This window comes from Streptomyces sp. NPDC025833 (assembly GCF_055558055.1).
Map to the genome: position 1 here is coordinate 1 of NZ_JBVHNF010000002.1, position 56,242 is coordinate 56,242.

A 56,242-nucleotide genomic window follows, 5' to 3' on the forward strand; every position below is an offset into this window, starting at 1 on the left:
CCCCGAACCCGACCCCGATCCAGATCCCGCCGCGGAACCCGGACGCCCCGGACCCGCACCACGCCGACCGGACTGCACACGCCTGCGGGACATACCACCCTCTGCCTTCCCTCGAGAAACAACACGAACCGGGGCCCGCACACCACCACAGCGGTGCACGGACCCCGGTCATCAAGCAACCCCGGACGATCAGGCCGGGACGATGTTCTCCGCCTGCGGGCCCTTCTGGCCCTGCGTCACATCGAACGACACCCGCTGGCCCTCCAGCAGCTCACGGAAACCCTGCGACGCGATGTTCGAGTAGTGCGCGAACACGTCCGGACCGCCACCGTCCTGCTGAATGAAACCGAAACCCTTTTCAGAGTTGAACCACTTAACCGTGCCCTGCGCCATAACAACATCCTCCAAACAGGCAGAGGCCCCATCCGGAAGACGCCGGAAAACAAACAATGCGCCTGCAGGAGAAACATTCCCGTCAGGCGCACATAGCTTCATGGGTACCAAAACTGCAACACCCCGACCCTAACACACACCCCTCCCCGCACCCCAGCCACCACTGGTCAGCGGTGCGGGCCGGTGGACGGGTCCGGCTCCTCGGGCGTCCGCAGGGCGAGGAGCGCGACATCGTCATGGCCGGGCGGACGCACACGGTTCAGGAGCTGGTCCGGGTACGACGGCAGGGGACGGTGGGCGAGGGCCGCGGCATGGCGCCGCAGCTGCTTCATGCCCTCGTCGAGGGTGCGCCCCGGCGCCTCGATCAGACCGTCGGTGTACAGCAGCAGCGTGCACCCTCCCGGCAGGACGACCGTGGCGTCCCGCCGGGCGCTGCCGACGCCCGTGCCCAGCAGCATGCCGTGCCCCTCGGTGAGGTACTCGGCCAGGCCGTCGCGGGTGACCAGCAGGGGCGGGGGGTGCCCGGCGTTGGTCCAGGTCAGCTGCCAGCCGCCGGTTCCGGTACGGGACAGGCGGGCGAGGACGAGCGTGGCCATCGCGACGTCGGTGATCGGCATGATCGCCTCGTCAAGGCGCTGGACGACCCGGCTGGGCGGCTCGTCGTGCCCCCAGGCGTAGGCCCGGAGCATGTTGCGCAACTGGGCCATGCCCGCGGCGGCCTCCAGATCGTGGCCCACGACGTCCCCGATGACCAGGGCCGTGGCGTCGTCGGACAGCGTGAAGGCGTCGTACCAGTCACCGCCGACCTGCGACGCGTCCGGCGCGGGCAGGTAGCGGACGGTCATCTCCAGTCCGGGCACCCGTGGCATCTGCGGCAGCAGGTGGTTCTGCATCGTCTCGGCGACCTTGCGCTGACGCTGGTAGAGGCGGGCATTGTCGAGGGCCAGCCCCGCACGGCGGGCGATGTCCTCCACCAGGGTGAGATCAGCGGTGGTGAAATGACCGGCACGGGCGGACCGGCCCAGGGTCAGCGCTCCGAGCACCTCCCGCGTGCTGCGTATGGGCGCGATGGCCGCCGAATGGAAACCGGTGGCCTCGAACAGACGGCGCTGTTCGACGGCGATGCCCGAGTCCGGGGCACGCCGGTACGTCTCCGGACCGGCGAGCGTGGCGGCGACTCCCCGCAGCGCCCTGGACAACGGCATCGACGACCTCTCCGGAACCGGCGGCATCGGCCCCTGGAGGTCCTCGTGATGACGCAGGCGAACGCCATCGGCCTCCACGACCGCGGTGCGCCACACCTCGTCGCGCTCGGTGATGAGGTCGATGACCGCCCAGTCCGCCAGCCGCGGCAGCACGAGGGACACCAGCCGCCGCAGCGCCTCGTCCACGTCCAGCGTCGAGGTCAGCCGGGTCGTGGTCTCCGCGAGCAACGCCAGCCGCTCCAGCTCACCGAGTGACCCGCCCGCCCATTCGGCGACCGGCGGCGGACCGGGCACCGACTCGGGGTGGAAGACGACGAGGGTCCCCGCCTCTCCTTCCGCCAGCGTGTACGGAGTGATGACCCACGCCACCGACAGCAGCGAGCCGTCGGCCCGTGCGAAGAACTCCCCGCGGCCCTGTGCCGTGGTGCCCGCGTGGAAGGCCTGCCGCATGGTGCACCGCGAGGCCGGCAGCAGCTGCCCCTGCGGCCCGCGGTGCAGCGCGTCATGGGCGTCCTCGCCCTCCAGCTCCCCCGCCGGCCAGCCCAGCAGGCGCTCCGCCGCACTGTTCACCACCAGGACGCGTCCCTGCGCGTCCACCACGTAGGCGCCGGCCCCGATGGCCTCCACCCCGGCCTCAGCCATCACCGCATCGCCTCCCAGAACCAGCCACACCCGACACCGACCACGGCCGCGACCAGCCGCACGACCGGCGACCACACGCGCCACGCGGTGTCCCCCAAAGGACTACCCCGCTCGCGCGAACCCTACGGGCTGCCCGGCCGGGCCGCGGCCGCCGCATGGCTCACAGGCCCGCGGCCGCCTTCGCGCGCAGGTCGGCCCAGGCGCTGTCCACCAGGCCCGGCACGAGGAGCACGTCCGCCGCGGTGCAGGCCAGGGCCTCGGCGGCGGCGAGCATCGTCCGCCTGGCGCGGGGGCCGGCCGCAGCCGCCGCGAACTCGGGAGTGTGGTCGGAGGCGTCGGAGTCCAGGATGGCCACGAACGGATGGATGGCGGGCACAGCGGTGCTGACGTTGCCGATGTCGGACGAGCCGAGGTAGACGCCGGGTGCCGGGTCCCCGACGGTGATGCCGGCCCGTCGCAGGTGCCGGGCGAAGGCACCGGAGAGCACCGCGTTGTCGCGGAAGTGCTCGTAGCGGACCGACGCCTGTCCGGCCTCCGCGCGCGTTCCGGTGGCCAGGGCGGTGCCCTCGGCGCACCGGGTGAGCTCGGTGATCAGGGCGTCCAGGTCGTCACCGGTCGCGCCGCGCAGACCGAAGCGTCCCTCCGCGTACTCGGGCACGATGTTCGTCGCCTTGCCGCCCTCGGTGATGATGCCCTGGACGTGGGAGCCCTCGGGCAGCCTGCGCTGGAGCCCGTCCAGGGCGGTGAACAGCCGGATGAGGGCGGCCAGCGCGTCACGCCCCTCGGTCGGGTCGCCGGTGGGGTGCGCGGCCCGGCCGTGGAAGGCCACGCGGTACTGCACCTGGGCGGTGAGCGGCGCCGACGACCAGCTGTACACGCCCGGGTGGGACATCAGGGCCGCGTCCACCCCCTCGAAGACGCCCGCCTCGACCTCCTCGACCTTGCCCACCGCCGCCCTCCTCGGCCGGAGTCCCGACGACCAGCAGTGTCCCGTCGATGCCGGGCAGGGCGCGGTGCAGGGCCAGTGCGGCACCGAGGCCGGCGCCGGCGATGAGGTTGTGCCCGCAGGCGTGGCCGAGGCCGGGCAGCGCGTCGTACTCCAGCAGCAGGGCGGCCCGGGGGCCCGCGCCGTTGCCGACCTTGGCGGTGAAGGCGGTGGGCATGCCGGCCACGCCCCGCTCCACCGTGAAGCCGTCGGCCTCCGGCTCCCCGGTGAGCAGGCCGGCGGAGCGGTGTTCCTCGAAGGCCGTCTCCGGGTGCGCGTGCAGGTCGAGCGCGACGCGCCAGAGCCGCTCGGCGAGGCCGGCCGTCTCCCGGCCGATGGCGGTGTGCACGGTGTCGATGGTGGCGGGCATCAGGAGGCTCCAGGGACGAGTGGCCTGTGGCCCTCCGGGTGGCCGCGATCGCGTGTGGGTATGCGAGAACGGACGGTGATCGCCAAAATGGGGCCCGGACCACCGGCGCGGGGCGTCCGCCGCCCCGGGGCACGGCGTACCGCGGAACGTCCGTACGCCGCCTGGGCACCCCCGCGCACCGAGCCCGCCGCCGCACCGCCGCCCTGCCCCGGGGAGAGAGCCCCACCCCACCGGGCGGTAACCTCGCCGCGGCGTGCCGGGGCCCGGCACGCCGGCTGAACTGCATGCGTTCGGGGGATTACGTGAGTCAGGTGCTTTACGGCGAGCGGTCGCGGAATCCGCTCGCGCGCACTGTGGAGCTGACTGGGGCCGGTCTGCGCCGGGGCAGGGTGACCACGCCACTGGGCGAGCTGAACCTCGCGGCCATGGCGGAGGCGTTCCAGCGCGGCTGCTGGCTCGGTGGCGGTGGTACGGAACGCCCGCTGGAGCGGCTGGGGGACGGCGCCGGTGTCGTACCGGTGACGCGCGTCACCGGGACCGCCACGCCGGTGCGGGTGCGCCGGGCCGGTGAGTTCGCCCACCGGCTGGGCGAGTTGGCGGTACGGCAGTGCGGTGGGCCGGACGGGGTGGCGGCGCTGGCGCAGCGGGCGCGGGCCGAGGGGGTGCCGCTGTGGCTGGCGCGGCGGATCGCGCCGGGGCCCGCCGGGCCGGTCACCGTCGCCGTGGACCGGCGTCTGGTGCGTGTGGACGTGTGGGGGCCGCACGCTCCCGTCGTACGGGTCCGGGCGCCGCACGGCTTCCGCCCCGACTCCGCGGACCCGGCAAAGGGTCTGTACGTGACCGTCGGCGACGTTCCGGCGCAGCTCGCGCTCACGAAGAAGCTGCGCAAGTCGAGGAGTTCGGTGGAGGTGCGGCTGGCCGAGCGGCACTGGGTGCTGCGGCGGGAGGACCCGACGCGTTCGTGGCTGCTGCGCGACGAACAGCGCGTCGCCCTGCTCACGCGGCCCTCGCGTCGGCCCGGGGCGGAGCCGGGGACGGTCCTGGCGCCGCTGGCCGCGGTGCGGCACGAGAGCGTGGACCCGCTGGACGCCGTCATGGCGCAGGTCTTCGCCGTCGCCTTCGGGCTCGGGGACACGACGGGCCTGGCGCGGTTCCGGGCACCGGTGCGCCGGCTGCGGGACACTGAGCCGGTCGCCGGCGACGACGACTGGGGCCTGCCCTGGTTCAGCAATCTGGGCAGGGGCGGCGACGACAACGAGCCCGGCGGCGGGGACGGTTGGGGCTCCGACGGAGGGGACGGCGGCGACTCGGGCGGGAGCGACGGCGGGGACGGCGGCGGGGACTAGCGGCCGTTCGCAGTGCGGCACCGGCACCCGTACGTGAGCGGGACCGGCAGCTCCTGCCGCGATGGCACTCTCCCGCACACGCCCATCAGCTCAGGCAGGATCGCGCCGGGTCCTGCCCCCTCCTTGACGCGGGCGCTCACCGTGAGACCGGGCACGTGGCCGGACCCACGGTGAGCGCGCCGCAGTTGTCAGGGCCGGGAGGCCGGCCGGACGCTGAGCAGTTCGGTCCGCAGCACGGGCGTGCCGTCGACAGGCGCCGGATCCTGCGCAGTCGGCTGGATACCGCCGGCAGCGATCTTGTCGAGCGTCTTCAGGCCGGCGGCGCCGACCGTGCCGAACACCGTGTAGTTGGGTCGCAGCGTGGAGTCTCCGTAGACGACGAAGAACTGCGAACCGTTCGTGTCCGGACCGGCGTTGGCCATCGCCAGCACACCGCGGCCGTAAAGACGGCGGGCGCCCGTGGGATCGCTCGGTACCGGTGGCAGGTCCACCGGCAACTCGTCCTTGTACTTGTACCCCGGCCCACCCTCACCGGTGCCCGTCGGGTCGCCGCACTGCAGGACCTTCAGCGTCGGGTACGCCGTCAGCCGATGGCACACCGTGCGGTCGTAGAACCGGTGCCGCGCCAGGTGCACGAAGCTCTGGACCGTGCACGGCGCCTTCGCCCGGTCCAGGCTCAGCGGGAGCGGGCCCTGGCTGGTGCGGACAGCCGTACCGAGCGTGCCGTGACCGGGGGTGTGCCGCGGGTCGGGCGGCAGGGGAACCCGCCGCGCCGCCGGGTCGTCCGGGGTCTGGGTGTACTGACAAGGACCGTGCGTGGTTCGCGGCGGGGCATCGGCGGCGGAGGCGGTGGTGCCACCCCCGGACACGACCAACGCCGCTGCCGCCATTGCGGTCATGAGAACTCGGTTCATCCTGCACACCCTCCAAAAGATCGCCAGGCTTCGGAGCCGTCGCAGTATAGAGCGCGGCCCGGCGGGCGAGAACCCGCCCGCGAGCCGCATCCGCCTCCCAGCTGCATCGACGGCACCGAAAGTCACTGGGGACACTGGTGTACTGGCGTGGAGGTAGTGAGCGCCGTTGCACCCGGACCTGCACCGGGCGGGGCGGCGGGCCGCCGGGCGGCACTCGGTGTGCCCCCGGAGTCCCACTGCCGCGTCGTCAAGGGCTCAGCGCCCGAGGCTCTCGGCGAAGAGTCTGGTCAGTGCGGTCGGGGCGGTGATGGCGGTGCCCACCACTACGCTCGTCGCGCCCGCTGCCAGCGCTTGGGCGGCCTGGGCCGGTGTCGCGATGCGGCCCTCGGCGATGACCGGGACGCCGACAGCGGCGGCGAGTTCGGCGATGAGCCCGAGGTCGGGCCCGCTCTGCCGGGGTGAGCCCGGCACGTATCCGGACAGGGTCGTCGCCACGAGGTCGGCGCCCTGTTCCGCGGCCCTGCGGCCCTCGTCGAGCGTCGAGACGTCGGCCATCACCAGCGCGCCGGCCGCGTGGACGGCGGTGACGAGTTCCGCGAAGGTGCTGCCGTCCGGACGCGCCCGCGCCGTGGCATCGGCCGCGACCACCGTGGCGCCCGCCTCCACCAGGGCCAGGGCGTGACGCACGCTCGGCGTGATGTAGACGCCGGTGTCACCGTCCTTCCACAGGCCGATCACCGGCAGGCCGACGGCGGCGACGGCGGCCCCGACGACCTCCGGGCCGTTGACCCGGACGGCCGCGGCACCGCCCGCCTCGGCGGACCGGGCCATGCGGACCAGGGTGTCGGTGTGGCGCATCGGGTCGCCCGGGGGTGCCTGGCAGGAGACGATCAGACGGCCGTCGAGGGCCTCGGCCAGTGGCCTGGTCGGGAGCGGGGTCATCGCTGGGCTCCAGTGGTGCGGGGGTGGTGCAGGGGCAGGGTCCGGGTGAGCGCGGCCGCTCCGAGGACCGCCGCGTCGGGTCCGCCGCGCGGCGGCACGGGACGCAGCGACCGCAGGGGGGCCAGGAGTTCGGCGGTGAAGGCCGCGCACAGGGCGTCCCAGTACAGTGCGCCGATGCCCGGCACACCACCGGCGACCACGACGCGGTGCGGGTCCAGTGCGTTGGCCAGGCCGCCCAGGGCACGCCCCGCCGCGCGGGCGCCCAGGGTGATGGCCGAGACGGCGTGCGCGTCGCCGTCTGCCGCGCGTTCGGCGACGGTCTGCAGGCGGTCGGCCGGGGCCCCGCCGAGCCGCGCGTAGAGCGCGGTGATGGCGGGGCCCGCCGCGATGGCCTCCAGGTGGCCCGAGGAGCCGCAGGTGCAGGGCAGCCCGGCCGCCTCGGGGCTGGGCAGATGGCCCAGGTGCCCGGCGACGCCCGCGGTGCCGTGCAGCATGGTTCCCGCGGCGGCGACAGCGCCTCCGATGCCGGTTCCGATGGCCGCGTAGATCAGCGTGCCGTCGTCGTCCAGGTCCACGAGTTCCGTCCCCGCGGCGGCGCGTACGTCGTTGTCGCAGGCCACGGGCAGTCCCGTGCGGGCGGCGAGGCCGGCGGCCAGGGCGGTGCCGGTCCAGCCGCGGATCGTGTCCGTCGCGCTGACGACGGTGCCGGTGGCAGGGTCGATCACACCGGCGGCGGCGACACCGATCGCGGCGGTGCCCGGCGTCCGCACCGTGCGGGCGGCCGAGGCCAGGGCGTCCAGCACCGCCTCGGCGCCCCGTGTCGCCGGGGTGGGCACGCTGTGCCGGGCCGAGACGGTACCGCCGGCCTCGACCAGGGCGGCGGCGATCTTCGTGCCGCCCAGGTCGAGACCGATCACCGGCGCGCCGGGCGTCCGCTCCGTCATCGGACCGGGAGCAGCCCGGCGGCACGCAGCCGGTGCTCGACCTGTGCGATCGCGGCGTCGCCGAGCGGGATCTGCGGGGCGGCGGTCGTGCCGCTCTCGAACACCCCGAGCAGCCGCAGTGCGTGTTTGAAGGCGCCCAGCGCGGAGGAGTTGCGGCCCATCTCGCTCTCCGCTCCCGCGTCGACCATGCCGAACAACTCGACGAGGCGCTCCTGCTCCTTCACGGCGCCGTCCAGGTCGCCGTCCCGCACGGCGTCGTAGAGGCGCACGTATCCGGCGGGGTCGACGTTGCCGAGACCCGGCACGACTCCGTCGGCGCCGGCCAGCAGGGCCGCGTCCACGGTCAGTTCGGAACCGGTGAGGATGCTGAACGAGGGGGCGGGGCCGTAGGCGCGGCCGTGGCGGCCGCCGAGTTCGACCAGGAGCCGGCGCAGCGAGCCCTCGTCCCCGCTGCTGTCCTTGAGGCCGGTCAGGGTGCCGTCCTCGGCGAGTTCGCGCACCAGGGCGGCGGAGAGCTTGGTGTGCACGGAGACCGGGAGGTCGTAGGCGTACAGGGGCAGGTCCGCACGCTCGCGGACGAGGCGGAAGTGGCGGGCGATCTCCCGGGGATGTGTCCGCGTGTAGAAGGGGGCGGTCGCCACCAGGGCGCCGGCGCCCTCCTTGCGGGCTGCATCGGCGTGTTCCAGTACGCGCGGGGTGGTCATGTCGATGACGCCGGCGAGTACCGGGACCCGGCCGGCGGCGGCCTCGATGACCGTCCGCAGGGCCACGGCGCGCTGCCGGTCGGTGAGGAAGGCGACCTCGCTGCTGGAGCCCAGGGCGAACAGTCCGTGCACTCCCCCGCCGATGAGGTGTTCCACGAGCCGGGTGAGCGAGGCGGTGTCTACCTCGCCCGACGCATCCAGAGGGGTGCAGACGGGCGGCACGACGCCGCGCAGGGGTTGGGACGAGGACATGGTGTCTCCTGGGCTGTGCTGGTGGTGGTACGGGGGCGGGCCGCCGACCGGGCGGCGGCCCGGGTCCGGCTACGGCGTGACGGTGAGCGTCGTGCCGCCGTAGGAGTGCTGGGTGCCGCGGACCTCGTAGGCCGCGGTCGTCGCCACGGCGCCCGCGGTGGCGCTCGCGGGCACGGTGACGGGGATCTTCATGTTCGCGCCCTGGCCCGGGTCGAGCGCGGGCACGGTCACCGCGGGGGCGCTCCAGCCGGTCGGCAGCGTGAGGGAGACGGTGCCGGAGGGGAGGCCGACGTCGTTCTGGCTGACGACGCGGACGGTGACCTCGGTGGTCCTTCCCGCGGGCAGCGCGGCGGGCGGCGTGACGGTGACCGGCGCGCAGACCCCGCCGAGCCACTTGAGGTCGAAGGAGGAGTAGGTGATGTGCTGGTAGTCGGCGCGCTCCCACAGCAGCCCCACCCGGGGGTTCGAGCCGGTGCCGTCGCCGAGCGGTGTGAGCGTCGAGTAGGCGGCGGAGCCGGCTTCGACGGTCTTGCGCACCGGCCAGTTCTGACCGTTGTCGCAGGACAGCCGGACGGTGAGGTCGCTGCGGCTGTTGGTGGTCGCCGTGTTGCTGAACATCAGCCAGGAGGCGCGCGGGTGCGTGGCGTCCACGTCCGGTGCGAAGCGGGCGAGGGAGCCGTTGTTGCCGGGGTCGGGGAGTTCGGTGTCCTGTTGGAAGGGGGTGTAGGTGACACCGCCGTCGCTGGAGTAGGCCACCTTGCGGTACGGGGCGGAGCGGGTGTTGAGCATGACCCGGCCGTCGGAGAGTTCGACGGTCTTGTTCTCGTCGCCGCCGGGTCCGACCGGGGTGCCCGTCCTCCAGGTGGCGCCGTGGTCGTCGCTGTAGGCGCTGACGGCGTAGTTGGCGCCGTTGGAGCGGATCGCGTACTGCTGGATCAGCTGGCCCTTGTGGGCGCCGCGGCGCAGTTGGATGCCTTCGCCGGAGGCGGCGAAGATGCCGCCCCAGGCGGGATTCTTGATCTGGGCGGTGATCCGCGCGCTCTTCCAGGAGAGGCCGTCGTCGTCGGAGTAGCTGTAGTCCGTCTGGAGGATGTCGGGATCGCTCTCGTCGTTGCCGGTCCCCGAGCCGGGGAAGCCCTGGTTCACGGAGGCCGCGTAGAAGAGGAAGATCCGTCCGGTCTCCCGGTCGACGAGGAGGCTCGGGTCGCCGTAGCCGGTGGGCGCGGCGTCCTTGCGCACGACCTGCTGGGCCTGCCAGGTGGTCCCGCCGTCGGTGCTGCGCCTGAGGACCACGCCGATGTTGCCCGGCAGGTCGCCGAGGGTCGGGCGGGCGTCGTAGGCGGCCAGCAGGGTTCCCTTGCCGGTTCTGGTCAGCGCGGGGATGCGGTAGTAGGGGGAGCCGGTTCCCGCGGTGGCGAGGTCCTGCGAGACGAGGGTGCCGGTCGCGGCCGTGGTGGCGCCCGTGTCGGCCGCGCGGGCGGCGGGGACGGTGGCGGCCAGGACGGCGAAGGTCGTGGCGAGGGTGGCAAGAGGGACTCTGCGCTGCATGGATCAACCTCTTCTCAGGTGGAGGATCAGGCGGGCCGGGGCGTGTACAGGGGGGAGTCGCGGGGGCCGGCGAGCAGCTCCCGCGCCCAGGCGAGCTGTTCGCGCCGGTGGTGGCCGCCGCCGCCCTCGTGGCCGTTGAACTGGTAGACCCGCAGGTCCTTGGGGCCGCCGTAGCGGTGGTAGGCGGCGAAGCACGTCGAGGGCGGGCAGACGTCGTCCATCAGGGCGATGGAGAAGAACGCCGGTGCGGTGGCGCGTGCGGCGAGGACCGCGGCGTCGATGTAGGACAAGGTGCCGAACACCGTCTCGGTGCGGTCGCGGTGCAGGCTCAGGTACTCCGCGATCTCGGTGTAGGGGGGTGCGCCGGCGACGGTCGCCCCGCGCCGGATGTCGCACAGGAACGGCGCGTCGGGCATCACCCCGGCCAGGCCCGGAGTCAGCGCGGCGACCGCCAGTGTGATGCCGCCGCCCTGGCTGTGTCCGGTCACGACGACCCGGTCCGGGTCGACGGCCGGGTGCGCGCGGGCCGCCTCCACGAAGAGGACGGCGTCGGTGAAAACCCGCCGGTAGTAGTGGTCGTGGGGGTTCTCGATCCCGCGGGTGAGGAACCCGGGCACGGTGCCGGACAGTGCGGCCGTGTCGGGGGTGTCCCCGCCGGCCGTGGACCAGCCCTGGCCGCGGGTGTCCATGATGAAGTGCGCGTGTCCGGCGTTGGCCCAGAGCACCTGCTCGTGCGGCAGGCCCCGGCCGCGTCCGTAGCCGAGGAACTCCACCACGCAGCCGAGCGGACCGTCCGCCGTGGCGGGCAGGTGCAGCCAGCCGCTGACGGGTTCGCCCCCGAAGCCCGGGACGGTCACGTCGTAGGTCTTCACCTGGGTCAGGCCGGTGTCGACCGGTGTGAAGGCCGGTGGGCCCGCGAGGGCCCGGGCCTGACGCAGAGTCTCGTCCCAGAAGGCGTCGAGGTCGGCGGGTTCGGCGAGGTCGGGTCGCAGCGCCAGGCATTGGGCGAGCGTGAGGTCCGTCAGTGGCATGTGGAGGCCCCGATGGGTGAGGCGTGCGCGTGGCACAGAACGAGGTGGGAGCGGAGGGAGACCGTCGGCGCCCCTCCGGGCAAGGACAGAAGACGTCAGACGTCTGTCGTCCAGGGACGATAAAGACGCCGGGTGGCGGCCGTCAAGTGCCCTGTCCGGTCCGGGGATTGCGCGCGCGAGGCCGGCACGGCATGCGAAAGCGGCGAAGGCCGTCCGTCAGGGCCTTCGCCGCGGCGCGGTGAAGCGAGGTGTCAGCGGTGGCTGCGAGCCTCCGCGATGCGCTGTCGCACCGGCGCGTAGTGCTCGGTCAGCGCCGCCGCGAACTCCGCCGGGTCCCGGTCCCGGACGGCGTTCACGATGCGCTGGTGGTTGGCGATGGTGGCGGCCTCGTGTTCGTGCGTGAAGACGTCGAGGTGCGGGGCGACGATGACGTAGACGTCCCAGAACGCCGTGGACAGCTGGCCGATGAGGTCGTTGCCCAGCGGCTCCAGCAGGAGGGTGTGGAAGGCTCGGTCCGCCTCCACGAGCCCCTTGCCCCGGCCGCCGCCGGCCTTGCGCATCTCGCCGACGAGTTCGGCGAGACGGTCGATCTGTCGCGCGTCCAGCGAGGTGACCAGCCGGTCGGCCATGCCCCGCTCGAACAGCTCGCGCACCTCGATCAGGTCGGACATCACCTGGAAGTCGTCGTCGGGACTGAGCAGACCGCGGAAGGTCAGACTCTCCACCAGGGCGGACAGGCTCAGCCTGCCCACGTAGGTACCGCGCCCGTGCCGCACGTCGACGATGTCGAGAGCGGCAAGGATCCTGATCGCCTCGCGCACACTGGAGCGGCTCGCCCCCAGAGCCTCGCACAGCTCGGGCTCGGTGGGCAGCGGATCCCCCGGACGCAGCTCATTGCGCAGGATGTAGGTCTTGATTCCGTCCACGACCTCCTGCCGCAACGGCTGCCGTGCAGCCTTGGACTGCGCCGTCCCCCACCCGACCACCTCTTGACCCCTTTCGATCACCGGACTACGTTCCCACCTTACCAAGCATCAGACATCAGACGTCTTATGCCCATGCGGGGCGTTGAACTCGCTCGTCTCCTCCCTGCTCCACCACTCTCCCGTTCTCCCGCCTGGAGGAACCCTTGCCCGCGCACAGCGCAGCCGGCGTCGACCGCCGCGCATTCATGAGATACACCAGCGCCATCGGCGTGGCCACCGCGGTGACCGCGGGCCTCACGGCCTGCGGAGGTCCCGCGTCCAGCGGGGGTGGCGCCGGGGCGTCGGGCGGCGACACGATCGACGCCGGCGTGTCCTATCCTCTCTCCACGGGATTCGACCCGATGATCACCTCGGGCGCCACCCCGTACGCCGCCAACATGCACATCTTCGAGGGCCTGGTGGACCTCGACCCGACCACCCTCGTGGCGCGGCCCGCACTGGCCACCGGGATGCCCACGAGGATCAACGCGACCACCTACCGGGCCACGCTCCGCAAGGGCGCGACCTTCCACGACGGTTCGCCGGTCACCGCGCAGGACGTCGTCTTCAGCTTCGAGCGCGTCCTCGACGAGAAGAACGCCTCGCTGATGGCGCAGTTCGTTCCGTTCATCGACAAGGTCGCCGCGCTCGACCGGTCGACGGTCGAGTTCAAGCTGAAGTATCCGTTCCCGCTCTTCCCCTCCCGCATATCCGTGGTGCGCGTGGTCCCGAAGAAGATCGTCGAGGCCGACCCCAAGGCGTTCGACGCCAAGCCCGTCGGCTCGGGCCCGTACCGCTTCGTCTCGGCGGTCCGCGAGGACAAGATCGTCATGGCGGCCCACGACAAGTACAACGGCCCCCACCCCGCCAAGGCCAGGAAGATGGTCTGGCACCTGATCTCCGACCCGTCCGCCCGGGTCAGCGCGCTGCAGTCGGGCCGTGTGCAGGCCATCGAGGACGTTCCCTACATCGACGTCAAGGGCCTCACCGGCAAGAACAAGGTCGAGTCCGTCCAGTCCTTCGGGCTGCTCTTCCTGATGTTCAACTGCAAGGACAAGCGCTTCGCGGACAAGCGGGTGCGCCAGGCCCTGCACTACGCCCTCGACACCGACAAGATCATCTCCACCGCGCTGCTGGGCAACGCGTCGGCCGCCACCGGCTACGTGCCGGCCACGCACCCGGACTACCACAAGGCCGCCACCGTCTACGGCCACGACCCCGCCAAGGCGAAGAAGCTGCTGGCCGACGCGGGTGTGGGCAGGCTCTCCTTCACCCTGATGCTCACGGACAACGGCTGGGTCAAGGACATCGCGCCGCTGATCAAGGAGAGCTGGGCCGCGGTCGGCGTCGACGCCAAGCTCGACATCCAGCAGTCCGCCGCCCAGTACGCCAAGATCGACAAGGGTGACTTCGACGCCCTGGCCGCGCCGGGCGACCCGTCCGTCTTCGGCAACGACGCCGACCTGCTGCTGCGCTGGTTCTACTACGGCTTCTGGCCGGAGAAGCGCTACGGGTGGGCCGGTACCCCGGCGTACAAGCAGCTCAAGTCGCTGCTCGACCAGGCCTCGGCACAGACCGACGAAGGCAGGCGCAAGGAGCTGTGGGGCAAGGTCACCGATCTCGTCGCCGACGAGGCGGCCCTGTACCCGCTGCTGCACCGGAAGCTGCCCACCGCCTGGCAGGAGGGCGCGCTGACGGGGTTCAAGCCGCTGCCCACCACCGGGCTGTCCTTCATCGACGTCGGCCGCGCCTGATCCCCGCACACCAGGCCGTCGGGCCGTCGCTCCGGTTCCCCTGAGCGACGGCCCCCGTCCCGATCTCTAGGAACCTCAAGATGGTTGCATTTCTCCGGCTCGCGCTGCGCCGCGTCGCGATGATGCCGGTGATGGTTCTCGGCATCACGCTGCTGGTCTTCGTGGTCCTCCAGTTCTCGCCGACCGACCCCGCGTACAACGCCCTCGGCGACTCGGCGAGCCCCGAGGCGCGGGCGGCGTTCGCCCAGGCACACGGGCTCGACGACCCCCTGCCCGTACGCTACTTCGCCTTCCTGGGCGACCTGCTGCACCTGGACCTCGGCGTGACCATGTCGCCGAGCCAGCCCGTCACGGACCGGATCGCCACCGCCTTCCCGCTCACGCTGCAACTGACCCTGCTCGGCCTGGCGCTGGCCATCGTGCTCGCGCTGGTCCTCGGCGTCACCAGCGCCGTCCACCGGGACCGCTGGCCGGACCAGGTCTTCCGGGTCCTGTCGATGGCCGGCATCGCCCTGCCCTCCTTCTGGCTCGGCGTGCTGCTCATCCAGCAGTTCGCGCTGAACATGCCGCTCTTCCCCACCGGCGGTTACGTCAACCCGGCCGACTCCCTCTCCGGATGGCTCAAGAGCCTGACGCTGCCCGCGCTGTCCCTCGCCCTGCCCGTCGCCTCGTCGCTGGCGCGCCTCATCCGCACCTCGATGGTCACCGAACTCGACCGGGACTACGTGCGCACCGCACGGGGAAGCGGCCTTCCGCCGTTCCTGATCATCCGGTCCGTGCTGCGCAACGCCCTGGTCACCCCGCTGACGGTGCTCGGCGTCAAGGTCGGCTACATGCTCAGCGGCGCCGTCGTCATCGAGGCGATCTTCGACCTGCCCGGCATGGGCAAGCTGATCCTCGAAGGGGTCACCGGGGGCGACGTCGGTCTGGTCCAGGGCACCGTGCTCACCATCGCGGTCGCCTTCCTCCTGGTCAACGTCATCGTCGACCTGCTCTACCTGCTCGTCAACCCGCGCATCAGGACGGTGTGATGTTCGCCCCACGTTCCCTCGCCGAGCGGCTGGCCCCCGGTGCCCGCCTGCGCCGGCTGCGCATGCCGTCACGGATCGCCCTCGCGGTCCTCCTCGTCGTCGTCCTGGGCGCGGTCCTCGCCCCGCTGCTCACCCAGGACCCGCTCACCACCGGCACGCCCGCCCAGGCGCCGGGCGCCGGCCACTGGTTCGGCACCGACCGGGCCGGCCGCGACATCTTCGCCCGGGTCGTGCACGGTGCGCGCTACTCCCTCACCATCGGGTTCGGCGCCACCCTGCTCGCCGTGCTGATCGGCTCGTTCCTCGGCGCGCTGGCCGCCACCTCGCGCAGGTTCGCCGACGAGGCCGTGATGCGCATGCTCGACATCATGATGTCGTTCCCGCCGATCGCCCTGGCGGCCGTCCTCGTCGCCGTGTTCGGGCCCAGCGTCCCGGTCATCATCTCCACCATCGCCTTCGTCTACGCGCCCTCGCTCGCCCGCGTCGTGCGGGCCAACGTGCTCTCGCAGTACGGCGAGGACTACGTCGCCGCGGAACACGTCATCGGCGCCCGGCGCGGCTACATCGTGGTGAAGCACGTCGCCGTCAACTGCGCCGCGCCCGTGCTGGTGTTCGCGACCGTCATGGTCGCCGACTCCATCATCTTCGAGGCCAGCCTGTCCTTCATCGGCGCCGGCGTCCAGGACCCGGACCCGAGCTGGGGCAGCGTCCTCGCCTACGGCCGCCAGCTCCTGCTGTCCGGAGGCTGGTGGGCCACCCTGTTCCCGGGCCTGTGCCTGCTGATCACCGTGCTGGCCCTCAACGTCCTCTCCGAGGGCATGACCGACGCCTCCGCGACCCCGGACACGTCCCGCACCGGCGGTTCCGGCGGCGACGACGGCCCGGCGGTCCGGCCGGCCGCCGACCAGGCCGAGGTGGACGCCGCGCTCGCCGAACTGGCCGGCCGGCTCGCGGTCATGGAGCCCGCCGTCGCGCCGCTGCCCGACGACGCGGCCGAACTGCTCGTCGTACGCGATCTGTCGATCCGTTTCCCCGACCGCTACGGCGACACCCGCGTCGTCGACGGCATCTCCTTCACCGTCCGCGAGGGCGAAACCCTCGGCCTGGTCGGCGAGTCGGGCTGCGGCAAGTCGATCACCAGCCTCGCCGTCATGGGCCTGCTCGCCCGCAACGCCGAGGCGGACGGTGAGATCCTCTACCGCGGCCAGGACCTGCTGAAGCTGTCGGCGAAGGAACGTCGCGAGCTCATGGGGCCGGAGATCGCGATGGTCTACCAGGACGCCATGTCGTCGCTGAACCCGTCCGTGCTGATCGGCACCCAGCTCAAGTGGCTCACCTCCCGCGGCGGCACCCGCACCCCCGCGGAACTGCTGGAGCTGGTCGGCCTCTCCCCCGAGCGCACCCTGCGCAGCTACCCGCACGAGCTCTCCGGCGGCCAGCGCCAGCGCGTGCTCATCGCCATGGCGCTCTCCCGCAGCCCGCGGCTGCTCATCGCCGACGAGCCGACGACCGCGCTGGACGTCACCGTGCAGGCGCAGGTGGTCGAGCTGCTGGCCGGGCTGCGCGACGAACTCGGCTTCGCGATGGTGCTCGTCTCCCACGACCTGGCCCTGGTCGGCGACCTCGCGCACCGGGTCGCGGTGATGTACGCCGGCCAGGTCACCGAGGTCGGGGCCACCCGGTCCCTGCTGACCGACCCCGCGCACCACTACACCCGCGGGCTGCTCGGCTCGGTCGTCTCCCTGGAGGCGGGTGCCGAACGGCTGCACCAGATCCGCGGTGTCGTCCCCGCGCCCAGGGCCTTCGGCTCCGGGTGCCGGTTCGCCTCCCGCTGCACCGCCGCCACCGAGCTGTGCGCCACCACCCCGCCTCCGCCCGGCGAACGGGCCGGCGCGCGGGACCACCTGCTCGCCTGCCACCACCCGGCGCCCGCGGCCCGGTCGGCCATGCCGCTGGAGGGCACCCGATGACCGCTCCGAAGGACACCGCCATGGACCCTCTCATCCGGCTCGACGGCATCCACGTACGGCACAAGGCCCGCAGCGGCGGCCTGCTGCGCCGGGACACGGTCCAGGCCCTGACCGACGCCTCCCTGGAGGTCCGGCGCGGCGAGATCCTCGGCCTGGTCGGCGAGTCGGGCTGCGGCAAGTCCACGCTGGCCCGCGTGGTCACCGGGCTGCAACGCCCCACACAGGGCCGGGTGTTCTTTCAGGGCGAGGACCTGTGGCAGATGAGCGGCGCCGACCGGCGGTCGCGGTTCGGTCCCGCCGTAGGGGTGGTCTTCCAGGACCCTTCCACCGCGCTGAATCCGCGGCTGTCCGTACGGCGCATCCTGCGCGACCCGCTGGACGTCCATCAGCGTGGTTCCCGCGCCGCGCGTGAGCAGCGCGTGGAGCAACTGCTCGATCTGGTCGGCCTGCCCGGCCACACGTTGGAGGCGCTGCCCGGTCAGCTCTCCGGCGGCCAGCGCCAGCGGGTGGCCATCGCCCGGGCCCTGGCCCTGGAACCGGAGCTGATCGTCGCCGACGAGCCCACCAGCGCCCTGGACGTGTCCGTGCGTGCCCAGATCCTCAACCTGCTGGTGGACCTGCGCGCCCGGCTCGGCCTGGGCATGGTGTTCATCTCGCACGACGTGCAGACGGTGCGCTACCTGGCGGACCGCGTCGCGGTGCTCTACCTCGGGCGGGTCGTCGAGGAGGGCCGGGCCGCCGACGTCTGCGGCGCGTCCCGGCATCCGTACACCGAGGCGCTGCTCTCGGCGACGCCGAGCCTGCTCGAACGTCCGGAGAGGATCGTTCTGCACGGGCCGGTGCCGTCGGCGACCAACCCTCCGACCGGATGCCCGTTCCGCACCCGCTGCTGGAAGGCGGACGACGCCTGCGCCACCGCCTTCCCGGCGGCGACCGGCGGCGCCGAGGGACACCGCTGGCACTGTGTGCATCCGCAGCCTGCCGCGGGGCGTGCCACATCCCTTTCGTCGGCGTCCGCCGTCGGCGACGGCATCTGACGGCGGGCCGGCGTCCGGGGCGCGGATGGTTGCGCCCGGGGCGCGGCGGTGGCTGCTTCCGGGTACCGCACAGGCACGCCGTCCTCGCGGTCGGCTCCACCGTCCTCCGGGCTCCCTGACACGCCGCCGGAGCCCGTCGGGCGGCGGCCGTACCGGGCTGGGCTGGGCCGGGACGACGCCTCCGCCTCCCGTGTCGAGGCAGCGGGGGTCCGGCTGAAGCGGCTGATGGAACGGGGATGGCTGGTGGGCGGGTTCATGTTGCCCGGGCCGGAGCGGGACGCCGCCGGCGCCGGGCGACCGGACCGCGGCTCATGAGCACGGTCGTCGACGGCACCCGGGTGCCCTCCGCCGGCGACGCGGGCGCCCGTGTCCGCCCCCGCCCTGTTCGGCCTGCCCGCCCTCGCTGTGGCCCGTACCGCGGGCGGGCCGGGCGCGGTCCGCCGGTCTGCGGCGTCACCGTGCCGTCGTACGGGCGGCCGCGAGGATCGAGCGGAGCCTGTCGGCGGGCAGCGCGTGCGCGACGAAACCGCCACGCCCGACCATGGTGCGTGCGGCCAGGATCGCGTTCAGGACCGCTTCCTCGGTCGCGTCCACGACCGCGGCGAACAATTCGCTGATCCGGCGGTTGGGCAGCATCCGGATCGCGATCTCCGGAACGCCGGACGTGCCGTAGGCGCCCGCCAGGCCGGAATTGCCGGTGGCGAACGCCAGGAAGATGTCCCCGCTCCAGTGCTCCCCCACGCCCCCGAGCCGGCCGACACCGAGAGCGGCCCGCTGTGCCAGGCGCCGGCACTGGGTGGGAAGCAGCGGGGCGTCGGTCGCGACCACGCCGATGATGCTGCCGGACCCGTCGGGAAGCCGCCCGGGGCCGGCAGCCGCGCCAGGCACTCCCGGAAGCGGGATGTCCGCGGTCTGCGGTCCGATCGGGACCCCGTCGACGCTGAAGCGGTCCCGTGTGCCGTGATTGGCCTGAACCAGGACGCCGACCGTGTAGGCGCCTTCGCCGTCGTCGACGACGCGGGAGGCGGTGCCGATGCCTCCCTTGAAGCCGTGGGCGATCATGCCGGTGCCCCCTCCGACGTTCCCCTCCTCGACGCACCCGCCCGCGGCCGCTTCGATCGCGTCCACGAGATCCTGCGCGGTGACGCACTGTCCGTTGACGTCGTTGAGTCGGCCGTCCCAGGTCTCCCCGACCACCGGGAGCGCCCAGTACTCCTCATCCGGGCCGCGCCGCGCGGTCTGGTGGGCCACCAGGGCGTCACGGACGACACCGACGCTGTGCGTATTGGTGAGGGCGATCGGTGTCTCCAGCAACCCGCCCTCGCCGATCCACTCCAGCCCGGTGAACTCGCCGTTCCCGTTCAGGGTGTGCGACCCGGCGAACACCGGATCCCGCCACATCGCAGGCCCTGGCCTAGGCACGACGACGGTGACACCGGTCCGCACGCTGTCGCCCCGGACCAGGGTCTTGTGCCCCACGCGCACTCCAGGCACGTCGGTGATGGCGTTGCGGTCCCCGCTGGGACCCCATCCGGCCCCGATCCCCAAGTCCCTGGCTCGCGTCATGCCAGGATGCTAGGCGTGCCCGGCCGGCATGCCAACGGACCGGAGCGTCCGCGTCCCCGGCCCCGTGGCCAAGGAGCATCGACACGGCACGAGCCGTCCTGACCCCGGACCGGTACGCCGGCATCGAGGTGCACACCTGGCAGTTCGGCGGGCGCCCGTCCTGACCGAGGTCGTCCACCGACATCACCGCCGAAGCCCGCGGACCGCCCACCGTCCTCCTCTGTGGAGACGGTCCCCGGCCGGTGCAGGTGCCGGTGGTCAGTCCGCTGTCACCGACGGGTGCGTGTGCGCGGCCTGCAGGAGTTTGACCGCGCCGCGGACCGCCGCGGTGTGCGGCGCGGGGACCGTGCGCAGTGGTGTGGGCAGCCGGACGGTGAGTTCGTGTCTGATGTCGGGCCGCAGGGCGCCGCCGCCGGCCAGGAGGATGCCGCGGCGCAGGGCGTCGGCGGTGAGCGAGGTGCGGTCCTGGTGGAGCATCGCGGTCAGCATCCGGGTGACCGCTTCGGCGATCTGCCCGGGGGTGGTGGTGTCGTCCAGGTCGCTGGTGCCCAGGGCGGTGCGGCGCGCGTCGGTGACGGCGCCGTCGCCGAGCAGCACCGCCTCGGTGAGGTGGGCGCCGACGTCCACCACCAGCAGCGGGCGGGAGAGGTCCGCGCCGGCGGCCAGCGCGATGCCCCGGGCGCTGGGCACGGTGAGGACGCTGCGCGGGCGCAGTACGTCGACCGCGGTGCGGGCCTGGGTGCGGTAGGCGAGCCCGTCCAGGACGGGAGCGGTGACGATGACCATGGGGCGGGCGAGGCGGGGCAGCCGGTCCGCGAGCAGGCGCTGGAGCATCCGGGCGCAGCCGGGCGCGTCGATGATCGTGCCGCGCTGGATGGGGTGGACCGCCCCCGCGCCGGGGAAGGTCACGGTGGGCACGTCGACGACCACACCGCGGCCGGCGATCCAGGCCCGGGTGCGGGCACTGCCCATGTCCAGGGCGATCCCGCAGCAGTGCCGGCACAGCGGCCAGGGCCGGTGCCGGGTCGGTACGGCGTACGGCCGGCGCGTGTCGGTCATGGAACGGCCTCCTTGGCCTGCTGGCAGCGGGCGCAGTAGCGGGCCTGCGGCACTATCCTCAGCCGTTCCCGGTCGACGGGGCGCCGGCACAGGTGGCAGGTGCCGTACGAGCCCTCGTCCATGCGCCGGAGGGCCGCCTCGACGTCGGTGAGGACCATGCGGGCGGACGCGGCGAGCTTCACGCTGACCTCGAGTTGCGCGGCGGTCTGCCGGGCCGGCCGCTCGTCGGCGCGGGACGTCAGCGGTCCGGCGAGCCGGCGCAACTGCTCCTGGCGGAACAGGAGCTGTTCGTTCAGGTTCTCGCGCAGCGCGGCCAGGTCCTCGGCGGACAGGACGGTCGTGTGCCCGCCGATGGCCTGGTGGACGGTCTGCTGGTTCACCTTGTCACCCCTCGTCATGGCGCGGTGGGGAAGATGCGTACGGGGACGGTCAGGCGGTGCGGAGCCGGCAGGCGACGCAGTAGCGGGTGTAGGGGAGGATCTCCAGCCGTTCCGCGGGGATCGGCTTGGTGCAGCCCAGGCAGGTTCCGTAGGTGCCGTCCTCCAGGCGGGCGAAGGCCTCCGCGATCTCTTCGAGGATCTGCTGCATGGCGGTCTTCTGCTCGGACATCAGGGGATCGTCCGCGTCCCGTCCGGTCTCGTCGAGCGCCTGGAGCTGTGCCAGCCGGGAGGTGCGGGCGTGGTCGAGGCGCTGGCGGGCCTCGTGCAGGTGGCTACCGGCCCGGGTGACATCGAGCGACATGGTTGGTTCCCTTCCAGGGTCGTGCCCGGGTCGTGCCCGGGGTCGTACGGCGGTTCGCACCGGCCCGTCATGGAGGCGGGCGGCCCGGTGGCGCGGCCGGACCGCCCGCCGGTGGGGTGGTGCCTTCTCCACCCTGGCCGGACCCGCGGCGGACGGCCATCGGGCGCGGGCCCCATTTGCGTGGGGGTGAGAGATCCATGCGGTGGTCCCGTGGATGGTGGTGACCAGGGGAAATGGGGTGCGGGCCCCATGGACGGCGCGCGCGTGCGAGGGGGAGGCTGGTCGCGGGCTCACTCGGGCACTGCGGCACCATGGACGCACAGATGATGGTGCCGCCGGTGCGTGACGGTGGAGGCGAACCGATGGTGTGGTGAAGGGAAGGCGCGAAGCCGGTGTCGTTGTTCTGGCGGATCTTCGCCCTGAACGCCGTGGTGCTGGGTACGGCCACGGCACTGCTGCTGTGGGCGCCGGTGACCGTTTCGGTGCCGGTGGTGCTCACCGAGGCGATCATCCTGGTCGGTGGCCTGGTGGTGATGCTGGTCGCCAACGCCGTACTGCTGCGGCTGGGGCTCGCCCCGCTGGACCGTCTGACGAAGCTGATGGCCACGGTGGACCTGTTGCGCCCGGGCCAGCGTCTGACCGCCCAGGGGGGCGGCGAGGTCGCCGGGGTGATCCGTACGTTCAACGCCATGCTGGAGCGGCTGGAGCAGGAGCGGGCCGCCAGCAGTGCCCGGGTGCTGCTGGCGCAGGAGGCCGAGCGCCGAAGGATCGCGCAGGAGCTGCACGACGAGGTCGGCCAGACCATGACCGCGATCCTGCTGGGGCTGAAACGGGCCGCCGACGACGCCCCCGAGCCGCTGCGCGGTGAGCTCCAGGAGGTGCAGGAGATCACCCGGGAGAGCCTGGACGAGGTACGCCGCCTGGTGCGCCGGCTGCGGCCCGGGGTGCTGGAGGACCTGGGGCTGGTCAGCGCGCTGACCTCGCTCACGGAGGGCATAGCCACCCACACCGGGATGCAGGTCGGCCGCCGTTTCGACGCCGAGCTGCCCGCCCTGGAACCGGAGGCGGAGCTGGTGTTCTACCGCGTGGCGCAGGAGTCGCTGACCAACGCCGCCCGGCACGCGGACGCGGAGCGGGTCACCGTCGCCCTGCGGCACACCGACGACGACGTGGTGCTGACCGTCACCGACGACGGCTGCGGCATCACGGCCCTGCGGGAGGGCGCCGGCATCCGCGGCATGCGGGAACGGGCCCTGCTCATCGGCGGCAGTCTGGAGATCGCTCCGGCCGCCCGCGTCGGCACCCAGGTCACACTCACCGCCCCCGTCCCCAGGAAGCAGCTCTGAACATGCACGACACCAGCACGCCCGCCGGCACGGACGCGCGGCCGATCCGCATCCTGCTCGCCGACGACCACGCCCTGGTCCGCCGTGGTGTGCGGCTGATCCTCGACCAGGAGCCGGACCTCGAAGTGGTCGCCGAGGCCGGTGACGGCGCCGAGGCCGTGGAGCTGGCCCGCACCCACGAGGCCGACCTGGCCGTGCTGGACATCGCCATGCCCCGGCTGACGGGGTTGCAGGCCGCCCGTGAACTGGCCGCGCTCAAGCCGGGCCTGCGGATCCTGATGCTCACGATGCACGACAACGAGCAGTACTTCTTCCAGGCCCTGAAGGCCGGGGCCTGCGGGTACGTCCTGAAGTCCGTCGCCGACCAGGACCTGGTCGCCGCCTGCCGGGCCGCGATGCGCAACGAGCCCTTCCTGTACCCCGGCGCGGTCACCGCGCTGATCCGCAACTACCTCGCCCGGGTCCGCCACGGCGAGGAGACCCCCGACCAGATCCTCACCCCGCGCGAGGAGGAGGTCCTCAAGCTCGTCGCCGAGGGGCACTCCTCCAAGGAGATCGCGGACCTGCTGTTCATCAGCGTCAAGACGGTGCAGCGGCACCGCGCGAACCTGCTGCAGAAGCTCGGTCTGCGCGACCGCCTGGAGCTCACCCGCTACGCCATCCGCGCCGGCCTGATCGAGCCCTGACCCCGTCCGGTACCGGGGCCGGAGTTCCGCAGCCCGCAGCACGCAGCAGACACAACAGGAGAGGGGGACGGTGCATGCGCCACCCGGTCCGCACCGCCCCCGGCACCGCCGGCACCCACCGCCCCGGCGCCGCTCCCGCCCCCCGGGCCCGGGCCTTCGCCGTCGCGCTGCTGCTGGCGGTCCTGTCGGTGCTGCCGTCCACGCTGGGGGGTGTCGCGGCCGGCCCGCACGGGCCGGCTTCCGCCCGGGCGGTGGCGGCCGACGACCGGGTGGTGACGGCCGGCAACCGGGCGGTGGCGGCCGACGACCACCGGGCGGTCGCACCGCACGCCGACGACGGGTGCGGCACCGCCTGTGCCGTCCGGGCTGCCACCCGCCACACCCGCACCGAGCACCCCGCCCCGCGCAGCCACCTCACCGCCTGCCCCGCCGACACGGTCCTCGACCCGCCCGGCCCGGCACCGCTCCCGGCGGCGACCGGGCGCGTGCCCGTCCCCGCTCCTCCCCCGCCCCCCGACCGCGGGCGCTCACCCCCCACGTCCTCCGGCTGACAGCGCACCCCTTTCCTCTTCTCCTCGACACCGCTCGACACCACCGGGCCGCGCCCTGCCGTGGCCGTGGTGTGCCTGCCGGAGGCTTCCTGTGACCCGTTCCGCCCGTGTGAGGGCGTTGCTCGCCCTCGCCGTGCTCGCCCTGTCCGTGTACATCTCCGTCACCGTGCCGGTCCATCTCGGCCTCGACCTGCGCGGCGGCACCCAGATCGTGCTGGAGACCCGTTCCACTCCCACCGCCAAGGCCGACCGCGAGGCCACCGACCGCACCCTGGAGGTGCTGCGCGGCCGTATCGACGCGCTGGGCGTCGCCGAACCCACCCTCGTCCGCTCCGGAGACAACCGGATCATCGCCGAACTGCCCGGTGTGCAGGACCCGGAGAAGGCCGCCGACGTGCTGGGCCGCACCGCGCAGCTCACCTTCCACCCGGTGCTCGACACCGCCCGGAGCGCCGACGGCACCGCGCGGCCGCTGCCGGAACGGCCCGGGGAGCGGGTCCTGCCGGACGAGTCGGGGACACGGCTGCGCCTGGGGGCCGCGGCACTGACCGGCGGCCAGGTGAAGACCGCCGCCGCCCGGTTCGACCAGCAGGGCGGCGCCGGCTGGCACGTCATGGTCGAGTTCGCGGGCGCCGGCCGCGACGGCTGGGCCCGGCTCACGGGCGAGGCGGCCTGCAACCCGGCGGGCGCCCCGGCCCGGCGGGTGGCGATCGTCCTCGACGGCAAGGTCATCTCGTCCCCGCAGGTCGACCCGTCCGTCGCCTGCAAGTCGGGGATCCGCGACGGCGCCACGCAGATCACGGGCTCCTTCAGCCCGGAGGAGGCCCGCGAACTGGCGCTGCTCATCAAGGGCGGCGCGCTGCCCGTGCCCGTCGAGACGGTGGAGCAGCGGACCGTGGGGCCGACGCTGGGCGCGCAGGCCATCACGGCCAGTGCCTGGGCCGCGGCCATCGGCACGATCCTGACCTCGCTGTTCATCATCGTCGTCTACCGGCTGATGGGTGTGCTGGCCGCCGTGGCCCTGGTCTGTTACGGCCTCGTCTCCTACGCCGCCCTGGCCGCGCTCGGGGCCACGCTGACCCTGCCGGGGCTGGCCGGTTTCGTCCTGGCGATCGGCATGGCGGTGGACGCCAACGTGCTGGTTTTCGAGCGGGCCCGTGAGGAGTACGCGGCCCGCCGCCGGCCCAGTACCCGCTCGGCGCTCGCGGCCGGGTTCCGCAACGCCCTCAGCGCGATCGCCGACTCCAACATCACCACGCTGATCGCGGCGGGCCTGCTGTTCTTCCTCGCCTCCGGGCCCGTGCGGGGCTTCGGCGTCACCCTCGGCATCGGCGTGCTCGCCTCCATGTTCAGCGCCCTGGTGATCACCCGGGTGCTCGCCGAGTTCGCCGCGAACCGCGCCCCGGTCCACCGCCGCCCGCGGCTCACGGGCATCGCCACCACGGGGACCGTCCGCGACCGGCTCACCCGTCGTGACCCCCAGCTGATGCGGCACCCGCGCCGCTGGCTGGCCGTGGCGGTCGCCGGGCTCGTGCTGGCGGGCTCCGGCATCCTGGTGCGCGGCCTCGTCCTCGGCGTGGAGTTCACCGGCGGCCGCCTGATCGAGTACGCCACCACCGCCCCGGTCGACCCCGAGCGGGCCCGTACCGCGCTCGCCGACGCCGGGTTCCCCCGCGCGGTCGTGCAGTCCTCCGGCGACAGCGGACTGACCGTGCGCACCGAGGCGCTGACCAATGCGCAAGAGGGCACGATCACGGGCACGGTGCGCGGCCTCGCGGGCGGGGCGGACAAGCTGCGCGACGAACTGATCGGGCCGAGCCTCGGCGAGGAGCTGCGCCGGGACGCCCTGATCGCGCTCGCCGTCGCCCTGGGGGCGCAGCTCGCCTACCTCGCCTGGCGTTTCCGCCTGCTGTTCGGCACGGCCGCGGTGGCGGCCCTCGCGCATGACGTGGTGATCCTCGTCGGCGTCTTCGCGTGGCTGGGCAAGCCCATCGACGGGGTGTTCCTGGCGGCCCTGCTCACCGTGATCGGCTACTCCGTCAACGACTCGGTCGTGCTCTTCGACCGCGTGCGGGAACTGGTCGGGCGGGCGCCCAAGGCGCCCCTGTCCGGCATCACGAACCAGGCGATCCTGCAGACCCTGCCCCGCACCGTCAACACCGGCATGGGCGCCGCCTTCATCCTCACCGCCCTCGCCGTGCTCGGCGGAGACTCGCTCACCGACTTCGCCCTGGCCCTGCTCATCGGTCTGGCCGTCGGCACGTACTCCTCCGTCTTCACGGCCGCGCCCGCCGCGATCGCCCTGCACCGACGGCGTCCGGCGCGGCGCTGAGTCCGCCGGCCGGACCCGGGCAGGAAGGCCGACGCGCGGGTCCCGTGCACTCCCGCACGGGACCCGCCCGACCGGACCTCGGCCGTGGGAGCGCCGGGCGGCAAGAGGGGACGGCGGTTTCGCGCGGGGCCCGACCGGCCCGGGTCACTGGCCGTCGGAGGCATGGCGCGCCCAGTTCCGGAAGTGCCTGCTGGTCGCCATGGCGATGAGGTGCTTCCCCGCCGGCCGTCCACACCGGTCGCAGGCCGTTTCGAGGGGCCGCTCACACGGACGCCTTGCCGTACCCGGCCGGGACGCGGATGGGCGGCGGTGCGCCACCGGGTCCGGGAGCGCCCTCCGGACCGCGGCCGTGTGCGGCCGTACGTCAGTCGCCGTGCGGTCGTGTGCCGGCGAGGTGCTCGGCCAGGGCCTGGAGGACGCAGAGGTTCGGGGTCCGGGACGCGACCGCGCCGCGCACCGGGCGGCAGCCGGGGGCGCGGACGGTGACGCGGCCGTCGAGGATCTCGATCCGCCCGGCCTGCGCCCACCGCAGGGCCGTCGTCCCGGAGCCGATCCCCTCCCTGGTGACCCACAGCGGGCCGAAGGCCAGCCGTGCTCCCCGGTCCAGTGCGGACAGGGCCCGTGGCACCTGCGCCTCGACGACGGCCCGGTGGACCTCGGGCCACCACTCCCCCGGCCGGCCGAAGTCACCGCGGCGCAGCACCATCCGCTCGCGGCCGTCGTCCACGAGCACCAAGGCGTGCGTGATGCCCCGGAGGGTCAGCGTCCTGCGCCGGCGCACCACCGTGGTCTCGAAGCGGACGACGTGGATGCGGCTGCCGACGGCGGCCGTCATCCCGTGCTCGTAGAGGTCCAGCCGTGCGCCCGCCTTCGTGCCCGGCGCGCCGCCCGCCCGCGGGAGGCGCCACCTGCCCGGTGGCGCCGGGTAGGTGGCGTGCCGTCTGCCGAGCCGTGCCCGTCCGGCGGCCGCGGAGATCCGCGCCAGCAGCAGTTCCTCGGCACGCCGGCGGGCCGCCGCCGCTCCCCCGCTCACGCCGCGCCCGTGCGGAGCGGGCCGGCGGCGGTGTCGTCGGCGCGCAGTGCCGCCCGGCGTGCCTGTGACAGCACTTCGCCCGGTGCCACTCCGAGGTCTTCGGCGAGGCTGCGCCGGGTGCGGTCGAAGACGGCCAGGGCCTCGGCCCGCCGCCCGTCCCGCCGCAGCGCGTGCATCAGCGTCGCGGCGACCGGCTCGTTCAGCGGGTCCTCCAGGGCCAGGGCGGACAGGCCGGCGATCGCCTCGGCGCGCCGGCCCAGCCGCAGTTGCCAGTCCGCTTTCCGCTGGGCCAGGGCGACCCTGCGCTGGGTGAGCCGCAGCCGCTCCGCCTCGGCGAACGGCCCGGGCAGTCCGGCCAGCGGCTCACCGCGGAACAGCGCCAGCGCCCGGGCGCACAGCCGTACGGCCTCAGGCAGGTCCCCGGCGCGTGCGGCCCGTCCGGAGCGGGTGACGAGGTCCTCCATGCACAGCACGTCCACCTCGGCCACGCCGCGCACCAGTCCGTACCCGTACCGGTCGCGGCGGATCACCGAGTCCGGGCAGTCTCCGAGCCGCAGGGTCTTGCGCAGCCGGTACACGTAGACCGGTACGACGTTCCCGTCCGGCAGTTCCCTCCCCCACACGTTCTCCAGCAGCCGCCGCCGGCTGACGGACCGGTCGGGGCTCAGCGCCAGCGCCGCCAGCACGGCCTGCTGGCGTACGGGGCCCACGTCCACGGGCCGTCCCGCGAGCGTCGTCCGCAAGGGGCCGAGCACGGACAGCCGGAGCCACGGGCCGGCCGCGGTGCCCGGCCGCGGCCCGGCGGTGGTCTCGGGTGGGGTGCCCGTCCCCGGACCGTCGGTGGTCGCGGGCGCCGGCCGGGCGGCGGTCGCCGCCACCGGCCCGCGCGGGCCCTGTCCCGGTACGACCAGACCGCAGTCGAAGGCGTGCACGATGGCGGCGGCCCGGTCGCGCAGTCCCAGCCTGCCGAGGACCCGGCCGATCCGGTCGGCCACCTCGTGCGCGGGCAGGGCCAGGGCGTCGGCGATCTCGGCGTCCCCCAGGCCGCAGCCGAGCGCGTAGAGCACCTCGCGCTCGCCCGCGGTGAGGGCCGTGCCGCCGGGGCTGTCCTGGGCTGCGGTGGTCGTCGGCATGACGGCTCCCCGTCCTCGGGACCGGCCGATCCGCTCGGCCCGGTCGGTCACGTCGATGGGGCCGAGACTGGCCGCCGTGCGAGAAATGTGGACAGAGCATGCAACCGGTCTTATGTGAACGGTGCCCGCGCTAGAGTCGCCACCTGCGAAAACGGGGACAACTCAAGGGGGAAGGCCATGACTTGTGGCCGGTGATTTCGGCACGGTCCTGCGCCGGCAGCGCGAGCGGGCGGGACTGACCCAGGACGAGCTGGAGCGGCGTTCCGGCATCAGCGTGAGCACCATCCGCGGTCTGGAGACCGGCAGGCGCGGCAATCCGCGGATGAGCACGGTACGGCGGCTCGCGGACGCGCTCGCCCTGCGCGGCGAGGACCGCGAGGAGTTGCTCGGCGCCGCCGTCCCGGGGGGCCCGGGCGCCGGCACCGGTGCCGCGGACGGGCCGGAGGCGGACGGGAGGACGGTCCGGCCGCCTGCCGGGCAGCAGCCCGTCCCGGCGGTCCGGAGCGCGCTGGCGGACGCGGCCGAACAACTCGCGAAGGCGGTCGCGGCCCGCTGGCAGCGCGAGGAGGAGCAGCGGCGGATCCAGGATCCCTACCCGTTGCCGGTCCGCTGGAAGGCCGCCCGCGAAGCGCTCACCGACCACTGGGCCAACATCCGGCGGCTCCCGCCGGGGGCCGCGAGCGGTCCGCTGGACCTGGGCGGCCGGCTGGAGGAGATCGCGGAGACCTACCGGAGCGTGCCGTCCGGGCGGCTCGTGGTCCTGGGCAGGTCCGGGTCCGGGAAGACGGTGCTGGCACTGCGCTTCGTCCTCGACCACCTGAAGTCCCGGACCCCCGAGGAGCCCGTGCCGGTGATCTTCAGCATCGGCTCGTGGGGCCCCACCGCCATCACCCTGCGCGACTGGCTGACCGAGCGGCTGACCCGCGACCACCCCGGCACGGCCGCCCCGGGGCCGGGCAGGGTGAGCCTGGCCTCCGCGCTGGTCGACTCCGGCCGGGTCCTGCCGGTGCTGGACGGGTTCGACGAGATGGCCGACGGGCTGCGCCGCCCCGCGCTCGAAGCACTCAACGCCACCACCCTCCCCCTCGTGCTCACCAGTCGGCCCGCCGAGTACGCCGCCGCCGTCGCGGAGACCGACGTGCTGACCTCCGCGGCGCCGATCGAGCTCACCGACCTCGCCCTCGCCGACCTGGACGACTACCTGCCCCGCACCACCCGCAAGACCGGCCGCGCGGATGCCGCGGCGGGCGCCTGGGACGTGGTGCTGAAGAGGCTGCGCGCGCCGGCACCGGGCGGCCCGGCGGCCCCGCTGGCCACCGTGCTGTCGACCCCGCTGATGGTCGCGCTCGCCCGCACCGTCTACAGCGACACCCCGGAGCACGATCCGGCCTCGCTGCTCGACACCGAACGGTTCCCCAGCGCCGAGGCGTTGGAGGAGCACCTGCTCGACAGTTTCCTCCCCACCGTCTACCGCCGGCCCCGCCCGGGGGCGCGCGGCTGGGACCCGGACCGCGTCCAGCGGTGGCTCGGCCACCTCGCCCACCACCTGACGGAACTCAGGACGCCCGACCTGGCCTGGTGGCGGCTCGGCAACGGCCTGCGCGACTCCACCCGCACCCTGGTCACCGCCCTCGTCACCGCGCTGGTCATCGGCTTCGTCGACGGCTGCGTCTCGGTCGTCTTCAGCGGCTCGCTCGTCGGCGGCGTCGTGGACGGGGCGATCGTCGGGCTCCTGGCCGGGCTCCTGTTCGGGCTGGTGCACTGGTTCACGTACACGCTCACGGGCAAGGACGTCAGGCCGTCGGCCGTACGGCTGCGGGTCCGCGGCCGGCCGGGCACCACGTGGACGGCCGGTCCGCGGCTGGTGATCGGCACGCTGGGCGGCGCGCTCTTCGGGTTCGCCTACGGGTTCGCGGTCGGCCTGGTGCACGCGTACGGCTGGCAGGTGGGGCTGCCGTCGGCGCTGTACCTCGGGCTGGTGGACGGGATCGTCCTGAGCCTGGTCTTCGGCGGCGCCGCCGGCCTCGCCTTCTGCCTCCTCGGTCTCCTCGAAACCCCGCTCGACATCCTCTCCGCCGTCAGCCCGCGCAGTGTCCTGAACGCCGACCGGCGCACGATGATCACCCAACTGTGTTTCTGGGCACCGGTGTTCGGTACGGCCGTCGGGGTCGGGGTCGGGGTGGTGGTCGATCTGTTGCAGGGGCACCTGGGCCGGCTCGTCGCGGACCCCACGGCCAGTCTGGTCCTCGGCGTCATCAGCGGCCTGGGCGGTGCCCTCGGCTACACGCTGTGCCTGACCGCCTGGGGCCAGTGGTGCGTACTGGCCCGTTTCTGGCTGCCGTTGACCGGTCGCCTCCCCTGGGCTCTCGCCTCCTTCCTCGACGACGCCTACCGGCGCGGGGTGCTGCGCCAGGCCGGCGCGGTCTACCAGTTCCGCCACTCCCGGCTCCAGGACCGGCTCGCCCGGGCCCACCGCCGAAGATGAGCCGCCACCGGGACCCACCGCGCGCGGGCTCAGTCGCCGGTGATCCAGGTGCCCCTGTCCGGGTGCCAGTGGACGGTGGCCTGCTGGAAGCGCTGCGCCCTGCCGCCGCCGGCCTCGTCCACCTCGTCGGATGTCGGATAACCGAGGACGCCCTCGTGGCCCGCCGCGTGGAAGGCGTCGTAGATCGCGTCGCGCACCACATGCGTACCCGTGGCCGCCGACCACAGGAACAACCCACGCTCGAAGAACTGGTACCGCCCCCGCGTCCCGTCCGGCGCCCGCGAGGCATCCGCCTCGTCCATCGTCGGAAACCCCCACCGCCGCTCCGCGTCCGTCGACCAGAACTTCGACAGGACGTCCCCGTACACCGCGTACGCCACATCCGGACGCCACAGGATGATCCCGTTCCGGAAGAGCTGGAAGCGCCCGCCCAGCGAGGCCGTCTCCTCGGCCCGGACCGGCGGGCCGAGCACGCTGCCGGGGCCGCCCAGGGCGGCGTACTTCGCCCCGATCGTGCCGTACGGCTCGAACGCCTCGTCCCGCAGCCCCCGGGCGACGCCTTCCGCCTGGTCGTACCGCTCCGGGTAGGCGGAGCGCTGGACGGCCTGGGCGAGCTGCCCGGCGGTGCTCCCCTGCATGCCGGGTTCCATCTGCAGGGCCACCTCGAAGAACTTGCCCGCCGCGTAGTCGACGTCCGTCACCTGGGCCGGCGAGCCCCAGCCCTGTGAGGGCCGTTGCTGGAAGACGCCGAGCGAGTCCCGGTCCCCGCACGAGAGGTTGTTCATGCGGGACTCGACCCAGCCCGTCTCGAACCCGGCGAGCATGACCTTCGGGGACACGTTCATGCGCTGGCCGACCTCGTAGACCTTGCGGGTGACCGCTATGTCCCGGTCCGGGGGGACGGAGCAGTACAGCGTGGCGGGTGCGGTGTGGTTCAGTGGGCCGGGGATCTTCTTCAGGGGCTTGCCGTCGGCCGCGCCGGCCGGGCTGCCGCCCAGTGCCGTCACGACCATGAGGGCGAGCACGGCCATGCCGCCCGGTCTCGCGCGCCGCGGGCGCACTCCGCTCATCTGGTCCTCCTGTGCCGGGATCTCGTGCCGAAGGGGAAGTACGCCTGCCGGGTCACGGGGTGATGCCGTCGTACTGCAGCACTCGGTAGGGCGACTGGTGGGGCTGGCCGTTCCACTGCGACACGATCAATGTCAGGGAGGTGGGGCCGGCGCTGCCCGGGTGGATGTATCCGCCGTAGAGGTAGGGAAGTTGGGGCTTGCCCCAGTGGTTCGGCGGCCAGGCGGTGTCGCCGACGACCTGCGGCTTCGGCGCGCTCCACACGGCGTCGGGCCGGGGCGCGGTGCGGGTGCAGATCGAGTAGTCGGTGACGTCGAAGTAGCTCATGCAGTAGGTGCCGCCGATGCGCTTCACCGAGAACTCGCCGATGTTGTTGCCGGAGAGGATGACCGAGGGCTGCACCGCCCGGGTCCACTGCCAGCGGCCGTCGAGGTAGGCCCAGTTCTCCTGCGCGCCGAAGTTGCCGGCGCGGAACTCCTCCGGCCGGATGCGGAAGAGCTGGATCGCCCCGCCGTCACCGGTGTTGAGGTGGCTGCCGTTCCAGCGCTTGGAGAAGACGTACAGCCAGCCGTCGGGGTCGATGCCTGCGAACGACCACATCCCGTACAGGGACTGGTTCACCCCCTGGGTGTCACCCGCCCAGTGGTAGGGGTAGTCGTGCCAGGTCACACCGTGGTCGTCGGAGTAGGCGACGCCGGACATGCGTGAGCCGTCGTAGCCCGCGGGCGGCTTCCAGACCTCCACGGAGGTGTACTGGATGTACGTGCGTCCGCCGAACTCGATGCAGTCGTTCGGGATGCGGCTGACCTCGAAGCCGTGGCCGTTGTCGGCTTCGTGCCGGTAGTCGAAGAGCTGCCGGGCGCGGCCGCCCGTGGGCATGGCCCAGGTGAACGAGACCGGGCTTCCGAGGTACTCCCCGCCGAGCGCCGGTTCGGCGAAGGAGTCGCCGAAGACGTAGCCCCAGGTGTTGTCGTGCTCGCGGTAGTAGGGGATGGCGAGGTCCCCCGATCCCAGTCCCTGCGCGCGTGCGGAGTCGCCGGGCTGCTCGCACAGGGGGGTGCCGCGCTGGGCCGCGGCGGCGCCGGGGGCGGCGGCGATCGAGCCGCCCACCGCGCCCGCGCTCAGGGCGGCGCCCGCGCCGGCCCGCAGCAGCGTCCGGCGGGTCATCGGCAGGCGGTCGGGACCTGCGGAATCGGACATGGTCGGACCTCCAGGGTCGGTTCCCGCGGTGACCGCGGGGTCGGGTCGTCGGTGCACGTGCTCGGGTCACGCCGGGCCGGCCGTGCCACGTCTCCTCACGCTTGGGCCGGGGCCGGCGGTCCACGGGTGCTCGCCGGGCCGCCGCGGCGGGAACGGTCCGGGGCGGCTCGCGGCGCGTTCATCCTGGCGGGCGCCGCTGACAAGACGATGAAGTCCCGGCTCAGCGACCGGATGCGGCGCCGGGGCGTGCGGCGGGGACCGCCGGCCCGGCCGCCCTCACGGCTCGACACGGCCCGCGGCCCGGTCCAACCTCCCGCGGCGGCACGCCCCTTGCGCGACGGGCCCCGCGGCCCGGGGCAGGCGGCATCATCGGGATTTCATCGGTGCTTCCTAGCGTGGCCGCGGTCGGACGGAGACCTCTGGCACAGGGAAGGACGGCGCGATGGCGCGGAGGAGAGTCGGATCGAGGTTCTTGGTGGCGCTGACGGCCGCGGTCGCCATGACGAGCACGACGGCGGCGACCGGATCGCCCGACGCCGGCCAGGGACCGGACACGGCGACGATCCGGTACACCGAGTACGGCATCCCGCACATCACCGCCTCGACCTGGGAGGGGCTGGGAACGGGGTACGGGTATGCCGCGGCCGAGGACAACATCCGCACCCTGGCCGACACGTACCTGATGGTCGGCGCCCAGCGGTCCCGCTATCTGGGACCCGGCGGCAAGGCGAGCCCCGGCCAGAACCAGAACACCACCACCAACCTCAACAGCGACCTGTACTTCCAGCGGATCAACGACGACCGGGTGGTGGAGCGGCTGCTCGACCTGCCCGCGCCCGACGGGCCGGAGCCGGAGGTCAAGGAGGCGGTCCGCGGCTATGTGCGCGGGTACAACCGGTACCTGGCGGAGACGGGTGTGAACGGCATCTCCGACCCGGCCTGCCGCGGCGCGGCCTGGGTGCGGCCGATCACGGAACTGGACGTCTACCGGCACGCACACGCCGAGATCATCATGGGCACCACCGGCGCGCTGCTGGACGGCGAGGTGAACGCCGCACCGCCGGGCGCGTCCACCGCCGCGCCGTCCGCGCCGTCCGCGCCCTCCGCGGCCCGGACCGCGAAGAAGATCCTCGACGCGATGGCCGTGAGCCGCCGGCAGGGCATGGGCAGCAATGCGCTGGCGGTCGGCTCGCAGGGGGTGTCCGGCGGCACCAGCATGCTGCTGGCCAACCCGCACTTCCCGTGGCAGGGGAAGAACCGGATGTGGCAGAGCCAGCTCACCATCCCGGGGAAGGTCAACGTCTCCGGGGCCAGCCTGCTGGGGCTGCCCGCCGTGAACATCGGCCACAACGAGGACGTCGCGTGGAGCCACACGGTGGCCACGGTGGCCCCGTTCGGGCTGTTCGACGTGCAGGTGGACCCGCTGAACCCGACGAACTACCTGGTGGACGGCGTCTGGCGGCGGATGACCTCCCAGCAGGTCTCCGTCGACGTGCTGAACGCGGACGGCTCCGTCGGCAAGGTCACCAGGACGATGTGGTCCACGCGTTACGGCCCGGTCACCACGTCGATCGAGGGCGTCCCGCTGCCCTGGGTGGTCAGCGCCCACGCCGTGCGCGACGTGAACATGGACAACCTGCGCGCGCTGAACACCTGGTTCCACCTCGACCGGGCCAAGGACGTCGACGACGTGGTCGACACGCTGGAGAGCACGCAGGGCGTCCCCTTCTTCAACACCGTCGCCGCCGACCGCCGGGGTCGCGCACTGTACGCGGATATCCAGGCCACCCCGAACATCACCGACGAGCACGCGCAGTCGTGCCTCACCGAGACCGGCCGGCTGCTGTTCGACCAGTCGCTGCGCCTGCCCAACATACCGCCGGTGTCCATCCTCGACGGCAAGCGCAGCGCGTGCGACTGGCCGGACGATCCGAACGCGGTCGCGCCGGGGCTGCTGGACCCGCGCAAGCAGCCGCGGCTCATCCGGTCCGACTTCGTCGGGAACGCCAACGACAGCCCCTGGCTGGCCAATCCGGAGCAGCCGCTGTCCTACCCCAGGGTGATGGGCGACACGGCGGCGCCCCGGTCGCTGCGCACCCAGGAGCTGATCCTGACCGCGCGGAACCGGATCAACGGCACCGACGGACTGCCCGGGCGGGGTTTCACACCGGAGACCATGCGCCAGTTGCTGTTCGCCGACAACAGCAGGGCGGCCGACCTGGCGCTCAACACCACGGTGACGGCGTGCCGCAACGTGCCCCTCGGGACCGTGCTGGTGGACGGCAGCCTGGTCAGCGTGAGTGAGGCGTGTCCGATCCTCGCCGCCTGGAAGGACCACCGCTACACGCTGGACAGCCGGGGCTCCTGGCTGTTCGCGAACTACTGGTCGTACCTGCTCGGGGGGCAGGCCGTCGAGAAGGTGCCGTGGCGGGTGCCCTTCGACCCGAACGACCCGGTGCACACGCCGAATTCACTGGACGGGGGAAGCTCCGCCGTCCGCGATGCGCTCGGCCGCGCGGTCCTCGCGCTGCGCAGGGCGGGCATCCCGCTGAACGCACCGCTCTCGGGCGTCCAGAAGGTCACGCGCAACGGCGAGCAGATCCCCGCGCGATCTGCGGCTCGGTGTCCGGGGTCTGCGATCCCGACAACTCCCCGTACAAGCCGGGCGTCGACAGTGACGCGCTGTTCGGCTCGCCCTACCCCGTCTTCAACGCCGACTGGCGCTGGAACGAGGTCGACCCGGCGGCGCACATGGACAGACTCGCCGGGGTCGGGGTGTCCGTCTACGTGGGCAACGGGGGCGGCTCGCCCACCGAGCTGGAGTTCTGGGTCGAGGGCGCGGCCAAGCACGTCAAGGACAGCATGGACGCGCTGGGCATGCCGTACTACTACGTCGACTACGGCGACGGTTCCGCGTGGGGCACCCAGTGCAACGGCGGCCACAACTTCGGCTGCTGGGAGCAGGACCTCCAGGACCTGATCCCGCGGCTGGAGAGGGCGTTCGCCTCCTGACCCGTCCGCATTGCCTGAACGTTGCCCGAGCGCGGAACGGCGGCGCCGCGGCCGCGCCGGCCCCTGGCGGTCACCGGGGGCGGCGGGCGGTCGCGGAGCCGTCGGCGGGAGGGGCCGAGGAGCCGTCGGGGGACGGTGCAGGGGGATGCGCGCGGCCGCAGGGGTGACCGGCCGCTTGACCTCGGGTGACGGGGAGGCGTCCGCCGGTCCACGGGTCGGGAACGCGTCGGCGTCCTCGATCGTCTACTCTCCTGTAGACCGTCTACCACGCTGTAGTCGCTTGTGGCGGCTCCTCACCCTTCAGGTCATGCAATGGAAAAGGTCCCGACCCCATGACGACACCGATGCACCTGGCGTCGCAACTCGCCGTGAACGTGCTCGACGCCCGGTCCCTGCTGGCAGCCTTCGGCGTACTGAGCGTGGGCTTCGTCCTGTTCGCCGAGACGGGACTGCTCGTCGGGTTCTTCCTGCCGGGCGACTCCCTCCTGTTCACGGCGGGGCTGCTGGCCACGGGGACGGCGCACGGCGCCGTCCGGCTGTCACTGCTCCCGCTGCTGGCCGCCGCGGCCGCCGGCGCGCTGGCCGGTGCGCACTGCGGTTATCTGATCGGCCGGCGCGCGGGCGGAACGCTTCTCGCCCGCAGCCGCTCCCGGCGGCTGCACGAGGGGGTCGAGCGCGCGGAGGCACTGCTCAAGCGCTACGGCTACGCGAAGGCGATCGTCCTGGCGCGCTTCGTCCCCGTGGTGCGCACCGTCCTCAACCCGCTGGCCGGAGCGCTCGGGGTGCCCGTGCGGACCTTCACGCTGTGGCAGGTGACCGGCGGCCTGGTGTGGTCGCTCGGCGTCCCCCTCGCGGGCTACGCACTGGGCTCCTCGTTCTCGAACGTCGACCGCTACCTGCTGCCCCTGGTCGCCGTGATCGTCGTGGTGTCCCTGTTCCCCCTGCTGGCCGAGGCCGTCCGGGGCCGGCGGAGCGCCAGGGCCCGCGGGGAGGCGCGGTGATGCTCGCCTTCGACGGCGCGACCGTCGACGGGAACCTGTACGAGGACGTGGTGCGGCGGGCCCGGCACGCGCCCGGCTGGCTGGACGGCGCGGTGTCGGCCTGGTCGACGTTCGGTCTCGCGGCCTTCGCCGTCCTGATGGTCGTCTGCTGGTGGCGGGCGCGCCGGACCGACGCCGCCGCGGCGGTGACGGCGCTCGCCGTCCCGGTCGTCGTGGTCGTGGCGTACGCCGTGGACATGGTCCTGAAGTCGCTCGTCCGCGAGGACCGGCCCTGCCGGAGCCTGCACGTGCGGACCCTGAAGGCCTGTCCGGCCCGGGGCGACTGGTCCTTCCCTAGCAATCACGCGACGATGGCGGCCGCGGCCGCCGTGGCGCTGCTGTTCGTCTCACGGCGCCTGGCCGCGGCCGCGTGCGTGGGCGCGCCGGCGATGGCGGCTTCGCGTGTCTGGGTGGGCGCGCACTACCCGCACGACGTCGCGGCCGGCCTCGTCGTCGGCGCGCTGGTGGCGGTCGGTGGCATGCTCGCGCTGCGCCGCTGGTCGCCGCTCCTGGCGCGGCGGCTCGCGCGGCTGCGCTGGGGTGCGCCGCTGGTGGCTTCGTGAACCGTCGTGACGCGGCCGAGCTCGCCGGGAGCGTCGGCGTGGGCGCCTGGGCCGGGCTCGCGGTGCTGACCGGCATCGTCGTCTCCGGCGGTGGTGCGCCGTTCGGGACGGACCACGCCCTGCTGCGGTGGTCGGCCGGTCACCGGCCGGACGTCGCGGTGGCGCTGGCCCGCGGGCTGACCGCCACCGGCACCGGGGTCGTCCCCTACGTGCTCGCCGTGCTGGCCGGCCTTCTGGTGGCGCGGACGCGGCGGCAGCGGCCGGCCGCCGTGGCCCTGTGCCTGGCCTGCCTCGGAGCGGGCCAGGCCCTGCGGTACGGGCTGATGGAAGCGGTGTACCGGGCCCGGCCCCCACGGGCGGACTGGCTGACGCACGCCTCCGGCTGGGCGTTCCCCTCGGGCCACAGTTCCACGGCCGCCCTGGCCGCCGGGCTGCTGATCCTCGCGGTGTCCGCGCGGGCGTGGCGCGGGGCGGTGGCGTCGCAGGTGGTCATCGGCCTGTGGGGGGCGGCCGTCGGGCTCAGCCGCGTGTACCTCGGTGTCCACTGGTTCTCCGATGTCATCGCCGGCTGGCTGTTCGCCACGGGGTGGCTGGGGGCGTGCTGCTGGGCGGCGGCCCGGTGGGCACCGGCGGCGTCGGCCCGGGAGCCCGGCTCGGCGTGAGCGCCGAGGGGACCGTGTCCGCCGGGTGACGACGCAGCGGGGGCGGTACGGCTCGGCCGTACCGCCCCCGCTGCGTCGTCATGCGGTCCGTGCGGCGCTGCGGTAGGCCGAGATGCCCAGGGCCAGCAGCCAGTAGCCGAGGACCGCGCCCATCAGGGCCGTCGTGCCCCAGCCGTTCGCCGCGTAGAAGTGTGCGGGGGTGTTGCCGAAGAACAGGGACGGGACGAACGCCAGGTTCACCGCGGCCAGCGCGTAGGCCGAGCGGCCGGTCCAGCGGGGCAGCAGGCGGGTGCGTGAGACGACGAGGCCGATCGCGGTCAGGAAGAACGCCAGCAGGAGACGGGAGATCGACCCGTAGAGGATGTACGTGCCGCTGACCGTGACCGTGGGGTCGATCGGCCGGTCGGCGGCGATCACCGCGCCCGCCTCCAGTCCGCTGGAGACGAGGGTGACGGTCGCGTAGACCAGTCCGGTGGCGAAGGCCATCGAGCCGATCCATTCGTGCGCCGGGCTGACGCGCCTGACCAGTTCACGGAACGCCGTCACGAACACGATCAGGAAGGCGAGGGCGATGATGCCGATGAGCAGGCGCGCGAGGACGTTCGCGTCCGGCGGCGGGCCCGAGTAGACGAAGTACAGGGGCACTTCGACGATGAGGGCGGCCGCGGCCGCCAGGCCCGCGGCGCCCGTCAGGCGTCGCGCGAAGGTCTCTTCCATGGGGTTCCCCCGGTGGTGTGTCCGTGTGCGGTTCTCTCTCCGGTTCGTTCGCCGGCCCCACAGATCCTGCCGTCGGCGGCAGCGGACGTCCCTGGGCCTGGGACCCGTGTACGGGGGTGGATCTGACGACACCCACCGGTGCACCGGGGACCGGTGGGCGCACGGGCCGCCTCGCGCATGGCTGGTCTAGACCTTGACAGGTCCAGACCAGCAGGGATTGAGTGACCGGCACGTCACGTGGGCCCGCCGAGGTGCTCGGCGCGCCGCGCCGAAGGAGTGAGCAGCGCTGAAACGCATCAAGAGGTTCCTGACCGTACTGGGCGCCGTCGTCGCCACGGCCGCCTTCCTCCCCGCCGCCGCCGGAGTCGCCACCGCCGCGCCCGCCGCGGCGGCCGGGGACACGCCCGCCTGCGCGCCGTCGTGGAGCGCCACCACCGCCTACCCGTCCGGTGGCACCGTCTCCCACCACGGGCGCAACTGGAGCGCCAAGTGGTGGACGCAGAACGAGAATCCGGGCGCCACCGGCGTCTGGGCGGACCGGGGCGCCTGCGCCGGAGGGGTGTCGGACTTCGTCATCAGCGAGGCGCAGTTCGACGCGATCTTCCCGGAGCGCAACCCCTTCTACACCTACCAGGGGCTGATCGACGCGCTCCACGCCTACCCGGGCTTCGCCAACACGGGTACGCCGCAGACCCGGGCGCGGGAGGCCGCCGCCTTCCTGACGCACGCGGACTTCGAGTCGGTCGGGCTGCGGTACGTCAAGGAGATCAACGAGGCCAACTACTGGCGCAAGTGCGACGACAGCCAGCCCTACGGCTGCCCGGCGGGGCGGACGGCGTACTACGGCCGCGGCCCGATCATGTTCAGCTGGAACTTCAACTACAAGGCCGCCGGTGACGCGCTCGGCCTGGACCTGCTGCACGACCCGTGGATGGTGGAGCGCGACCCGTCGGTGGCCTGGCAGACCGCCCTCTGGTACTGGAACACCCAGAACGGTCCCGGCACGATGACCTCCCACGAGGCGATGGTCGGCGGCGCGGGCTTCGGCCAGACCATCCGCTCCCTCAACGGCGCGCTGGAGTGCGACGGCGGCAACCCGGAGTCGGTGGCGTCGAGGGTCGCCCGGTACGAGCGGATCACCGCGATCGTCGGCACGGCACCGGGGTCCGGGCTCACCTGCTGACGCAGACCGCTCCCGGGTCCCCCCTGCCCCGGTCCCGGCTCTTCGGAGCCGGGACCGGGGCGGCGCAGGAAGCGAGACGGGCAGCGGTGGCGAGGCCGGTGCCGTCGCCGGCGGTGGCCGGCAGGACTGCGGCGGTCCCCGACTCCGACGCCGGGCGGCGGCCCCGTCCGCGCCGGCCGGTGAGACCGCCGGGAGACCCGGTCCGTGGGACCGGGCTCCCGTACGCCCACGGGAATGCCGTCCCGCATGCTGGACGGGCGCGAAGATTCGTCGCGCGCGGAACACGCCGCACACGGCCCTCGTTCCCGATCGACGGGCGGTATCACCCCAGTTGACAGCGTGGCGGGCACGTGGCCGGCACTCCGGCGGAACGTCCTCGCACGTCGGCGGATCCGGTACGAGCTTTGGTCTAGACCTTGACAGGTTCAGACCACCTGGCTTGAGTGTGGTGGCCCCCCATGGCGGTGCCGCCCGTCGGCGACACCGCGCCGAAGGAGTTGATCCCGTGATCAAACGTGTCATGAGCCTGCTGGCCGCCCTCGCGGCGGCCGTCGCGACGTTCGTCTTCCTCCCCGCCGCAACGGCCGCCGCGGCCGCCTGCGCGCCTGCCTGGAACGCCTCGTCCGTCTACACGGGCGGCGGCTCCGCCTCGTACAACGGGCACAACTGGACCGCGAAGTGGTGGACGCAGAACGAGCGTCCGGGCACCTCGGCCGTCTGGGCCGACCAGGGCGTCTGCGGATCGGACGGCGGCGGTGCCGGCCAGCCCGACCCCTCGGGTTTCGTCGTCAGCGAGTCTCAGTTCAACCAGATGTTCCCGAACCGGAACTCCTTCTACACCTACAGCGGCCTCAAGGCGGCGCTGAGCGCCTACCCGGCCTTCGCCAACACCGGCAGCGACACGGTGAAGAAGCAGGAGGCGGCGGCGTTCCTCGCCAACGTCAGCCACGAGACCGGCGGTCTCGTCTACATCGTGGAGCAGAACACCGCCAACTACCCGCACTACTGCGACACCACCAAGTCCTACGGCTGCCCGGCCGGCCAGGCCGCCTACTACGGTCGCGGTCCCATCCAGCTCAGCTGGAACTTCAACTACAAGGCCGCCGGTGACGCCCTCGGCATCGACCTGCTGGGCAACCCCTATCAGGTGGAGCAGAACGCCGCCGTGGCCTGGAAGACCGGCCTGTGGTACTGGAACACGCAGAACGGCCCCGGCACCATGACGGCCCACAACGCCATGGTCAACGGCGCCGGTTTCGGTGAGACCATCCGCTCCATCAACGGCAGCCTGGAGTGCAACGGCGGCAACCCCGCCCAGGTCCAGAGCCGTGTCAGCAAGTACCAGGCGTTCGTCCAGATCCTCGGCACCACGCCCGGCTCGAACCTGAGCTGCTGAACTCGGTTCACCCCGAGGAGGTGGGGGCGTGCCCGGCGGCGGCCGGGTACGCCCCCGATTCGTTTCCCCGCGGTCGGCACGCGCCCCGGCGCCGGACGGACGCCGATGGCCGGCGACGGCGACTACCCCCCGTGAGCCGCTGCCGCCGCCGGCCCGGCGTCGTGACGCCGGGCGGTCCTCCCGCCCGTTCCGGGACGCCCGGCGGCATCCCCCGCCCCTCCGGTCGGCCCGTTCGGGGATCGCGGCCCGGATGCCCCGTCGCCACGGCATCCCGCGGATCACCCGTGCGAACCGCTCGTGGGCCGTCTGCCAGTGCCCGTGACACTCCGGCAGGTCACGCCACGAAGAACCCCGTTCGCAACCACGACGACTCCCCGTCGATCACCTGCCGTTGATCCGCCAGGGACGGCCCCGCCCGGCAACCCCCGCTGACAGCAGCGCCATCGCTCCCACGCCGTATCCGTCAGCTCTCCGCGACCCACCACACGATCGATCATCGGACACGGCCCAGCGGATGCCGGTACGGAGCGGTCAACCAGGCCATCGGTATCGGACAATCTCGGGCACTGGTCGGTCACTACGCGACATAGCGCTGCGAAGCCGTGCCGGCTGCGCTGAGCTGTCCACTCTCATCATCAGTCCGGGGGGCGAGTACGACGTTGAGCGACTTGGCCGAAGCAGCACCTGATCCCGCCGGCGCCGGGGAACCCGCGGAATGCCGGTGCGAGTCCCTGACGGCCGTGAATGCCCCGGGCGCCGAGGAGCGGTTCCGGGGGCTGCTGGAGGCGGCGCCGGACGCCATGGTCATCGTCGACCACACCGGCACCATCCGCCTCGTCAACGCCCAGACCGAAGCCCTCTTCGGCTACCGCCGCGAGGAACTCCTCGGCCACCCCGTCGAACTCCTCGTACCCGGCCGCTTCCGCGCCCACCACACCGAACACCGCAACGGCTACGCCCACAACCAGCAGGTCCGCCCCATGGGCGCCGGACTCGACCTCTACGGCCTGCGCAAGGACGGCACCGAGTTCCCCGTCGAGATCAGCCTCAGCCCCCTCGAAACCACCGACGGCCTCCTCGTCTCCGCCGCCGTCCGCGACGTCAGCGAACGCAAAGCGGCCGAGGAGCGGTTCCGGGGGCTGCTGGAGGCGGCGCCGGACGCCATGGTCATCGTCGACCACACCGGCACCATCCGCCTCGTCAACGCCCAGACCGAAGCCCTCTTCGGCTACCGCCGCGAGGAACTCCTCGGCCACCCCGTCGAACTCCTCGTACCGGGCCGCTTCCGCGCCCACCACACCGAACACCGCAACGGCTACGCCCACAACCAGCAGGTCCGCCCCATGGGTGCCGGACTCGACCTCTACGGCCTGCGCAAGGACGGCACCGAGTTCCCCGTCGAGATCAGCCTCAGCCCCCTCGAAACCACCGACGGCCTCCTCGTCTCCGCCGCCGTCCGCGACGTCAGCGAACGCAAAGCGGCCGAGGAGCGCATCAACGAGCTCGCCGCGCTGGTCGAGTCCTCGCAGGACGCGATCCTCGCCAAGACCCTCGACGGCCGCATCACGTACTGGAACGCCGCCGCGCAGCGGCTGTACGGGTTCACGGCGGAGGAGGTGATGGGGCGGCACGTGTCCGTGCTGGCACCGGCGGCGCGCGGGGACGAGATCACCGTGCTCCTGGAGCGGCTGCGCCGGGGCGAGAAGGTCGAGCACTTCGAGACGCTGCGGCTCACCCGCTCCGGGCGGCTGCTGGACGTCGACGTGACCCTGTGGCCGACCAGGGCGGCGGACGGCACGGTCGTCGGCGCGTGCGCCATCGTCCGGGACATCGGCGACCGCAAGCGCGCCGAGGCGGAGCTGACGGAGCTGTACGAGCAGCAGCGGCACATCGCCCTCACCCTCCAGCGCAGCCTGATGGGCACACCGCCCGCCATCCCCGGCCTGGCCACCGCGAGCCGGTACCGTCCCGCGACCCAGGGAGCCGGTGTCGGCGGCGACTGGTTCGACCTGATCCCGCTGGGCGCCGGCCGGGTCGGCGTGCTGATCGGCGACGTCATGGGCCGGGGGCTGGAGGCCGCGGCCGTCATGGGCCAACTGCGCTCCGCCGCGCACGCGCTGGCCAAGACCGGGTTGCAGCCGCGGCAGCTGATGCAGGCGATGGACACCGTCGTCGCCGACCTGGACGTCCCCGACCAACTGGTCACCTGCTGCTACCTGGTGATCGCCGCCGACGCGGGCGAGGTGACCGTGTGCTCCGCCGGTCACCTCCCGGTGCTGGTCGCCGCTCCCGGCGCGCCCACCCGGACGCTCGCGGCCCCCGTGAACGCCCCGCTCGGCGTCGGCGGGGTCATCTACGAGCAGTGCTGCGGCACCATCGAGCCCGGCGCCACCCTCGTGCTCTACACCGACGGTCTGGTGGAGACTCCCGGCACCGACATCGAGGACAAGCTCGACCAGCTCGTCAGCACCCTGGACGAGCTGCCGAGCGCGGCGCTCGACCTCGAGTCCGCCGCCGACCACGTCCTGTCGGCGCTGCTGCCCGACGCCGACGGCCACGACGACGTGACCCTGCTGCTGGTCCAGCTCCCCGCGGCTCCGCTCGCCACGGCCACCACCGAGCTGCCCGCGACCCCGCGGTCCGTGCCATTTGGCCGTGAGTTCCTCGACAAGGCGCTGGGCGCCTGGGGGTGCGCGGGGGCGACGGACGACGCGCTCCTGCTGCTCTCCGAGGTGCTCACCAACGCCGTGCAGCACGCCCAGGGCCCCCTCGGGGTCCACGTGTGCCGCACCGACACCGATCTCACCGTGGAGGTCAGCGACCGCAGCCTGCACCTGCCGCAGCCACGTCTCGCGGCGCGGGACGAGGAGTCCGGGCGCGGCCTGCTGCTCGTGCGCACCCTCGCCGACGACTGGGGGGTGCGGCCGACCGACGAGGGGAAGACGACCTGGTTCAGCCTCAAGCTGTGAGCGGGCGCGCCGCCGTCCCGCGGCGGGGTTGACGCACACCGCCACGCGTGCAAGTGTGACGGATTCCAAGATCAACAGAGACCGGAAGCCGACAGGACGAGCCCATGGCGAAGAGGAAGATCCAGAACGAGCAGGAGGTGATCCGCTGGTTCGAGGAAGGCAGGACGTACCAGTGGATGATCGACGAGTACCGGCGCAAGTACGGCATCGAGACCGTCTCCTCCATGTGGGGCAACTTCCGCCGGCGCCGGGGGCTCGACCGGCGTATCACCCGCGACGACGACCTGATCCCGTGGGAGGTCAAGGAGCGGCACCGCTGGAAGTACCCGGTCGCGATGCTCCGCGTCGAGGCGCGGCTGCGGGACGGGCGCGAGCTGACCGACAACGACCGGGACCGGCTCAGGTCGTGGAAGCGGATGCTGGCGGAGCAGGGGGCCGTGGTGCACTACGACCCCGACACCGAGGAGGGCTTCTCCTACGTACCCCGCCGGGAGGGCGACGACGACCTCATCCACCGGCCGGCGCGCAAGACCACCTCCCGGCCGAACGCGAACAACCGCTGACGCGGCGGAGCGGCAGGGGCGCTCCGGGCGCGCGCCGGCTCGTCGCGGCGATCCCACGGTGACGGGCGTGAGCCGTGGTGCGCCCCCCTGCCCGGCGGACCGCCGCTTGCCATCGGCGAGATCGCAGCATTACTGTCACCGTGCCTTGGTGAACGGGAAATTCGGTGTGATGCCGGTGCGGCCCTCGCCACTGTGATCGGGAAGTCCGGCTCCGGCCCTCGCGGGCAGCCACTGGGTCCTCGGACCCGGGAAGGCGGAGCACTGGACGGTGGTACCCGTAAGCCAGGAGACCGGCCGAGGCGCGTCAACCATCCACGAGGTGCTGGAGAGGGTCTGCCGAGCCATGCACATAGCCGAGGGCTTCCTGCCTCCGGCGCACGCCGTCGCCTGGGGCGTCGCGTCCGCGCCGTTCGTCGTCCACGGAGTCCGCTCACTCAGCCGCGAGGTCAGGGCGCATCCCGAGAGCACCCTGCTCCTCGGCGCGTCCGGAGCGTTCACCTTCGTCCTGTCCGCCCTGAAGCTGCCGTCGGTGACCGGGAGCTGCTCGCACCCCACCGGCACCGGCCTGGGCGCCATCCTGTTCCGCCCACCGGTCATGACGGTGCTGGGCACCATCACCCTGTTGTTCCAGGCCCTGTTGCTCGCCCACGGCGGCCTGACCACGCTCGGGGCCAACGTCTTCTCCATGGCGATCGCCGGCCCCTGGGCGGGGTACGCCGTCTACCGGCTGCTCCGGCGCTTCGACGCGCCCCTGGCGGTCACCGTCTTCTGCGGCGCGTTCGTCGCCGACCTGTCCACCTACTGCGTCACCAGCGTGCAGCTGGCCCTGGCGTTCCCCGACCCCGGCAGCGGATTCCTCGGCGCGCTGGGCAAGTTCGGTTCCATCTTCGCCGTCACACAGATCCCGCTCGCGGTCAGCGAGGGCCTGCTCACGGTGCTCGTCATGCGGCTGCTGGTGCAGTCCAGCAAGGGCGAGCTGACCCGGCTCGGCGTACTGGTCCCCGGCCGCCGGAGCGCTACGAAGACGGAGGCGGTGGCCCGATGAGCCGGAACACGAAGATCAACGCGCTTCTGCTGCTCGCCGTGGCCGCGCTGGCGGTCCTCCCCCTCGCGCTCGGACTGGGCGACCACAAGAAGGAGCCCTTCACGGGCGCCGACACCGAGGCGCAGACGGCGATCACGGAGATCGAGCCGGACTACAAGCCGTGGTTCTCCCCGCTGTACGAACCCCCGTCCGGGGAGATCGAGTCGGCGCTCTTCGCGGTGCAGGCCGCCCTCGGCGCCGGCGTCCTCGCGTACTACTTCGGACTGCGCCGAGGGCGGCGCCAGGGCGAACAGCGGGCCGTGGCCGCCGCGCACGGTGCGGAGGAGCCCCGGCACCCCGCCGCACCCGCGGGTGATTCCCCGGCCGAACGGACCTGACCCGGCGTGCTACCGATCGACGCGGCGGCGTACGGCAGTCGCTGGCGCCGCCGCCACCCCGTGGACAAGGCCGTGCTGGGGCTCGGGCTCACCGCCCTCGCGGTCCTGCTGCCACCGTGGCCCGGCGGGGCCCTCGTCCTGGTGACCACGCTCGGCGTGCTCCTGGGCCCCGCCGGGGTCCCCGGCCGCCGGCTGTGGCGGGCCTACCGCGTGCCGCTGGGCTTCTGCCTGACCGGAGCGGCGACCCTGCTGGTCCGGATCGGCGGCCCCGGCGCGTTCGTCGGGCCGGCCGAGGGCGGCCCGGTGCGCGCCGGGGAAGTGCTGCTGCGCACCTCGGCCGCCTCCCTGGGGCTCCTGCTGTTCGCGTTCACCACCCCGATGTCCGACCTGCTGCCGTGCCTGCTGCGGGCCGGTGTGCCCGCCCCCGTCGTGGACGTCGCGATGGTGATGTACCGGATGAGCTTCCTCCTCCTGGACTCGGTCCGCCGGATCCGCGAGGCGCAGGCGGCCCGGCTCGGCCACACCACCCGGGCCGCCGCCTGGCGCTCCCTGGCCGGACTCGGCGCCGTCGCCTTCGTCCGCGCCTTCGACCGGGCCGCGCGGCTGCAGGCCGGACTCGCGGGGCGCGGCTACGACGGCACGCTGCGCGTCCTGCCGTCCGGCGCCCGCGTGTCCGCCCGGTTCGTGACCGCGAGCCTCGCCCTGCTCGCGGCCCTGGCCGCCCTCACCCTCGTACTCGAAAGGCCGCTTGCATGAGCGATCACGCCCTCGTCGCCCTGCGGGGAGCGACCTTCGCCTACGAGGACGGGCCCACCGTCTTCGCGGACCTGGACTTCCCGGTGCGCGAGGGGCGCGCCCTGGCCCTGCTCGGCCGCAACGGCAGCGGCAAGACCACGCTGATGCGGCTGCTCAGCGGCGGACTGCGGCCGGACGCCGGGCGGTTGACCCTCGCGGGCGAGCCGGTGGCGTACGACCGCAAGGGCCTCACCCGTCTGCGTACTACGGTTCAGCTCGTGCTCCAGGACCCCGACGACCAGTTGTTCGCCGCCTCCGTCGCCCAGGACGTGTCGTTCGGGCCGCTCAACCTGGGCCTGACCGCGACGGAAGTCCGCGAACGGGTCGACGAGGCGCTCACGGCCCTGGACATCACCGCCCTGTCCGACCGCCCGACCCATCTGCTCTCCTACGGTCAGCGCAAACGGGCCGCCATCGCCGGGGCGGTCGCGCTGCGGCCGAGGGTGCTCATCCTCGACGAGCCCACCGCGGGGCTGGACCCGGACGGCCAAGAGCGCCTGCTGACCACCCTGGCCGCCCTGCGCCGCGACGGCACCACCGTGGTGATGGCCACCCACGACGTCGACCTCGCCCTGCGCTGGGCCGACGACGTGGCACTGCTCACGCCGTCCGGCGTGCACACCGGCCCGGCCGCCCCCGCCCTGGCGCGCACCGACCTGCTGGAGCGGGCGGGGCTGCGGCTGCCCTGGGGCATCGCCGCCGGCCGGGTGCTCCGCGCGCACGGACTCCTGGCGGACACCACTCCGGGCCCGCGGACCGCGGAGGAACTGGCCGCCCTGGGCCGTCCCGTGGGGTCGTAGGACCAGGGCGGCGGACGGCGGACGGGCCGGCCGCCCGTCCGTCGTCCCGGTGCGGAGCGTCAGGCGCACGCCTTGCTGGTGTCGCCGTCCTCGCGGGCGGCCGACCCACGGGCGGCCGTCGTGGTCCCGCCCTGATCCGTCCGGACGGTCGTCGTACCGGAGCCGTACGCCCCGGCGGCGCTCGTGCCCCAGGGCCGCGGGTCGGACACGGACGCCCGGGCGCGGGCGCGGACCGCCCGTAGACTGTGGTCCCGAACGACCGGGCGGGCCGGCGGGCCGCCCGGTTCCGCACGGGAGACCCAGGGAGCGCTCTTGCCCGGCCGACGTCGTATCGCTGAAGCGGAGGAACTCGCGGAGGCGAAGCTGGACGGCATGCCCGTCCGGCGGGAGCAGATGGCGGCCGTGGCCAACATCCACCGGGCCGCCTCCGCGGTGCGGCACCACCTGGAGAACTCCGTCCTGCGCGGCGCCGACCTGACCTGGACCGCGTTCGTCGTGCTGTGGGTGGTGTGGGTGTGGGGTGAGTCGGAGACCCGGCACGTCGCCGAGGAGGCGGGTGTCTCGAAGGGCACCCTGACCGGGGTCTCCCGCACCCTGGAGGCACGTGGGCTGCTGCGCCGCGCCGGCCACCCCACCGACGGCCGGCTGGTGCTGCTGAGCCTGACGGAGCGGGGCGAGGAGTTCATGCGGCGCGTGTTCCCCGAGTTCAACGCGGAAGAGGCGTTCGTGACCTCGCGGTTGAGCGACGAGGAGTGCCGCGTGCTCGCCGACGGGCTGCGGCGCGTGGTCGTGCAGGTGGAGCAGCACGGCGAGGAGCGCCGCAGGTCACTGCTGAACGGCGCGGAGCCCGCCCCCCGGCGCAGCGGCCGCCGCGCCAAGGGCTGAACCGCCGCCGCTCGGGCCGGGTCTCGCGCGCGCGGCGTGCACCAGGGCGTCGAACAGGCGCTGTTGGGCCGGGTCCGTCGCCGCGGTGTCCTCGGGGTGCCACTGCACGGCCAGGAACCAGCCGCCGCTTCCGGGGGCCTCCACGGCCTCGACCGTGCCGTCGGCGGCGCGGGCGGTGGCGACGAGTCCCGCGCCGAGCCGGTCGACGTGCTGGTGGTGGTAGCAGGACGCCTGGATCCTCCCGGTCCCGGTGACGGCCGCGACGGCGGAGCCCGGGGTGAGGGACACCGCGTGCCTGACGTGCCGGTGCTCCCGGCCCGGCCCGCCCATGTCCTGGTGCAGGGTGCCGCCCCGGACGGTGTTGACGACCTGGAGGCCGCGGCAGACCGCCAGCAGGGGCAGCCCGAGCGCCAACGCCTGGCGGGCCACCTCCAGGTCGAAGGCGTCCTGTTCGTGGTCCACGTCGTAGACGGCCCGATGGGTCTCGTCGGCCCCGTAGAGGTGCGGTGAGAGGTCTCCGCCGCCGGGGAGCAGGACGCCGTCGAAGCGGGCGACGCGGGCCGCGGTCAGTACCGGGTCGCAGAGGCCGGCGGGGGCGTACGGATGGAGGGTGACGGGTTCTCCGCCCGCCCGCCAGACCGCCTCGGCCAGCGCCCGCGCGGTGACCTCGGCCCCGTGGCGCAGGGCCGACGCGGTGGCGGAGAAACGCGCCGGCACCGCGATGAGGGGGCGGTCGGCGGCGCTCACAGCTGGATCCAGGTGGTCTTCAGTTCGGTGTACTTCTCCAGGGCGTGGACGGACTTGTCGCGTCCGTTGCCCGACTGTTTCATGCCGCCGAAGGGCACCGTCAGATCGCCCTCCTCGTAGCAGTTGACCCAGACCGTGCCGGCCCGCAGCGCGCGCGAGACCCGGTGCGCCGTGGACAGGTCGGAGGTCCACAGGCCCGCGGCGAGGCCGTAGTCGGTGTCGTTGGCGAGGGCCACCGCCTCGTCGAGGTCGTCGAAGGAGAGGACGGACAGGACGGGGCCGAAGATCTCCTCGCGGGCCAGCCGGCTGTCGGGGGCGACGCGGTCGAAGACGGTGGGCTGGAGGTACACGCCTCCGGTGTCCGCCAGGATGCGCTCTCCCCCGGTGCGCAGCCGTGCGCCGGCGTCGGCACCGGCGTGGATGTGGCCGAGCACCCGGTCGAGGTGGTCCCGGCCGGCCAGTGCGCCCATCTCGGTGGCCGGGTCCAGGGGGTCGCCGACGCGCAGGGTGCGGGCCCGCTCGACGACCGCCTCGGTGACCTGTTCGGCGATGGAGGAGTGGACCAGGAGCCGGGAGGGCGCGGTGCACATCTCGCCCTGGTTGAAGAAGATGCCCCAGGCGGCGGTGGCGGCGGCCTTCGCCAGGTCGGGGGCGTCGGGGAGGATGATGTTGGGCGATTTGCCGCCGAGTTCGAGCCAGACGCGCTTGAGGTTGGAGTCGGCGGCGTAGCGCAGGAAGTGCCGACCCACGGCGGTGGAGCCGGTGAAGGCGAGGACGTCCACGCCGGGGTGGAGGCCGAGGGCGCGTCCGGCGACCGGTCCGTCGCCGCTCACGACGTTCAGGACACCGGGTGGCAGCCCGGCCTCGGTGGCGATCCGGGCGAGGAGCAGGGCGGACAGCGGTGCGTTCTCGGAGGGTTTCAGGACGACCGTGCAGCCGGCGGCGAGCGCGGGGGCGATCTTCCAGCCCGCGAGCGTCAGGGGGAAGTTCCAGGGCACGACGGCGCCCACGACGCCTGCCGGTTCCCGGGTGACGAGGGCGAGGGCGTCGGGCGCGGTGTGCGGGGACTCGTCGGTGAGTTTGTCGGCGAGCTGGCCGTACCAGCGGAAGGTGCCGATCAGGGCGCGCAGTTCGATGTCGTGGGCGTCGGTGACCGGTTTGCCCATCTCCAGGCTGACGGTGAGCGCGAGGTCGGCGCGCCGGGTCTCGATCAGGTCGGCGACGCGCAGCAGGATCCGGCCGCGTTCGGCGGGGGCGAGCCGTGGCCAGGGGCCGCTGTCGAAGGCGCGGCGGGCCGCGGCGACGGCCAGGTCGACCTCCGCCGCGCCGCCGTCGGCCACGTCGGCCAGGGGCCGGCCGTCGCGGGGCGACACGACGGTGAACGTGCCGCCTCCGTCGTGTTCGGCTCCGTCGATGACGTGCGGGCCGGGGAACCGGAGTGCACGGGCCCGGCGGATCCAGTCGTCGTGGGTGGCGTCCGTCATGCGTCCTCGTCTCGTTCTTCGGCGGGCGGCGGTCGCGGGCGGGGGTGCGTCGTCGTCCGGGTGGGCCGGGTGGGCCCGGGTGGGTGGAACAGGTCGCGGGCGGGCACGGCGCCGCGGGGGGACCGGGCGGCCGGAGCCCGTCGGGGGTCCGGGTCGCCGGTACGTGAAGGCGGTCCGGGGACCGGGCGGTTCAGCTCCCGGCCTCGTCCGAGTCGTCGCCCCCGCCGTCGGCCTCGGCCAGCCTGCGCAGCAGGGCGCGCAGCTCCGACAGTGCCTCCTCGGTCACGTCCCGCTCGCCGAAGACGAGCTGGTGCAGCACCAGCCCCTCCAGCGCGGCGAAGACCAGCCGGGACAGTCCCTCACCGGCCGGGCGGGCGAGGATCCGGGACAGCTCCCGCCGGGTCGCGTCGAGGTACCCGTCGTAGAGGCCGCGGAGCTGGGGCATCAGTTCCGGCCGGCGCCGGGCCTCCAGGAGCAGTTCGTACTGGAACGCCTGGATCTCCGGTCCCGACGCCACCATCTCGCCCAGACCGGCGGCGAAGCCGGCCGCCGTGCCGTCCCCGGTGTCGAGGGCGTTGACCCGGAGGGAGGAGCGGACGGCGTGGTCGACGGCCTCCTCGATGAGTGCGTCGCGGGAGCCGAAGTGGTGGACGACGAGCCCGTGGGTGACCCCGGCCTCCTCGGCGACGGCCCGGTAGGTCAGCTTGCGCAGACCGCCCCGGGCCACGACGCGTACGGCGGCGTCCAGCAGGGCCGCCCGGCCCGTCCCGTAGTGCGTGACGCGCTTGCGGGGGCCGCGCTCGGGCGCGGGCTCGGCGGGACCGTTCATGCGGCCGACCCTACCGGCGCGGGCCGCTCAGCGCCTGGGCGGCCTGATGCCACGGAACTCCCAGTCGCCGCCGAGCGCGGTGGACAGCACCTCCTCGGACTCGGTCGGCTGGGCCCCGACGTCGCTGCGGACGGCGGTGGGGCCGGTGACGACGTGGTTGGTGAGCCGGCCGAGACCCTCGACCTCCACCTCGACGACGTCACCGGGCCGTACGGGGCGGGAGTTGGCCGGCGTGCCGGACAGCAGGACGTCGCCGGGGAACAGGGTGATGGTGCGGGCGATGTCCGCGACGAGGTAGTGCATGTCCCAGGTCATCTCGTCGGTGGAGCCGTCCTGGACGACCTCCCCGTTGACGTAGGTGCGCAGCCGCTTGCCGTGGAAGTCCCAGTCGGTGACGAGGCCGGGGCCGAGCGGGCACAGGGTGTCGGAGCCCTTGACGCGGAGCATGGACCCGGCGTCGGTGTCGCGGAAGTCGTGCAGTCCGAAGTCGTTGGCGACGGTGTAGCCGGCGATGTACTCCCCCGCGCTGGAGGGCGCGATGTTGCGGGCCGTCCGCCCGATGACGATGGCCACCTCGCCCTCGTAGTTGAGCCACTTGCAGCCCTCGGGGCGGACGATCGCGCCGCCGTGGCCGTTCAGCGCCGAGGTCGGCTTGTGGAAGTAGGTGGGGGTGTCCGGCAGGCCGATGCGGAACTCCTCGACCCGGCTGCGGTGGTTGAGGTGGACGGCGATCACCTTGGACGGGACGACGGGCGGCAGGTGGTGGGCGTCCTCGGCCCTGACGCGGCGACCGTCCCCGGCGACCAGTTCGTCACCGTCGCGGACGGTCTCCACTGCTGCGCCGTCCAGGAGGACACGGCGGTACTCGGGCATGGCGGGGCCTTTCTAGGCGCGGCTGGAGGGGGCGGGCGGGGCGGACGGCCGGGGGGCGGTCCAGCCGTCGGCCGGGCGGTCGAACCAGAGCAGGACCTGGCCGGTGCCGACGGAGTTCTCGTACTCGCCGTACTGGCGGCCCTGCGCGGTGCACGCCCGCTCGCCGAGGGCGCCGGCCATCATCAGGTAGTGGAAGAACTTCGCCTCGGGCTTGTACGTCCAGAACTCGTCCATGGTGTCGAGGACCTTGTCGTGCCGGCCCTGGGTGAACCAGGCGATGCGTTCGAGGTCGGCCGCCCGGGCTTCGGGGGTGAAGATGTGGGACGGGTCGCTGGCCTCGTGGGCGCGCAGTTCGCGCAGCGGCCAGAAGGTGTGCGACAGGGCGCCGGAGGCGATCACCAGCACGCGCCGGCCCGGGGTGGCGGCGATGCCGTCGGCCAGTGCGCGGCCCAGGCGCAGGTGGTCCTCCATGTCGCCGGTCTGGCAGACGCCGATGGTGACCCAGCGCTTGCCGGGCAGGCCCTCGCCGAGGTACTTCCACAGGTTGAGGGTGGCGTAGTAGATCGGCAGGTACGTGTCGTCGATCGGGGTGATCCAGGTGCCGTGCCGGTCGGCGAACGAGGCGATGTTCCGGGCGAGTTCGGGGTCGCCGGGGAAGTCGTAGGGCATGCGGCACATGCCGCGCGGGAGTTCCTCGGAGGTGAACAGCCCGGCCCGGCGGGGCTGGGCGGTGACGACGAACTCCACGGTGGTGGCCCAGTGGGAGTCGAGCACGACGACGGTGTCGTAGTCGTCCGACTCGAAGACGTCCCGGCGCAGTTGCCGCAGGCCGGTGACGAGGGTGATCTCCTTGCCCTCGTTCAGTTCCAGCCGGGTCCGCTCGGGGAGCACGATGGTGGGGACGTGGGCGAGGAGGCCCGCGCCGACGATCTCACCCATGGTCGGGCCTGCCCTCCGGTGCGGTGACGGTGTTCTTGAGGTCGCAGTAGAAGTCGAAGCTCCAGGTGCCGCCCTCGCGGCCGACGCCGGAGTGGCGGGAGCCGCCGAAGGGCGCCCGGAGGTCGCGGACGAAGAAGCAGTTGACCCAGACGGTGCCGGCGACCAGGCGTGCGGTGACCCGTTCGGCGCGCCGGGGGTCGCCGGTGGCGACGGTGGCGGCCAGGCCGAACCGGGTGTCGTTGGCCAGGCGGACGGCCTCGTCCTCGTCCCGGAAGGTCTGCAGGGTCAGGACGGGGCCGAAGACCTCCTCCTGGACGATCTCGGAGTCCTGCCGCACGTCGGTGAGGAGGGTGGGGGCGTAGTAGTTGTCCTCGCGGCGGTGGCCGCCGATGACCGCGCGGGCGCCGGCCGCGAGGGCCCGCCGTACGAAGCCGTCGATCTTCTCCAGTTGGCGGGGGTGGATGTTGGGGCCGATGTCGGTGGCCTCGTCGCGCGGGTCGCCCTGCCGGAGCCGGGACGCCCGGTCGGTGAACCGGCGGGTGAACTCCTCGGCGACGCTCTCGTCCACGAGGATGCGGGTGGCCGCCAGGCAGACCTGGCCGGCGTTGTCGTACTGCTCGACGGCCAGGTCGGCGGCGAGGTCCAGGTCGGCGTCGGCGAAGACCAGCAGGGGTGACTTGCCGCCGAGTTCCAGGCTGAGCGGGGTGAGGTTGGCGGCGGCCGACGCGGCGATGTGCCGGGCGGTGGGCACGGACCCGGTGAAGCTGATGCGGCGCACGTCCGGGTGGGCGGTGAGGGCGTCGCCGATCTCGGAGCCGTAGCCCTGCACGACGTTCAGGACGCCCGCCGGGAGTCCGGCGTCGGCCGCGATGTCGGCGAGGAGGGAGGCGGTGAGCGGGGACCACTCGGCCGGTTTGAGCACGACCGTGTCGCCGGCGGCGAGGGCCGGGGCCACCTTCCACGTGGCGAGCATCAGGGGTGCGTTCCACGGGGTGATCAGCACGCAGGGGCCGGCCGGGTCCCAGGTGACGTGGTTGGTGTGGCCGCGGGTGGTGAAGTCCTTGTGCTCCAGCTCCAGCAGCCGGTCGGCGAAGAAGCGGAAGTTGTGGGCGACGCGGGGCATGACGCCGCGGCGGTGCGAGCGCAGGAGCGCGCCGTTGTCCGCGGTCTCGACGGCCGCGAGTTCCTCGGTGCGCCGCTCGACGCCGTCGGCGATGGCGTGCAGGACGCGGGCGCGTTCGGCGCGCGGGGTGGCGGCCCAGCCGGGGAAGGCGGCCTTGGCGGTGGCCACGGCCGCGGCGGCCTCCGCCGGGGTGCCCCGGGAGATCTCCCCGAGGGTGCTGCCGTCGATGGGTGAGACGTCGGTGAAGGTGCCGGCGGAGGCGACGCGTTCGCCGCCGATCCAGTGCCGGGTGTCGACGGTGACCCCGGCGACGGTGGTGAGGTGTTCGCTCATGTCCTGTGGCTCCTGAGGGTGGGTGCGGGGCGCCGCGGTCACCGGGCGGCGGGGGTGTGCGACTCCAGGAGCCGGCCGCCGTCCCAGACCACGCCGACCTGCCGGTAGTACGCGGCGATCGGTTCCCGGATCTCCAGCCGGGCCAGTTCCTCCGTGGGGGCCTCGAACAGGGTGAGTTCGGCGTCGCCGGTCCAGGACTGCCCGCCCTCGACCGAGGCCGCGCCGGACTCGACCAGTTCGTCCAGGGCGAGGCCCCCGTCCTTCTCGATGGCGGGCAGCCAGCGGTGGTGGGCCATCGGGTGGGCGTTGACGAATCCGTTCGTCGCGGACGGTTCGCGCAGGGTGACGACGGCCTCGGCGAGCCGTCGGTCCGCCGCGGCGAGGGTGGCGCCGAAGCGGGCGCCGGCCTCGATGCGCGGGGCGGGCCCGTACGGGTGGGGGCGGGTCTGGTGGATGGAGCCGAGCTTCTTCGGGTAGCCCTGGTGCAGTCCGCGGGCGACGGCGAAGTCCTTGTCGACCCAGATGTACACGCAGCGGGTGTAGGTGCGGCCCCGGTACGCGCAGCGGACGACGGCGAACGCCTCCTTGTACTGGGCCAGTACCGGGTCGAGCAGCTCCTGGCCCGGGGCGGCGCAGGACTGCCAGTCGGCCCAGATCAGGGCGACCGCGCCGGG

The 56,242-nt window shown here is 73.4% G+C and carries 49 protein-coding genes, 4 pseudogenes and 1 riboswitch (1 of these 54 cut by a window edge); of the genes and pseudogenes, 25 read left to right on the plus strand and 28 right to left on the minus strand.

Annotation, left to right across the window (positions count from 1 at the left end; all coding sequences use genetic code 11):
• Positions 1–189 precede the first annotated feature (189 nt).
• The 4 genes from ACZ4K2_RS02705 to ACZ4K2_RS02720 form a co-directional block, all read right to left on the minus strand.
• On the minus strand, positions 190–393 hold the full coding sequence (locus ACZ4K2_RS02705) for a cold-shock protein (protein WP_467479269.1): 204 nt from the start codon (positions 391–393) through the stop codon (positions 190–192).
• Positions 394–560: 167 nt separating this feature from the next.
• Positions 561–2,240 carry a PP2C family protein-serine/threonine phosphatase gene (locus ACZ4K2_RS02710; RefSeq protein ID WP_467469745.1) on the minus strand — a complete coding sequence of 560 codons (1,680 nt, stop codon included), beginning with the start codon at positions 2,238–2,240 and terminating at the stop codon, positions 561–563.
• A 160-nt stretch (positions 2,241–2,400) separates the two neighbouring features.
• Complete coding sequence (locus tag ACZ4K2_RS02715) at positions 2,401–3,132, minus strand: peptidase dimerization domain-containing protein (protein ID WP_467470462.1); 732 nt, start codon at positions 3,130–3,132, stop codon at positions 2,401–2,403.
• Positions 3,014–3,595, minus strand: a complete 582-nt coding sequence (locus tag ACZ4K2_RS02720; protein ID WP_467469747.1) for a hypothetical protein — start codon at positions 3,593–3,595, stop codon at positions 3,014–3,016. The genes ACZ4K2_RS02715 and ACZ4K2_RS02720 overlap by 119 nt, the downstream gene beginning before the upstream one ends.
• A gap of 302 nt (positions 3,596–3,897) precedes the next feature.
• On the opposite strand from ACZ4K2_RS02720, the gene ACZ4K2_RS02725 reads away from it, so the two are divergent.
• On the plus strand, positions 3,898–4,941 hold the full coding sequence (locus tag ACZ4K2_RS02725) for a hypothetical protein (protein ID WP_467469749.1): 1,044 nt from the start codon (positions 3,898–3,900) through the stop codon (positions 4,939–4,941).
• A gap of 188 nt (positions 4,942–5,129) precedes the next feature.
• Here the strand turns inward: ACZ4K2_RS02725 and ACZ4K2_RS02730 are convergent, their stop codons facing one another.
• The 7 genes from ACZ4K2_RS02730 to ACZ4K2_RS02760 all read right to left on the minus strand — a co-directional run bounded on the left by ACZ4K2_RS02730 (position 5,130) and on the right by ACZ4K2_RS02760 (position 12,202).
• Positions 5,130–5,699 (minus strand): peptidylprolyl isomerase, encoded by a 570-nt coding sequence (locus tag ACZ4K2_RS02730; RefSeq protein ID WP_467769944.1) that lies wholly within the window; start codon positions 5,697–5,699, stop codon positions 5,130–5,132.
• Positions 5,700–6,110: 411 nt separating this feature from the next.
• Positions 6,111–6,797, minus strand: a complete 687-nt coding sequence (locus ACZ4K2_RS02735) for an N-acetylmannosamine-6-phosphate 2-epimerase (RefSeq protein WP_467469753.1) — start codon at positions 6,795–6,797, stop codon at positions 6,111–6,113.
• Positions 6,794–7,741: an ROK family protein gene (locus ACZ4K2_RS02740; protein WP_467469755.1), complete on the minus strand. Its 948-nt coding sequence runs from the start codon at positions 7,739–7,741 to the stop codon at positions 6,794–6,796. Before ACZ4K2_RS02740 ends, ACZ4K2_RS02735 begins: the two co-directional genes overlap by 4 nt.
• The gene (locus ACZ4K2_RS02745; RefSeq protein ID WP_467469757.1) at positions 7,738–8,697 is read right to left on the minus strand and encodes a dihydrodipicolinate synthase family protein; all 960 of its coding nucleotides are present in this window, start codon (positions 8,695–8,697) and stop codon (positions 7,738–7,740) included. The genes ACZ4K2_RS02740 and ACZ4K2_RS02745 overlap by 4 nt, the downstream gene beginning before the upstream one ends.
• Before the next feature lie 69 nt (positions 8,698–8,766).
• Positions 8,767–10,245, minus strand: coding sequence for an exo-alpha-sialidase (locus tag ACZ4K2_RS02750; RefSeq protein ID WP_467469759.1), 1,479 nt, complete (start codon positions 10,243–10,245; stop codon positions 8,767–8,769).
• Positions 10,246–10,271: 26 nt separating this feature from the next.
• Positions 10,272–11,276: an acetylxylan esterase gene (locus ACZ4K2_RS02755; RefSeq protein WP_467469761.1), complete on the minus strand. Its 1,005-nt coding sequence runs from the start codon at positions 11,274–11,276 to the stop codon at positions 10,272–10,274.
• 251 nt (positions 11,277–11,527) lie between these two features.
• Entirely contained in the window at positions 11,528–12,202 is a 675-nt protein-coding gene (locus ACZ4K2_RS02760) for a FadR/GntR family transcriptional regulator (RefSeq protein WP_467469762.1), read from the minus strand.
• 245 nt (positions 12,203–12,447) lie between these two features.
• Between ACZ4K2_RS02760 and ACZ4K2_RS02765 the strand changes: the two genes are divergently transcribed.
• The 4 genes from ACZ4K2_RS02765 to ACZ4K2_RS02780 all read left to right on the plus strand — a co-directional run bounded on the left by ACZ4K2_RS02765 (position 12,448) and on the right by ACZ4K2_RS02780 (position 18,033).
• The gene (locus tag ACZ4K2_RS02765; protein WP_467469764.1) at positions 12,448–13,995 is read left to right on the plus strand and encodes an ABC transporter substrate-binding protein; all 1,548 of its coding nucleotides are present in this window, start codon (positions 12,448–12,450) and stop codon (positions 13,993–13,995) included.
• A gap of 80 nt (positions 13,996–14,075) precedes the next feature.
• Entirely contained in the window at positions 14,076–15,026 is a 951-nt protein-coding gene (locus tag ACZ4K2_RS02770; protein WP_467469766.1) for an ABC transporter permease, read from the plus strand.
• Complete coding sequence (locus ACZ4K2_RS02775; protein WP_467469768.1) at positions 15,026–16,996, plus strand: dipeptide/oligopeptide/nickel ABC transporter permease/ATP-binding protein; 1,971 nt, start codon at positions 15,026–15,028, stop codon at positions 16,994–16,996. The genes ACZ4K2_RS02770 and ACZ4K2_RS02775 overlap by 1 nt, the downstream gene beginning before the upstream one ends.
• Positions 16,993–18,033: an oligopeptide/dipeptide ABC transporter ATP-binding protein gene (locus tag ACZ4K2_RS02780; protein ID WP_467469770.1), complete on the plus strand. Its 1,041-nt coding sequence runs from the start codon at positions 16,993–16,995 to the stop codon at positions 18,031–18,033. The genes ACZ4K2_RS02775 and ACZ4K2_RS02780 overlap by 4 nt, the downstream gene beginning before the upstream one ends.
• Positions 18,034–18,486: 453 nt before the next feature.
• Here the strand turns inward: ACZ4K2_RS02780 and ACZ4K2_RS02785 are convergent, their stop codons facing one another.
• A complete protein-coding gene (locus ACZ4K2_RS02785; RefSeq protein WP_467469772.1) occupies positions 18,487–19,599 on the minus strand; it encodes a DmpA family aminopeptidase in 1,113 nt (370 codons plus the stop codon).
• An 80-nt stretch (positions 19,600–19,679) separates the two neighbouring features.
• Between ACZ4K2_RS02785 and ACZ4K2_RS02790 the strand changes: the two are divergent.
• Positions 19,680–19,763 (plus strand): annotated as a pseudogene (locus ACZ4K2_RS02790) (YciI family protein); the annotation flags it as partial.
• Between the two features lie 94 nt (positions 19,764–19,857).
• Here ACZ4K2_RS02790 and ACZ4K2_RS02795 read toward each other — a convergent pair.
• Genes ACZ4K2_RS02795 through ACZ4K2_RS02805 form a run of 3 tightly spaced genes read right to left on the minus strand, consistent with a single transcriptional unit; the run spans position 19,858 to position 21,399 of the window.
• Positions 19,858–20,658 (minus strand): rod shape-determining protein, encoded by an 801-nt coding sequence (locus ACZ4K2_RS02795; protein ID WP_467469774.1) that lies wholly within the window; start codon positions 20,656–20,658, stop codon positions 19,858–19,860.
• Positions 20,655–21,038 (minus strand): TraR/DksA family transcriptional regulator, encoded by a 384-nt coding sequence (locus tag ACZ4K2_RS02800; RefSeq protein WP_467469776.1) that lies wholly within the window; start codon positions 21,036–21,038, stop codon positions 20,655–20,657. The genes ACZ4K2_RS02795 and ACZ4K2_RS02800 overlap by 4 nt, the downstream gene beginning before the upstream one ends.
• Before the next feature lie 49 nt (positions 21,039–21,087).
• Positions 21,088–21,399: a TraR/DksA C4-type zinc finger protein gene (locus ACZ4K2_RS02805; RefSeq protein WP_467469778.1), complete on the minus strand. Its 312-nt coding sequence runs from the start codon at positions 21,397–21,399 to the stop codon at positions 21,088–21,090.
• Positions 21,400–21,791: 392 nt separating this feature from the next.
• On the opposite strand from ACZ4K2_RS02805, the gene ACZ4K2_RS02810 reads away from it, so the two are divergent.
• From ACZ4K2_RS02810 to secD, 4 genes are all read left to right on the plus strand, one after another.
• A complete protein-coding gene (locus ACZ4K2_RS02810) occupies positions 21,792–22,745 on the plus strand; it encodes a sensor histidine kinase (protein ID WP_467469780.1) in 954 nt (317 codons plus the stop codon).
• Positions 22,746–22,747: 2 nt separating this feature from the next.
• Positions 22,748–23,431, plus strand: a complete 684-nt coding sequence (locus ACZ4K2_RS02815; protein ID WP_467469782.1) for a response regulator — start codon at positions 22,748–22,750, stop codon at positions 23,429–23,431.
• Between the two features lie 74 nt (positions 23,432–23,505).
• Positions 23,506–23,982, plus strand: a complete 477-nt coding sequence (locus ACZ4K2_RS02820; RefSeq protein ID WP_467469784.1) for a hypothetical protein — start codon at positions 23,506–23,508, stop codon at positions 23,980–23,982.
• A 91-nt stretch (positions 23,983–24,073) separates the two neighbouring features.
• A complete protein-coding gene (gene secD / locus ACZ4K2_RS02825) occupies positions 24,074–26,314 on the plus strand; it encodes a protein translocase subunit SecD (RefSeq protein WP_467469786.1) in 2,241 nt (746 codons plus the stop codon).
• A gap of 364 nt (positions 26,315–26,678) precedes the next feature.
• Here the strand turns inward: secD and ACZ4K2_RS02830 are convergent, their stop codons facing one another.
• Both ACZ4K2_RS02830 and ACZ4K2_RS02835 read right to left on the minus strand, forming a co-directional pair.
• Positions 26,679–27,347 carry a DUF6585 family protein gene (locus ACZ4K2_RS02830; protein ID WP_467469788.1) on the minus strand — a complete coding sequence of 223 codons (669 nt, stop codon included), beginning with the start codon at positions 27,345–27,347 and terminating at the stop codon, positions 26,679–26,681.
• The gene (locus tag ACZ4K2_RS02835; protein WP_467469790.1) at positions 27,344–28,480 is read right to left on the minus strand and encodes a BTAD domain-containing putative transcriptional regulator; all 1,137 of its coding nucleotides are present in this window, start codon (positions 28,478–28,480) and stop codon (positions 27,344–27,346) included. The genes ACZ4K2_RS02830 and ACZ4K2_RS02835 overlap by 4 nt, the downstream gene beginning before the upstream one ends.
• A gap of 184 nt (positions 28,481–28,664) precedes the next feature.
• Here ACZ4K2_RS02835 and ACZ4K2_RS02840 point away from each other — a divergent pair, with 184 nt between their 5' ends.
• Positions 28,665–30,965 carry an XRE family transcriptional regulator gene (locus ACZ4K2_RS02840; protein WP_467469792.1) on the plus strand — a complete coding sequence of 767 codons (2,301 nt, stop codon included), beginning with the start codon at positions 28,665–28,667 and terminating at the stop codon, positions 30,963–30,965.
• 29 nt (positions 30,966–30,994) lie between these two features.
• On the opposite strand, the gene ACZ4K2_RS02845 is transcribed toward ACZ4K2_RS02840, so the two are convergent.
• Both ACZ4K2_RS02845 and ACZ4K2_RS02850 read right to left on the minus strand, forming a co-directional pair.
• Positions 30,995–32,035, minus strand: a complete 1,041-nt coding sequence (locus tag ACZ4K2_RS02845) for an LGFP repeat-containing protein (protein ID WP_467469794.1) — start codon at positions 32,033–32,035, stop codon at positions 30,995–30,997.
• Between the two features lie 52 nt (positions 32,036–32,087).
• Positions 32,088–33,233 (minus strand): DUF4185 domain-containing protein, encoded by a 1,146-nt coding sequence (locus ACZ4K2_RS02850; protein ID WP_467469796.1) that lies wholly within the window; start codon positions 33,231–33,233, stop codon positions 32,088–32,090.
• Between the two features lie 499 nt (positions 33,234–33,732).
• On the opposite strand from ACZ4K2_RS02850, the pseudogene ACZ4K2_RS02855 reads away from it, so the two are divergent.
• The 5 genes and pseudogenes from ACZ4K2_RS02855 to ACZ4K2_RS02875 form a co-directional block, all read left to right on the plus strand.
• Positions 33,733–35,805, plus strand: a pseudogene (locus ACZ4K2_RS02855) (penicillin acylase family protein); the annotation flags it as partial.
• 35 nt (positions 35,806–35,840) lie between these two features.
• Positions 35,841–36,245: pseudogene (locus ACZ4K2_RS02860) on the plus strand (esterase); the annotation flags it as partial.
• A 332-nt stretch (positions 36,246–36,577) separates the two neighbouring features.
• On the plus strand, positions 36,578–37,246 hold the full coding sequence (locus tag ACZ4K2_RS02865; protein ID WP_467469798.1) for a DedA family protein: 669 nt from the start codon (positions 36,578–36,580) through the stop codon (positions 37,244–37,246).
• The gene (locus ACZ4K2_RS02870) at positions 37,243–37,848 is read left to right on the plus strand and encodes a phosphatase PAP2 family protein (RefSeq protein ID WP_467469800.1); all 606 of its coding nucleotides are present in this window, start codon (positions 37,243–37,245) and stop codon (positions 37,846–37,848) included. The genes ACZ4K2_RS02865 and ACZ4K2_RS02870 overlap by 4 nt, the downstream gene beginning before the upstream one ends.
• A complete protein-coding gene (locus ACZ4K2_RS02875) occupies positions 37,845–38,510 on the plus strand; it encodes a phosphatase PAP2 family protein (protein WP_467469802.1) in 666 nt (221 codons plus the stop codon). The genes ACZ4K2_RS02870 and ACZ4K2_RS02875 overlap by 4 nt, the downstream gene beginning before the upstream one ends.
• 78 nt (positions 38,511–38,588) lie before the next feature.
• Here ACZ4K2_RS02875 and ACZ4K2_RS02880 read toward each other — a convergent pair whose 3' ends face one another.
• Positions 38,589–39,227, minus strand: a complete 639-nt coding sequence (locus tag ACZ4K2_RS02880) for a hypothetical protein (protein ID WP_467469804.1) — start codon at positions 39,225–39,227, stop codon at positions 38,589–38,591.
• Positions 39,228–39,513: 286 nt separating this feature from the next.
• Between ACZ4K2_RS02880 and ACZ4K2_RS02885 the strand changes: the two genes are divergently transcribed.
• Positions 39,514–40,410 (plus strand): glycoside hydrolase family 19 protein, encoded by an 897-nt coding sequence (locus ACZ4K2_RS02885; RefSeq protein WP_467470464.1) that lies wholly within the window; start codon positions 39,514–39,516, stop codon positions 40,408–40,410.
• Positions 40,411–40,915: 505 nt separating this feature from the next.
• Entirely contained in the window at positions 40,916–41,806 is an 891-nt protein-coding gene (locus tag ACZ4K2_RS02890) for a glycoside hydrolase family 19 protein (protein ID WP_467469806.1), read from the plus strand.
• A gap of 255 nt (positions 41,807–42,061) precedes the next feature.
• On the opposite strand, the pseudogene ACZ4K2_RS02895 reads toward ACZ4K2_RS02890, so the two are convergent.
• Positions 42,062–42,291, minus strand: a pseudogene (locus tag ACZ4K2_RS02895) (transposase); the annotation flags it as partial.
• Positions 42,292–42,546: 255 nt separating this feature from the next.
• Here ACZ4K2_RS02895 and ACZ4K2_RS02900 point away from each other — a divergent pair.
• The 7 genes from ACZ4K2_RS02900 (at position 42,547) to ACZ4K2_RS02930 (ending at position 49,240) form a co-directional block, all read left to right on the plus strand.
• Positions 42,547–44,775: a SpoIIE family protein phosphatase gene (locus tag ACZ4K2_RS02900; RefSeq protein WP_467469808.1), complete on the plus strand. Its 2,229-nt coding sequence runs from the start codon at positions 42,547–42,549 to the stop codon at positions 44,773–44,775.
• A gap of 104 nt (positions 44,776–44,879) precedes the next feature.
• On the plus strand, positions 44,880–45,338 hold the full coding sequence (locus ACZ4K2_RS02905; RefSeq protein ID WP_467469810.1) for a hypothetical protein: 459 nt from the start codon (positions 44,880–44,882) through the stop codon (positions 45,336–45,338).
• Between the two features lie 129 nt (positions 45,339–45,467).
• A riboswitch (cobalamin riboswitch) is annotated at positions 45,468–45,651 on the plus strand.
• Between the two features lie 30 nt (positions 45,652–45,681).
• Positions 45,682–46,383: an energy-coupling factor ABC transporter permease gene (locus ACZ4K2_RS02910; RefSeq protein ID WP_467469812.1), complete on the plus strand. Its 702-nt coding sequence runs from the start codon at positions 45,682–45,684 to the stop codon at positions 46,381–46,383.
• On the plus strand, positions 46,380–46,760 hold the full coding sequence (locus tag ACZ4K2_RS02915; RefSeq protein ID WP_467469814.1) for an energy-coupling factor ABC transporter substrate-binding protein: 381 nt from the start codon (positions 46,380–46,382) through the stop codon (positions 46,758–46,760). The genes ACZ4K2_RS02910 and ACZ4K2_RS02915 overlap by 4 nt, the downstream gene beginning before the upstream one ends.
• 6 nt (positions 46,761–46,766) lie before the next feature.
• Positions 46,767–47,516 (plus strand): cobalt ECF transporter T component CbiQ, encoded by a 750-nt coding sequence (gene cbiQ / locus ACZ4K2_RS02920; protein ID WP_467469816.1) that lies wholly within the window; start codon positions 46,767–46,769, stop codon positions 47,514–47,516.
• On the plus strand, positions 47,513–48,355 hold the full coding sequence (locus tag ACZ4K2_RS02925; protein WP_467469818.1) for an energy-coupling factor ABC transporter ATP-binding protein: 843 nt from the start codon (positions 47,513–47,515) through the stop codon (positions 48,353–48,355). The genes cbiQ and ACZ4K2_RS02925 overlap by 4 nt, the downstream gene beginning before the upstream one ends.
• A gap of 312 nt (positions 48,356–48,667) precedes the next feature.
• Entirely contained in the window at positions 48,668–49,240 is a 573-nt protein-coding gene (locus ACZ4K2_RS02930) for a MarR family winged helix-turn-helix transcriptional regulator (protein ID WP_467469820.1), read from the plus strand.
• Here the strand turns inward: ACZ4K2_RS02930 and ACZ4K2_RS02935 are convergent.
• From ACZ4K2_RS02935 to ACZ4K2_RS02965, 7 genes are all read right to left on the minus strand, one after another.
• Complete coding sequence (locus ACZ4K2_RS02935; RefSeq protein WP_467469822.1) at positions 49,181–49,987, minus strand: gamma-glutamyl-gamma-aminobutyrate hydrolase family protein; 807 nt, start codon at positions 49,985–49,987, stop codon at positions 49,181–49,183. The two genes, ACZ4K2_RS02930 and ACZ4K2_RS02935, sit on opposite strands and share 60 nt — an antisense overlap.
• Complete coding sequence (locus tag ACZ4K2_RS02940; protein WP_467469824.1) at positions 49,984–51,471, minus strand: aldehyde dehydrogenase; 1,488 nt, start codon at positions 51,469–51,471, stop codon at positions 49,984–49,986. Before ACZ4K2_RS02940 ends, ACZ4K2_RS02935 begins: the two co-directional genes overlap by 4 nt.
• Before the next feature lie 190 nt (positions 51,472–51,661).
• On the minus strand, positions 51,662–52,300 hold the full coding sequence (locus ACZ4K2_RS02945) for a TetR/AcrR family transcriptional regulator (protein ID WP_467469826.1): 639 nt from the start codon (positions 52,298–52,300) through the stop codon (positions 51,662–51,664).
• 27 nt (positions 52,301–52,327) lie between these two features.
• Positions 52,328–53,173: a fumarylacetoacetate hydrolase family protein gene (locus tag ACZ4K2_RS02950; protein WP_467469828.1), complete on the minus strand. Its 846-nt coding sequence runs from the start codon at positions 53,171–53,173 to the stop codon at positions 52,328–52,330.
• A 12-nt stretch (positions 53,174–53,185) separates the two neighbouring features.
• The gene (locus ACZ4K2_RS02955) at positions 53,186–54,112 is read right to left on the minus strand and encodes a 3,4-dihydroxyphenylacetate 2,3-dioxygenase (RefSeq protein WP_467469830.1); all 927 of its coding nucleotides are present in this window, start codon (positions 54,110–54,112) and stop codon (positions 53,186–53,188) included.
• On the minus strand, positions 54,105–55,568 hold the full coding sequence (locus ACZ4K2_RS02960) for an aldehyde dehydrogenase (protein WP_467469832.1): 1,464 nt from the start codon (positions 55,566–55,568) through the stop codon (positions 54,105–54,107). Before ACZ4K2_RS02960 ends, ACZ4K2_RS02955 begins: the two co-directional genes overlap by 8 nt.
• 38 nt (positions 55,569–55,606) lie before the next feature.
• Positions 55,607–56,242: the 3' portion of an acetoacetate decarboxylase family protein gene (locus tag ACZ4K2_RS02965; protein ID WP_467469833.1), read on the minus strand. The gene runs 171 nt beyond the window's last position; only the last 636 of its 807 coding nucleotides appear in the window; the start codon falls outside the window, past its right edge; the stop codon is at positions 55,607–55,609.

Coding starts and splice junctions, on each gene's coding strand:
- ACZ4K2_RS02905 (WP_467469810.1), top strand. CDS start 44,880: ATGGCGAAGAGGAAGATCCAGAACGAGCAGGAGGTGATCCGCTGGTTC.
- ACZ4K2_RS02850 (WP_467469796.1), bottom strand. CDS start 33,233: ATGTCCGATTCCGCAGGTCCCGACCGCCTGCCGATGACCCGCCGGACG.
- ACZ4K2_RS02845 (WP_467469794.1), bottom strand. CDS start 32,035: ATGAGCGGAGTGCGCCCGCGGCGCGCGAGACCGGGCGGCATGGCCGTG.
- ACZ4K2_RS02805 (WP_467469778.1), bottom strand. CDS start 21,399: ATGTCGCTCGATGTCACCCGGGCCGGTAGCCACCTGCACGAGGCCCGC.
- ACZ4K2_RS02960 (WP_467469832.1), bottom strand. CDS start 55,568: ATGAGCGAACACCTCACCACCGTCGCCGGGGTCACCGTCGACACCCGG.
- ACZ4K2_RS02750 (WP_467469759.1), bottom strand. CDS start 10,245: ATGCAGCGCAGAGTCCCTCTTGCCACCCTCGCCACGACCTTCGCCGTC.
- ACZ4K2_RS02710 (WP_467469745.1), bottom strand. CDS start 2,240: ATGGCTGAGGCCGGGGTGGAGGCCATCGGGGCCGGCGCCTACGTGGTG.
- ACZ4K2_RS02835 (WP_467469790.1), bottom strand. CDS start 28,480: ATGCCGACGACCACCGCAGCCCAGGACAGCCCCGGCGGCACGGCCCTC.
- ACZ4K2_RS02740 (WP_467469755.1), bottom strand. CDS start 7,741: ATGACGGAGCGGACGCCCGGCGCGCCGGTGATCGGTCTCGACCTGGGC.
- ACZ4K2_RS02880 (WP_467469804.1), bottom strand. CDS start 39,227: ATGGAAGAGACCTTCGCGCGACGCCTGACGGGCGCCGCGGGCCTGGCG.
- ACZ4K2_RS02770 (WP_467469766.1), top strand. CDS start 14,076: ATGGTTGCATTTCTCCGGCTCGCGCTGCGCCGCGTCGCGATGATGCCG.
- ACZ4K2_RS02780 (WP_467469770.1), top strand. CDS start 16,993: ATGACCGCTCCGAAGGACACCGCCATGGACCCTCTCATCCGGCTCGAC.
- ACZ4K2_RS02720 (WP_467469747.1), bottom strand. CDS start 3,595: ATGCCCGCCACCATCGACACCGTGCACACCGCCATCGGCCGGGAGACG.
- ACZ4K2_RS02755 (WP_467469761.1), bottom strand. CDS start 11,276: ATGCCACTGACGGACCTCACGCTCGCCCAATGCCTGGCGCTGCGACCC.
- ACZ4K2_RS02785 (WP_467469772.1), bottom strand. CDS start 19,599: ATGACGCGAGCCAGGGACTTGGGGATCGGGGCCGGATGGGGTCCCAGC.
- ACZ4K2_RS02955 (WP_467469830.1), bottom strand. CDS start 54,112: ATGGGTGAGATCGTCGGCGCGGGCCTCCTCGCCCACGTCCCCACCATC.
- ACZ4K2_RS02775 (WP_467469768.1), top strand. CDS start 15,026: ATGTTCGCCCCACGTTCCCTCGCCGAGCGGCTGGCCCCCGGTGCCCGC.
- ACZ4K2_RS02915 (WP_467469814.1), top strand. CDS start 46,380: ATGAGCCGGAACACGAAGATCAACGCGCTTCTGCTGCTCGCCGTGGCC.
- ACZ4K2_RS02945 (WP_467469826.1), bottom strand. CDS start 52,300: ATGAACGGTCCCGCCGAGCCCGCGCCCGAGCGCGGCCCCCGCAAGCGC.
- ACZ4K2_RS02940 (WP_467469824.1), bottom strand. CDS start 51,471: ATGACGGACGCCACCCACGACGACTGGATCCGCCGGGCCCGTGCACTC.
- ACZ4K2_RS02925 (WP_467469818.1), top strand. CDS start 47,513: ATGAGCGATCACGCCCTCGTCGCCCTGCGGGGAGCGACCTTCGCCTAC.
- ACZ4K2_RS02910 (WP_467469812.1), top strand. CDS start 45,682: ATGCACATAGCCGAGGGCTTCCTGCCTCCGGCGCACGCCGTCGCCTGG.
- ACZ4K2_RS02795 (WP_467469774.1), bottom strand. CDS start 20,658: ATGACCGACACGCGCCGGCCGTACGCCGTACCGACCCGGCACCGGCCC.
- ACZ4K2_RS02815 (WP_467469782.1), top strand. CDS start 22,748: ATGCACGACACCAGCACGCCCGCCGGCACGGACGCGCGGCCGATCCGC.
- ACZ4K2_RS02950 (WP_467469828.1), bottom strand. CDS start 53,173: ATGCCCGAGTACCGCCGTGTCCTCCTGGACGGCGCAGCAGTGGAGACC.
- ACZ4K2_RS02705 (WP_467479269.1), bottom strand. CDS start 393: ATGGCGCAGGGCACGGTTAAGTGGTTCAACTCTGAAAAGGGTTTCGGT.
- ACZ4K2_RS02820 (WP_467469784.1), top strand. CDS start 23,506: ATGCGCCACCCGGTCCGCACCGCCCCCGGCACCGCCGGCACCCACCGC.
- ACZ4K2_RS02735 (WP_467469753.1), bottom strand. CDS start 6,797: ATGACCCCGCTCCCGACCAGGCCACTGGCCGAGGCCCTCGACGGCCGT.
- ACZ4K2_RS02745 (WP_467469757.1), bottom strand. CDS start 8,697: ATGTCCTCGTCCCAACCCCTGCGCGGCGTCGTGCCGCCCGTCTGCACC.
- ACZ4K2_RS02715 (WP_467470462.1), bottom strand. CDS start 3,132: ATGTCCCACCCGGGCGTGTACAGCTGGTCGTCGGCGCCGCTCACCGCC.
- ACZ4K2_RS02865 (WP_467469798.1), top strand. CDS start 36,578: ATGACGACACCGATGCACCTGGCGTCGCAACTCGCCGTGAACGTGCTC.
- ACZ4K2_RS02765 (WP_467469764.1), top strand. CDS start 12,448: ATGAGATACACCAGCGCCATCGGCGTGGCCACCGCGGTGACCGCGGGC.